Annotated in this window: 56 protein-coding genes, 1 other RNA gene and 1 pseudogene (2 of these 58 running past the window's edge); 31 read left to right on the top strand and 27 right to left on the bottom strand. The window is 59.7% G+C overall.

Features of this window, described 5'->3' with window-relative positions; all coding sequences use genetic code 11:
• The 4 genes from LVY75_29060 to tkt form a co-directional block, all read right to left on the bottom strand.
• Positions 1–332, bottom strand: partial view of a potassium/proton antiporter gene (locus LVY75_29060; protein XAZ22820.1) — the 5' end (the start) only. The gene continues 1,519 nt to the left of window position 1, outside the view; the window shows 332 of its 1,851 coding nt (coding positions 1–332); it begins with the start codon at positions 330–332; the stop codon falls past the left edge of the window.
• Positions 333–606: 274 nt separating this feature from the next.
• Positions 607–1,116 carry a GNAT family N-acetyltransferase gene (locus tag LVY75_29055; protein XAZ22819.1) on the bottom strand — a complete coding sequence of 170 codons (510 nt, stop codon included), beginning with the start codon at positions 1,114–1,116 and terminating at the stop codon, positions 607–609.
• A gap of 81 nt (positions 1,117–1,197) precedes the next feature.
• On the bottom strand, positions 1,198–2,208 hold the full coding sequence (gap, locus tag LVY75_29050; GenBank protein XAZ22818.1) for a type I glyceraldehyde-3-phosphate dehydrogenase: 1,011 nt from the start codon (positions 2,206–2,208) through the stop codon (positions 1,198–1,200).
• 65 nt (positions 2,209–2,273) lie between these two features.
• Positions 2,274–4,247 (bottom strand): transketolase, encoded by a 1,974-nt coding sequence (gene tkt, locus LVY75_29045; protein XAZ22817.1) that lies wholly within the window; start codon positions 4,245–4,247, stop codon positions 2,274–2,276.
• A 333-nt stretch (positions 4,248–4,580) separates the two neighbouring features.
• Here tkt and LVY75_29040 point away from each other — a divergent pair, with 333 nt between their 5' ends.
• From LVY75_29040 to ssrS, 3 genes are all read left to right on the top strand, one after another.
• Positions 4,581–4,856 (top strand): DUF4164 domain-containing protein, encoded by a 276-nt coding sequence (locus tag LVY75_29040; GenBank protein XAZ22816.1) that lies wholly within the window; start codon positions 4,581–4,583, stop codon positions 4,854–4,856.
• A 14-nt stretch (positions 4,857–4,870) separates the two neighbouring features.
• On the top strand, positions 4,871–5,248 hold the full coding sequence (locus tag LVY75_29035) for a cell division protein ZapA (protein XAZ22815.1): 378 nt from the start codon (positions 4,871–4,873) through the stop codon (positions 5,246–5,248).
• A gap of 59 nt (positions 5,249–5,307) precedes the next feature.
• Positions 5,308–5,466: non-coding RNA, 6S RNA (gene ssrS, locus LVY75_29030), on the top strand.
• Between the two features lie 61 nt (positions 5,467–5,527).
• Here the strand turns inward: ssrS and LVY75_29025 are convergent.
• On the bottom strand, positions 5,528–6,142 hold the full coding sequence (locus LVY75_29025; protein ID XAZ22814.1) for a GrpB family protein: 615 nt from the start codon (positions 6,140–6,142) through the stop codon (positions 5,528–5,530).
• Entirely contained in the window at positions 6,139–7,035 is an 897-nt protein-coding gene (locus LVY75_29020; GenBank protein ID XAZ22813.1) for a LysR family transcriptional regulator, read from the bottom strand. Before LVY75_29020 ends, LVY75_29025 begins: the two co-directional genes overlap by 4 nt.
• A 115-nt stretch (positions 7,036–7,150) precedes the next feature.
• Here LVY75_29020 and LVY75_29015 point away from each other — a divergent pair.
• Positions 7,151–8,345: pseudogene (locus LVY75_29015) on the top strand (MFS transporter).
• A 25-nt stretch (positions 8,346–8,370) separates the two neighbouring features.
• Complete coding sequence (locus LVY75_29010; protein XAZ22812.1) at positions 8,371–9,201, top strand: aldo/keto reductase; 831 nt, start codon at positions 8,371–8,373, stop codon at positions 9,199–9,201.
• Positions 9,202–9,314: 113 nt separating this feature from the next.
• Here LVY75_29010 and LVY75_29005 read toward each other — a convergent pair whose 3' ends face one another.
• The 3 genes from LVY75_29005 to LVY75_28995 form a co-directional block, all read right to left on the bottom strand.
• Entirely contained in the window at positions 9,315–10,304 is a 990-nt protein-coding gene (locus LVY75_29005; protein ID XAZ22811.1) for an NAD(P)-dependent oxidoreductase, read from the bottom strand.
• Between the two features lie 96 nt (positions 10,305–10,400).
• Positions 10,401–10,934, bottom strand: coding sequence for a helix-turn-helix domain-containing protein (locus LVY75_29000; protein ID XAZ22810.1), 534 nt, complete (start codon positions 10,932–10,934; stop codon positions 10,401–10,403).
• 30 nt (positions 10,935–10,964) lie between these two features.
• On the bottom strand, positions 10,965–11,297 hold the full coding sequence (locus LVY75_28995; GenBank protein XAZ22809.1) for a metalloregulator ArsR/SmtB family transcription factor: 333 nt from the start codon (positions 11,295–11,297) through the stop codon (positions 10,965–10,967).
• 56 nt (positions 11,298–11,353) lie between these two features.
• On the opposite strand from LVY75_28995, the gene LVY75_28990 reads away from it, so the two are divergent.
• From LVY75_28990 to LVY75_28965, 6 genes are all read left to right on the top strand, one after another.
• Entirely contained in the window at positions 11,354–11,836 is a 483-nt protein-coding gene (locus LVY75_28990) for an SRPBCC domain-containing protein (protein ID XAZ22808.1), read from the top strand.
• A gap of 11 nt (positions 11,837–11,847) precedes the next feature.
• Positions 11,848–12,204 carry a hypothetical protein gene (locus LVY75_28985; GenBank protein XAZ22807.1) on the top strand — a complete coding sequence of 119 codons (357 nt, stop codon included), beginning with the start codon at positions 11,848–11,850 and terminating at the stop codon, positions 12,202–12,204.
• A 236-nt stretch (positions 12,205–12,440) separates the two neighbouring features.
• Complete coding sequence (gene gnd, locus LVY75_28980; GenBank protein XAZ22806.1) at positions 12,441–13,466, top strand: decarboxylating 6-phosphogluconate dehydrogenase; 1,026 nt, start codon at positions 12,441–12,443, stop codon at positions 13,464–13,466.
• 144 nt (positions 13,467–13,610) lie between these two features.
• On the top strand, positions 13,611–15,683 hold the full coding sequence (locus LVY75_28975; GenBank protein ID XAZ22805.1) for a mechanosensitive ion channel family protein: 2,073 nt from the start codon (positions 13,611–13,613) through the stop codon (positions 15,681–15,683).
• Positions 15,684–15,885: 202 nt separating this feature from the next.
• Complete coding sequence (mprF, locus tag LVY75_28970; protein ID XAZ22804.1) at positions 15,886–18,492, top strand: bifunctional lysylphosphatidylglycerol flippase/synthetase MprF; 2,607 nt, start codon at positions 15,886–15,888, stop codon at positions 18,490–18,492.
• On the top strand, positions 18,489–19,871 hold the full coding sequence (locus LVY75_28965) for a virulence factor family protein (protein XAZ22803.1): 1,383 nt from the start codon (positions 18,489–18,491) through the stop codon (positions 19,869–19,871). The genes mprF and LVY75_28965 overlap by 4 nt, the downstream gene beginning before the upstream one ends.
• Here the strand turns inward: LVY75_28965 and LVY75_28960 are convergent.
• The 6 genes from LVY75_28960 to ruvC all read right to left on the bottom strand — a co-directional run bounded on the left by LVY75_28960 (position 19,868) and on the right by ruvC (position 24,163).
• Positions 19,868–20,431 carry a DinB family protein gene (locus LVY75_28960; GenBank protein XAZ22802.1) on the bottom strand — a complete coding sequence of 188 codons (564 nt, stop codon included), beginning with the start codon at positions 20,429–20,431 and terminating at the stop codon, positions 19,868–19,870. The genes LVY75_28965 and LVY75_28960 overlap by 4 nt on opposite strands.
• 49 nt (positions 20,432–20,480) lie before the next feature.
• Positions 20,481–20,993: an NUDIX hydrolase gene (locus LVY75_28955; GenBank protein XAZ22801.1), complete on the bottom strand. Its 513-nt coding sequence runs from the start codon at positions 20,991–20,993 to the stop codon at positions 20,481–20,483.
• Positions 20,994–20,997: 4 nt separating this feature from the next.
• Positions 20,998–21,900: a metallophosphoesterase gene (locus tag LVY75_28950; GenBank protein XAZ22800.1), complete on the bottom strand. Its 903-nt coding sequence runs from the start codon at positions 21,898–21,900 to the stop codon at positions 20,998–21,000.
• Positions 21,901–22,938 (bottom strand): Holliday junction branch migration DNA helicase RuvB, encoded by a 1,038-nt coding sequence (ruvB, locus tag LVY75_28945; protein ID XAZ22799.1) that lies wholly within the window; start codon positions 22,936–22,938, stop codon positions 21,901–21,903.
• A gap of 70 nt (positions 22,939–23,008) precedes the next feature.
• Positions 23,009–23,623: a Holliday junction branch migration protein RuvA gene (gene ruvA / locus LVY75_28940; GenBank protein XAZ22798.1), complete on the bottom strand. Its 615-nt coding sequence runs from the start codon at positions 23,621–23,623 to the stop codon at positions 23,009–23,011.
• Positions 23,624–23,635: 12 nt separating this feature from the next.
• Positions 23,636–24,163 (bottom strand): crossover junction endodeoxyribonuclease RuvC, encoded by a 528-nt coding sequence (gene ruvC, locus LVY75_28935; GenBank protein XAZ22797.1) that lies wholly within the window; start codon positions 24,161–24,163, stop codon positions 23,636–23,638.
• A gap of 244 nt (positions 24,164–24,407) precedes the next feature.
• Between ruvC and LVY75_28930 the strand changes: the two genes are divergently transcribed.
• From LVY75_28930 to LVY75_28920, 3 genes are all read left to right on the top strand, one after another.
• Complete coding sequence (locus LVY75_28930) at positions 24,408–26,723, top strand: methyl-accepting chemotaxis protein (GenBank protein ID XAZ22796.1); 2,316 nt, start codon at positions 24,408–24,410, stop codon at positions 26,721–26,723.
• Between the two features lie 7 nt (positions 26,724–26,730).
• Positions 26,731–27,225: an N-acetyltransferase gene (locus tag LVY75_28925; protein XAZ22795.1), complete on the top strand. Its 495-nt coding sequence runs from the start codon at positions 26,731–26,733 to the stop codon at positions 27,223–27,225.
• A 99-nt stretch (positions 27,226–27,324) separates the two neighbouring features.
• Positions 27,325–28,326, top strand: coding sequence for an LLM class flavin-dependent oxidoreductase (locus tag LVY75_28920; GenBank protein XAZ22794.1), 1,002 nt, complete (start codon positions 27,325–27,327; stop codon positions 28,324–28,326).
• 72 nt (positions 28,327–28,398) lie between these two features.
• On the opposite strand, the gene LVY75_28915 is transcribed toward LVY75_28920, so the two are convergent.
• Complete coding sequence (locus LVY75_28915) at positions 28,399–29,145, bottom strand: YebC/PmpR family DNA-binding transcriptional regulator (protein ID XAZ22793.1); 747 nt, start codon at positions 29,143–29,145, stop codon at positions 28,399–28,401.
• A 173-nt stretch (positions 29,146–29,318) separates the two neighbouring features.
• Here LVY75_28915 and LVY75_28910 point away from each other — a divergent pair, with 173 nt between their 5' ends.
• Complete coding sequence (locus LVY75_28910; GenBank protein XAZ22792.1) at positions 29,319–29,822, top strand: pyridoxamine 5'-phosphate oxidase family protein; 504 nt, start codon at positions 29,319–29,321, stop codon at positions 29,820–29,822.
• A gap of 35 nt (positions 29,823–29,857) precedes the next feature.
• Here LVY75_28910 and LVY75_28905 read toward each other — a convergent pair whose 3' ends face one another.
• From LVY75_28905 to LVY75_28890, 4 genes are all read right to left on the bottom strand, one after another.
• Positions 29,858–30,703, bottom strand: coding sequence for an MBL fold metallo-hydrolase (locus LVY75_28905; protein ID XAZ22791.1), 846 nt, complete (start codon positions 30,701–30,703; stop codon positions 29,858–29,860).
• Positions 30,704–30,798: 95 nt separating this feature from the next.
• Complete coding sequence (locus LVY75_28900; protein ID XAZ22790.1) at positions 30,799–31,623, bottom strand: TIGR00282 family metallophosphoesterase; 825 nt, start codon at positions 31,621–31,623, stop codon at positions 30,799–30,801.
• A 3-nt stretch (positions 31,624–31,626) separates the two neighbouring features.
• The gene (locus LVY75_28895) at positions 31,627–32,214 is read right to left on the bottom strand and encodes a 5-formyltetrahydrofolate cyclo-ligase (protein XAZ22789.1); all 588 of its coding nucleotides are present in this window, start codon (positions 32,212–32,214) and stop codon (positions 31,627–31,629) included.
• 67 nt (positions 32,215–32,281) lie between these two features.
• Positions 32,282–32,743, bottom strand: coding sequence for a MarR family transcriptional regulator (locus LVY75_28890; protein XAZ22788.1), 462 nt, complete (start codon positions 32,741–32,743; stop codon positions 32,282–32,284).
• Positions 32,744–32,801: 58 nt separating this feature from the next.
• Between LVY75_28890 and LVY75_28885 the strand changes: the two genes are divergently transcribed.
• Positions 32,802–33,869 (top strand): FUSC family protein, encoded by a 1,068-nt coding sequence (locus LVY75_28885; protein ID XAZ22787.1) that lies wholly within the window; start codon positions 32,802–32,804, stop codon positions 33,867–33,869.
• On the opposite strand, the gene LVY75_28880 is transcribed toward LVY75_28885, so the two are convergent.
• From LVY75_28880 to LVY75_28865, 4 genes are all read right to left on the bottom strand, one after another.
• The gene (locus tag LVY75_28880; GenBank protein ID XAZ22786.1) at positions 33,866–34,672 is read right to left on the bottom strand and encodes a hypothetical protein; all 807 of its coding nucleotides are present in this window, start codon (positions 34,670–34,672) and stop codon (positions 33,866–33,868) included. The genes LVY75_28885 and LVY75_28880 overlap by 4 nt on opposite strands.
• 39 nt (positions 34,673–34,711) lie before the next feature.
• Positions 34,712–35,626: an NAD(P)-dependent oxidoreductase gene (locus LVY75_28875; GenBank protein XAZ22785.1), complete on the bottom strand. Its 915-nt coding sequence runs from the start codon at positions 35,624–35,626 to the stop codon at positions 34,712–34,714.
• Positions 35,623–36,447 carry a glycosyl transferase gene (locus LVY75_28870; GenBank protein ID XAZ22784.1) on the bottom strand — a complete coding sequence of 275 codons (825 nt, stop codon included), beginning with the start codon at positions 36,445–36,447 and terminating at the stop codon, positions 35,623–35,625. The genes LVY75_28875 and LVY75_28870 overlap by 4 nt, the downstream gene beginning before the upstream one ends.
• 67 nt (positions 36,448–36,514) lie before the next feature.
• Positions 36,515–37,735, bottom strand: coding sequence for an NAD-dependent epimerase/dehydratase family protein (locus LVY75_28865; protein ID XAZ22783.1), 1,221 nt, complete (start codon positions 37,733–37,735; stop codon positions 36,515–36,517).
• Between the two features lie 119 nt (positions 37,736–37,854).
• Here LVY75_28865 and ybgC point away from each other — a divergent pair, with 119 nt between their 5' ends.
• The 11 genes from ybgC (at position 37,855) to glmM (ending at position 49,638) form a co-directional block, all read left to right on the top strand.
• Complete coding sequence (ybgC, locus tag LVY75_28860) at positions 37,855–38,304, top strand: tol-pal system-associated acyl-CoA thioesterase (GenBank protein ID XAZ22782.1); 450 nt, start codon at positions 37,855–37,857, stop codon at positions 38,302–38,304.
• A gap of 404 nt (positions 38,305–38,708) precedes the next feature.
• Entirely contained in the window at positions 38,709–39,428 is a 720-nt protein-coding gene (gene tolQ / locus LVY75_28855; protein ID XAZ22781.1) for a protein TolQ, read from the top strand.
• A gap of 14 nt (positions 39,429–39,442) precedes the next feature.
• Complete coding sequence (tolR, locus tag LVY75_28850) at positions 39,443–39,898, top strand: protein TolR (protein ID XAZ22780.1); 456 nt, start codon at positions 39,443–39,445, stop codon at positions 39,896–39,898.
• 8 nt (positions 39,899–39,906) lie between these two features.
• Positions 39,907–41,046 (top strand): hypothetical protein, encoded by a 1,140-nt coding sequence (locus LVY75_28845; protein XAZ22779.1) that lies wholly within the window; start codon positions 39,907–39,909, stop codon positions 41,044–41,046.
• On the top strand, positions 41,047–41,484 hold the full coding sequence (locus LVY75_28840; GenBank protein XAZ22778.1) for a hypothetical protein: 438 nt from the start codon (positions 41,047–41,049) through the stop codon (positions 41,482–41,484).
• Between the two features lie 20 nt (positions 41,485–41,504).
• Positions 41,505–42,815, top strand: coding sequence for a Tol-Pal system beta propeller repeat protein TolB (gene tolB, locus LVY75_28835; GenBank protein ID XAZ22777.1), 1,311 nt, complete (start codon positions 41,505–41,507; stop codon positions 42,813–42,815).
• A gap of 158 nt (positions 42,816–42,973) precedes the next feature.
• Entirely contained in the window at positions 42,974–43,507 is a 534-nt protein-coding gene (gene pal, locus LVY75_28830) for a peptidoglycan-associated lipoprotein Pal (protein ID XAZ22776.1), read from the top strand.
• 160 nt (positions 43,508–43,667) lie between these two features.
• Positions 43,668–44,666: a tol-pal system protein YbgF gene (gene ybgF, locus LVY75_28825; protein ID XAZ22775.1), complete on the top strand. Its 999-nt coding sequence runs from the start codon at positions 43,668–43,670 to the stop codon at positions 44,664–44,666.
• 29 nt (positions 44,667–44,695) lie between these two features.
• Complete coding sequence (gene tilS, locus LVY75_28820; GenBank protein ID XAZ22774.1) at positions 44,696–46,012, top strand: tRNA lysidine(34) synthetase TilS; 1,317 nt, start codon at positions 44,696–44,698, stop codon at positions 46,010–46,012.
• A 98-nt stretch (positions 46,013–46,110) separates the two neighbouring features.
• Entirely contained in the window at positions 46,111–48,042 is a 1,932-nt protein-coding gene (ftsH, locus tag LVY75_28815; GenBank protein ID XAZ22773.1) for an ATP-dependent zinc metalloprotease FtsH, read from the top strand.
• A 243-nt stretch (positions 48,043–48,285) separates the two neighbouring features.
• The gene (gene glmM / locus LVY75_28810) at positions 48,286–49,638 is read left to right on the top strand and encodes a phosphoglucosamine mutase (protein XAZ22772.1); all 1,353 of its coding nucleotides are present in this window, start codon (positions 48,286–48,288) and stop codon (positions 49,636–49,638) included.
• 77 nt (positions 49,639–49,715) lie between these two features.
• Here the strand turns inward: glmM and LVY75_28805 are convergent, their stop codons facing one another.
• Complete coding sequence (locus tag LVY75_28805) at positions 49,716–50,327, bottom strand: class I SAM-dependent methyltransferase (GenBank protein ID XAZ22771.1); 612 nt, start codon at positions 50,325–50,327, stop codon at positions 49,716–49,718.
• 320 nt (positions 50,328–50,647) lie between these two features.
• Here LVY75_28805 and LVY75_28800 point away from each other — a divergent pair, with 320 nt between their 5' ends.
• Positions 50,648–51,493, top strand: coding sequence for a porin family protein (locus LVY75_28800; protein XAZ22770.1), 846 nt, complete (start codon positions 50,648–50,650; stop codon positions 51,491–51,493).
• Between the two features lie 53 nt (positions 51,494–51,546).
• Here the strand turns inward: LVY75_28800 and LVY75_28795 are convergent, their stop codons facing one another.
• Positions 51,547–52,167, bottom strand: a complete 621-nt coding sequence (locus LVY75_28795; protein ID XAZ22769.1) for a TetR/AcrR family transcriptional regulator — start codon at positions 52,165–52,167, stop codon at positions 51,547–51,549.
• 92 nt (positions 52,168–52,259) lie between these two features.
• On the opposite strand from LVY75_28795, the gene LVY75_28790 reads away from it, so the two are divergent.
• From LVY75_28790 to serA, 3 genes are all read left to right on the top strand, one after another.
• Positions 52,260–52,874, top strand: a complete 615-nt coding sequence (locus LVY75_28790; protein XAZ22768.1) for an NAD(P)H-dependent oxidoreductase — start codon at positions 52,260–52,262, stop codon at positions 52,872–52,874.
• Between the two features lie 139 nt (positions 52,875–53,013).
• On the top strand, positions 53,014–54,192 hold the full coding sequence (locus LVY75_28785) for a phosphoserine transaminase (protein ID XAZ22767.1): 1,179 nt from the start codon (positions 53,014–53,016) through the stop codon (positions 54,190–54,192).
• Between the two features lie 84 nt (positions 54,193–54,276).
• Positions 54,277–55,872: a phosphoglycerate dehydrogenase gene (gene serA, locus LVY75_28780; GenBank protein XAZ22766.1), complete on the top strand. Its 1,596-nt coding sequence runs from the start codon at positions 54,277–54,279 to the stop codon at positions 55,870–55,872.
• A gap of 90 nt (positions 55,873–55,962) precedes the next feature.
• Here serA and LVY75_28775 read toward each other — a convergent pair whose 3' ends face one another.
• Positions 55,963–56,121, bottom strand: the 3' portion of a protein-coding gene (locus LVY75_28775; GenBank protein XAZ22765.1) for a hypothetical protein. Its footprint extends 69 nt past the window's final position; only the last 159 of its 228 coding nucleotides appear in the window; the start codon falls outside the window, past its right edge; it ends in the stop codon at positions 55,963–55,965.

The raw sequence follows: 56,121 nt of genomic DNA, 5'->3' as shown, positions 1-56,121 counted from the left end.
AGCCAGCGGGCGGCGAAGGCGAAGAGTCCGGCAGTCAAGAGCACGCCGACCGATGCCAGTGTCAACGACGGTATCGCGGCAATCCGGAAGGCCTGCATCGGTGTACCGAAGCCGGAATCGAAAAGGATAATCGCAAGCGCGATGGAGCCCAGAATATAGGCGAGGTAGTTGTTGCTGAATTCGATGCCGAGACCATCGACGCCGGCGGCAAGCCCGATCATCAGAAACAGCAGCAGGAGAGGAGCGCCGAAGCGGAACGCAAGCAGGCTCGAGAAGGCCGCAAGAAGCACGAGCGCCGTCGCAACCAGCACCACGATATAAAACGCTTCCATGCCTACCCCTTTCGCTTCGTCACGCCATCCCGCAGCCGCCCCCGCCCATCCCCCAACGTCCAGCACGATCTTTCAGTAAACGGCAAAAAACAGCAGAAGGGTAGGCCTTGCGGCTTAACCTCGGCTGCATTGCTGCGTCATGCTGCTGGACGGCCCTTGGGGTGAGGGCCAGAAAAGAATGCTATTGGAAAAAGTCTCTATAAAGAATGTATGAGGAAATCAGGCGAGAGCAGGGCAGGCAGAGGGGGCGTCACACTTTTTGTTGATGAGACCGTTAGAGGCCGCTTCCATTTTTCGTCACCTGAAATTGCTTCTGAATTCGGTCCACGGGCGTACCGTCCTTGAGCGGCACTTTCTTCAGCGTGTTATAGGTACTGAACCCCATCTTCTCGTAGTAGGCCAGCCCGCCAATGTTGTCGGCGCGGATGGTTGCGTTGATGATTTCGATATTGCGTTCCTTGGCTGCAGAGCGTGTTGCGGCAAACAGGGCAGTGCCGACGCCTGGCATCTTCGGGTTCAGGCGCGCGAAAGTTCCGATATCGGACCACCCCTTCGGCAAATCGCCGTAACGGCTGAGGAACTGAAAGCCGGCGAGGCCAGACCCTGCCTGCGCCACATGGCAGATGAGGGCGAATTCGCCGGATATGAACCAGTCGGCCAAAAGTTCGGGCGAAAAGCGATCCTCGAGGGCAGTCGTGCCGCCCGCTTCGATGATCTCATTGATGAGCCCGCAGAGTTCGGCGGCGTCATCAACAGTCGCGTTGCGAATAGTCAGTTGCGCCATGCTCTTCCATCTCCTGATCGATCGCCCAAAATGAAAACGGCCCGGTTTCCCGAGCCGCTTCCTGATCTTGATGCCTGACGCTTAGATGAGCTTGGCGAAGGCAACAGCCGTGTCGGACATGCGGCTGGAGAAGCCCCACTCGTTGTCGTACCAGGACAGGACGCGCACGAAGTTGCCTTCCATGACCTTCGTCTGGTCGGTCGCGAAGATCGAGGAGTGGCTGTCGTGGTTGAAGTCACGGGAAACGAGCGGCTCATCGGTGTAGCCGAGGATGCCCTTCAGCTTGCCGTTTGCGGCAGCCTTGATCGCTTCGTTGATTTCGCCGACCGTGGTGGCCTTCTTGGCAACGAACTTGAAATCGACGACCGAAACGTTCGGGGTCGGAACGCGGATCGAGGTGCCGTCGAGCTTGCCCTTGAGGTGCGGCAGAACGAGGCCGACGGCCTTGGCAGCACCCGTCGAGGTCGGAATCATCGAGAGGGCAGCAGCGCGGGCGCGATACAGATCCTTGTGCATCGTATCGAGCGTCGGCTGGTCGCCGGTGTAGGAGTGGATAGTGGTCATGAAGCCGTGGTCGATGCCGACGGCGTCGTCGAGAATCTTCACGACCGGCACCAGGCAGTTGGTGGTGCAGGAGGCGTTGGAGATGACCAGATGCTCCTTGGTGAGCTGGTCATGGTTGACGCCGAAGACGACGGTCAGGTCAGCGCCGTCGGCAGGAGCCGAAACGATGACGCGCTTGGCACCAGCCGTCAGATGAGCCGCGGCCTTGTCGCGGGCGGTGAAGATGCCCGTGCATTCCATCGCGATGTCGACACCCAATTCCCTGTGGGGAAGCGTTGCCGGATCCTTGATCGCGGTGACCTTGATAGGCTTGCCGCCGCCGACGGTGATCGTGTCGCCTTCGACCTTCACTTCGGCCGGGAACTTACCGTGGATGGAGTCGTATCGCAGCAGGTGGGCGTTGGTCTCGACCGGGCCGAGGTCGTTGATGGCGACGACTTCGATGTCCGTACGGCCGGATTCGACGATGGCGCGAAGAACGTTGCGGCCGATACGACCGAAACCGTTGATGGCAACCTTGACTGTCATGTTCATTCACTCCCTAGAGATTGGGATTGCGGATAATAGATGAGGAAGCGCCCGAAGGCACTCCCTTAAAGCTTGGCTTCTGCTGCTGCGACGACGGCGTCAGCCGTGATGCCGAAATGCTCGAACACCTTCTTGGCCGGGCCGGACGCGCCGAAGCCCTTCATGCCGACGAAGGTGCCTTCCGGACCGATAAAGGCATCCCAGCCTTCGCGAACGGCGGCTTCGACGGCGATCTTGACCGGCGAGTTGCCGAGGATTTCCTTGCGGTAAGCCTCCGGCTGATCGAAGAAGAGTTCCGTGCAGGGAACGGAAACGACGCGGGTGCTGACACCCTTGCCTTCAAGCGTTGCACGGGCGGCAACGGCGAGTTCCACTTCCGAACCGGAGGCGAAGATCGTGACCTTGGCATCGGCGTTGCCGGCGAGCGTGTAGGCGCCGAGTTCGCAGAGGTTCTTCTGGTTATACTCGGTGCGGACGGTCGTCAGGTTTTGACGGGTCAGGGCCAGAGCGGACGGATGGTCCTTGCTCTTCATGGCGATCTGCCAGCATTCCGCGGTCTCGACTGCGTCGGCCGGGCGGAAGACACGCAGGTTCGGCACCGCACGCAGGCCGGCGATCTGTTCTACCGGCTGGTGCGTCGGCCCATCTTCGCCAACGCCGATCGAGTCATGGGTGAGGACGTGGATGACACGGATGCCCATGAGCGAGGCGAGGCGGATCGGTGGGCGGCAATAATCCGAGAAGATCATGAAGCCGCCGCCGTAAGGGATAAGACCGCCATGGAGTGCGATGCCGTTCATGGCAGAGGCCATGCCGTGCTCACGGATGCCCCAGTGCATATAGCGGCCGGCGAAATCCGTTGGCGTGATCGAATGCATCTGGCTGGTCTTGGTATTGTTCGACGGCGTCAGGTCAGCGGAGCCGCCGAGCGTTTCCGGCACGAAGCCGTTGATGACTTCGAGCGCATCTTCGGATGCCTTGCGGGAAGCGATCGTCGGCTTGGTTTCGGCAAGCTTCTTCTTGTAGTCGTCGATAGCCTTGTCGAAGCCTTCGGGCAGGTCACCGGCAAAACGACGGGTGAACTCGGCCTTTGCCGGCGACTTGGACAGCGTTTCTTCCCATGCCTTGACGATATTGTCAGAGCGGGTGCCGGCGGCGCGCCATGCGTCGAGGACGTCGGAGGGAACGACGAAGGGCTCGTATTCCCAGTTCAGCGCCTTGCGGGTGGCGGCGATTTCGTCGGCGCCGAGCGGGTTTCCGTGCACCTTGTGGGTGCCCTGCTTGTTCGGAGCGCCAAAGCCGATGACCGTCTTGCAGGCGATGAAGGTCGGACGGTCGGACTTGTGGGCGGCTTCGATCGCATCGGCGATGGCGGCCTGGTCGTGACCGTCGATCTCGATCGTGTTCCAGTGAACGGCCTTGAAGCGAGCGACCTGATCGGTCGAGTCGGACAGGGAAACGGCGCCGTCGATGGTGATCGAGTTGTTGTCCCAGAAGAGGATCAGCTTGTTGAGCTTCAGGTGGCCGGCAAGCGCGATCGCTTCGTGGCTGATGCCTTCCATCAGGCAGCCGTCGCCATTGATGACGTAAGTGTAGTGGTCCTGCAATTCCGGACCGAACTCGTCGCGCAGCTTGCGCTCGGCGATCGCCATGCCGACGGCATTGGCAATGCCTTGGCCGAGCGGGCCAGTGGTCGTTTCGATGCCGGTGGCATGGCCGTATTCCGGATGGCCGGCGGTCTTGGAGCCGAGCTGACGGAACTGCTTCAAGTCCTCGACCGACATGTCCGGATAGCCGGTCAAATAGAGAAGCGAGTAGAGCAGCATCGAGCCATGACCGGCAGAGAGAACAAAGCGGTCGCGGTTCGGCCAGTGCGGCTTCTGGGGATCGAAGCGGAGATATTTGGTAAAGAGGACCGTTGCCACATCCGCCATGCCCATCGGCATGCCCGGGTGGCCGGAATTCGCCTTTTCGACAGCATCCATGGAGAGGAAACGGATCGCATTCGCCATCCGGTCGTTTTGTTCGCGTGAGGTCATGGCTTTTCCGCTAGTTCCGGGTTTGAGGATGGCCTCGAGCCTGCCAAGACCATCAATGAGAGCGGTCGAGACATACCAGTTGGAACGGCCAAGTCAACAAAATGGAAGCCGTTTGGAGGCCGGGTGCGACGATTTTTGACATTTGACCGTCAAGTTTTACAAAAGACGAATCTTGTGTGACAGGCTTGTGTAAATCGCTCATCCACAGAATAGGGCAGGGGGTAGCCGAGGGGCTTTATTGACGCGCTCCAGCCTAGCTGCATATCCTCTTGAAAATACAGGGTCGGCGACAGAGGCCGATTCGCGGGTCTTGTGCGGGGAACCGGAAAAGACATGACGCCTAATGGCAACATCATCGAAGCTGCGCTTACGGAGCTCAAACAGGCAATCTCGGGCCTCGAGAATGCTGTCGACATGCGCATCGAGCGCCAGCGTGAGCAGGGCGAGATCGAAGGCGAAGTCCGCCGCGTGCATGCCGACCGCTCGCGCCTTGCCCAGGAGCTCGACCAGGCTGAATTCCGCGCGAACCGGCTGGAAGAGGTCAATCGCGAGGTTTCGCGGCGTCTGGTGACGGCGATGGAAACGATCCGCGCGGTTCTTGACCGCTAAGAGGACATGATGACATGGCGCAGGTAACGGTTACGATCGACGGCAAGGCCTATCGCATGGCCTGCGAAGAGGGGCAGGAAGATCATCTGACCGACCTCGCAGTTCGTTTCGACCGTTATGTCGGTCATCTCAAGGGTCAGTTCGGCGAAATCGGCGATCTCAGGATCACCGTCATGGCCGGCATCATGGTGATGGACGAGATCTCGGAGCTAACGCGGCGCGTTGCCGGGCTGGAATCGGAGCTGGAGACGCTCCGCAGCAACCGGGACACGGTAATTGCCGCCACCGCTCGCACGGAAGAAGGCATTGCAGTGGCGCTTTCGGAGGTCACGAGCCGTATTCAGGGCATCACCGACAAGCTGAACGGCCGTACGCCGGCCGAGCTTAATTAATTTGGGAGAGCAGTGCTGCCCCACTGGTGCGGTGCTGCAAATGTCCCTATATTCGCTGACGCGGTCTGTGCTTCTCGACAGGAACAATGAATCCTCGGGGCCATACCCGATCCTTAGGGAGCTGTCCCTGTCCGGGCTCGTGGGTCTGGACATACGGCGCCCACCTACTTTCGTAGGCGCCCAGGATCGAAAGTTTCCACCGGTTGTGTGGATCGCGCTTTATCTCTCGTCGGCGGGTTCTTCTTGGCCGGCGCTGATATTTCCCGACAAGTCCCGCTTTCAGTCGCCTGGTGGTTCATTCCAGCCGGTGAGCTTTGCCCAGTCGTAGGCGCCCTCCATGATGATATCGAAAACCGGATCCTTGATATCGTAATAGGCTTCGGCACTGTCAGGGAAAAAGCCGGCAAGGCGTTGCTTGATCAGCCCGTAGGCTGCTGCTGCCGTTGGATGAGCGCGCAGGAAATCCCGGCATAAAAGCGGATAGCGCTGATTGAAGCGGCGGCCCCTTTCACGAACATGGATATTCGCGGGCCGGCCCCTGTTTTTGAAATACAGCTTTCTCAACTCGCCATCTGCCAGATCGAGACCTGGTGGACAGTGATCGGTTACGATCGAGCGGCTCTCGAACCCCTCGCGTTCGAACGCTGTTCTATCGACCAGCTCAAGAGCATCGACACTCACCTGTATGTCGATGATATCCTTTGCGACAAGTCCGGGCACGGCGGTGGAGCCGATGTGATGGAGTGCGGCACCGGCGGGTGCTGCGCGCAGGATGGTCCGCTTCAAACTTGCGAAGTCGTCGGCCCAGCTTTGGCGCGGCGGATGGATTTCTATCGGCATGGAGCGCTCGCTATCGTTGAGCCGTGACAGGGGAATGACGGAGGTCTTCCTCAATGAATGTTCTCGACCAGGAAATCGATGAAGGCCCGGATACGTGCGGCAAGATGTTCGTGACCGGGATAAACGGCGTGAATGAGTTCGATATCTTCAGGATTATAGGTTTCCAATACGGGCACCAGCGTTCCGGCATCGATATCCGGCTGTACATGGAACTGGCCGACACGAGCAAGGCCAAGGCCGGCGAGGCAAAGGCTGCGAGTCGTTGGTCCATTGTTGGTTTCGAGGTTGCCAAAGACGGGTCTCGAGAAGCGACCGCCATTTTCGGGATTGCGGAATGGCCATTCCTCCGAGGTCGAGCGGAAGCTGAAGGTCAGGCAGTTGTGACGAACGAGATCCTCAGGGCTTTCCGGGATGCCTTGCCGTTTCAGATAGCCGGGTGAGGCAACGATAACGCGGCGGCTTTCGAGGAGCTTGCGCGCCTTCAGTGAGGAATCGCGCAAGGCGCCCGAACGGATGGCGATATCGGCGCGTTCGCCGATGATATCTATAATGCCATCGCTGAGCGCGAGGTCGAGGTCGACCTCGGGATAGAGCTTCAGGAAATCGGGCACCAGCGGCACTATGTAGCGAACGCCAAAGGCGACCGAGGTGCTCACGCGCAGGCGTCCTCGAGCCACCGTCGTGCCGCCTGCTGCGACGGCGCGTTCCGTTTCCTCGATGTCGGCGAGGATGCGTCGGGAGCGTTCGAGATAGATTTCGCCCTCTGGCGTCAGTTGCAAGGCGCGGGTCGTGCGCACCAGAAGACGCGTGCCGAGACGGTCCTCGAGCCGGGTGACGAGCTTGCTGACGGCGGAGGGCGAAAGCTTGAGCTTGCGGCCAGCGGCCGAGAAGCTTTGCAGTTCGGCCACCTGCACGAAGACATCCATCTCGCCGATGCGGTTATCCATCCGTTTCCTATCTTGAATTCAATTCACAACTGTTGAGCTATTATAGGCAATTATCGAGGAAGTGCGCCACGCCCATATTCCGACCCGAACAAGAACCAATCATCGGGTCACTCTCATGCCACTCGCTCTCTTTGCATTGACGATTGCGGCTTACGCGATCGGCACGACGGAATTCGTCATCGTCGGCCTGCTGCCGACGGTTGCCACCGACCTTCACATCACCCTGCCGCTCGCCGGCCTCATCGTCAGCGTCTATGCGCTGGGCGTTACCTTCGGCGCACCGATCCTGACGGCACTGACCGGACGGATCGAGCGCAAGCCGCTCATGCTTGGGCTGATGGCGCTCTTTATCATCGGTCACATCATCGCGGCGTTCAGCCCCGGTTATGAAGTGCTGCTGATTGCCCGCGTCGTCTCGGCCTTTGCGCACGGCGTCTTCTTTTCCGTCGGTTCCACCATTGCTGCCGATCTTGTGCCGGAGAACCGAAGGGCGTCGGCTATCGCGATGATGTTCATGGGCCTGACAGTTGCAATCGTCACCGGGGTTCCGCTCGGCACGTTCATTGGCCAGACTTTCGGCTGGCGCACCACCTTTGCTGCCGTTGCCGGTCTCGGTGTCGTTGCCTTCGCAGCCATTGCCTTCCTGCTGCCCTCGAACCTCAAGAAGGCCCCGCCGGCCAGCATCGGTGAACAGATCCGCGTACTTGCCACGGGGCGGCTGCTTCTCGTTTACGCCATGACGGCACTCGGTTATGGCGGCACTTTTGTTGCCTTCACCTTCCTTGCGCCGATCCTCGAGCAAGTTACCGGTTTTTGCCTCCTCGGCCGTCGGCCTGATCCTGATGCTCTATGGCGTGGCGATTGCGGTCGGCAACGTCGTCGGCGGGCGCATCTCCAACCGTGATCCGGTCAAGGCTCTGACCTTCCTGTTCATCGCCCAGGCACTCGTGCTGGTGCTCTTTGGCTTCACGGCTGTCTCGCCCTGGCTGACGATCCCGACGCTTGCGATCCTCGGCTTCCTGTCCTTCGCCAATGTGCCCGGCCTGCAGCTCTATGTCGTGCAGCTTGCACGTCAGCTGCAGCCGAACGCCGTCGATGTCGCCTCGGCGCTCAATATCGCCGCCTTCAACCTCGGCATCGCCATGGGCGCCTGGATCGGCGGTCTGGTCGTCGAATCCCGCTTCGGGCTAGGCGCCACGCCCTTCGTTGCCGCCGCGCTCGTCACCGTTGCCCTAGGCCTCACCATCAGGAGCGGTGCGCTCGACCGCCGCTCCATCCCTAATGCTGCCGCTGCCTGCAGCGCGGCCTGATCTCTCAGACTTGAAAGGAAACAGCATGAAACTCGTCAGCACCAATGGCGCCGCCATCCCCGCCCTCGGCTTTGGTACGTTCCGCGTGCCGGGACCCGACGCCGAACGCATGGTCTCGCACGTGCTCGCCAATGGCTATCGCCACATCGACACCGCGCAGATCTACGGCAACGAGGCCGAGGTCGGCGAAGGCATTCGCCACTCCGGCGTCGCTCGCGGCGATATCTTCCTGACGACCAAGGTCTGGGTCGAGAACTACAAGCGTGATGCCTTCCTTGCGTCGGTCGACGAGAGCCTGAAGAAGTTGAAGACTGATTATGTCGACCTTCTGCTGCTTCATTGGCCGAACCAGGCCGTACCACTCGCCGAGCAGATCGGCGCACTGAACGAAGTGGCGAAGGCGGGCAAGGTGCGCCATATCGGCGTGTCGAACTTCAATACCGATCTGATGCGGGAGGCCGTCAAGCTCAGCAGTCTGCCAGTCGTGACGAACCAGGTGGAGTATCATCCCTATATCGATCAAACGCCGGTGCTGCGCGCTGCAAAGCAGCTCGATATGTCGGTGACGGCCTATTACGCCATGGCTGACGGCAAGGTGTTCGAGGATGCAACTCTCAAGACGATTGCTGCCAAGCATGGCAGGTCGATCGCGCAGATTGTACTGCGCTGGATCGTGCAGCAGGATTTGATCGCGCTTTCCAAGACAGTCTCGGAACAGCGCGCGCGGGAGAATGCGGCGATCTTCGATTTCGAACTCTCTTCCGATGAGATGTCCGCAATCCATGCGCTGGCGAACCCCGATGGTCGCATCGTCAGCCCGGAAGGGTTGGCTCCCGCCTGGGATAAGGCAGCTTGAGAACGGGCGCTTCGGCGCCCGTTTCCCTATCGGCTAGAGCTGAAGCGAGCGCGGCGATGTCTGCAATTATCGCCGGTTCTTCTTGTGCATACGGGCCTGCCTCGCGGTCCGTATCAGCGGCGCTGTAGCGGGTAAGGCCCATCCTCGAAATTCTGGTCGTGGTAACCCTTTGCGCCGACGAGAAGAGCGAGCGGACTTCTCCATTCCCTGCCGTCGCGCAGGCAATCGAGCAGGTGTCGAAAGTCGTACTTCGGGCGCCAGCCAAGTTCCTGTCGGGCCAGCGCATTGACATAGACGCGGTCGAAGTGCGGAAACATCGTCCATCCGCGCGCCGCGTAAAGTGCGGCCATGTCGGGGAAAAGGCGCTCCGCCGTCACGCGCGCATCACGGCGCAGGTCGGCGAGATCGGCTTCGGTGAAGGGTGCCGTCGCTGAAATGATATAACGACCGAAGCCGATGGACGGCGCTCTTTCCAGTGCCAGCAAATGGGCGTCGACCACATCCTCGATATCGACGCGCCGATAAAGCAACTCGTTGGCCTGTGAGTTGTCGGCGGAGTAGCGGTTGCGAATATCGGGATCGTCGTCATCTTCCGGGAAGAATCGCGAAGTCCTCAAAACGACGACGGGCAGTGACATGGTGCGCGCGAAGAGCTCGCAGATGCCTTCGGCTGCGACCTTCGTAACGCCGTAGATATTTCGGGCAACGGGCAGAACATCTTCGGTGATCCAGGCGGCCGGTTCGCCTGGGGTCGGGCGCAGGGCCGCTCCGAAAGCACTGGTGGTGCTGGTGAAAACGAAGCTTGTTACGCCTACCGCGACTGCCTGCTCGAGAAGGTTCATCGTGCCTGCGACGTTGGTGTCGATGAAATCCTTGTTGGCGTGTGTTCCGACATGCGGCTTGTGCAGCGTGGCGGCGTGGATAATGGCGGTGATGCCTGTCATCGCACGGCGGATGAAATCGGGATCGGTAATCGATCCGGTCATATCGGTAAAAGGCGAGGGTTTGATATCGATACCGCGGACCCGACGGCCTTGATCCCTCAAGGTGCGCATCAGCGCTTCGCCCAGATGGCCTGTGCTTCCCGTCACCAGTATTGTCATTCTGCGTCTCCGGATAGTTGGTGACGGACGCTAACAAAGGCCGCTCTCGCGGGACAACGCATAATTTATGCAGCGGAATGCAGGAAATCTGCAGGCTCAGTCGAGTGTCGTAACCAATCGTGCGGCGCTGCCGTCAGCCAGGAAGATGCGCTCCCACAATAGCTGCCCGGCCACGATGGGCAGGTGCGGATTATCGTTTGCGCCCGTCTCCAGTGTCAGCGAATTCATTTGGCCTTCATGCCAGCCGAGGCCGGCGAGTTCGCCCTCTGTCTTCACGATTTCCTGCGACGCATAGGAGAGCAAAGACCTGTCCAGGAGATCGGAGACCGGCAGGCGCCATTCGCTCTGCCGTACACTGGAGGCTGCGAGAAGCCGGTGGGTGCGGTCGCAGATAAGATGAACCTTGCTCCGGGAATGTTCGACGAGACGTTTCAATGCGGCATCGGTGGAGGATGATTTGCTTGTGAAGATGCTTTCCAGCCGTGTTTCCTGAGCGACGGTGACTGGCAGGATGCCGCGCTCCCAGCGGGAGACGGTTGCCTGATTGACACCAAGCAATTCCGCCAGATGTTCCTGCTTCATCTTGCGCAGCTGGCGCGTGCGACGGATGGCAGATCCGGATATCGGCATGGTTCCTCTCCCTCTAATTGCCGCAGCAAGCTAGTGCGACGGACCCTCGAGGTCGCTCTTCAGCCGGTCGAGAATCGACAGTGCATGGCCTGCATAGGCGCTGATCCAGCGGTCGTGAATCTGTTTGATCGGCAGGCTGTTCAGATGGTTCCAGCGCTCTCGGCCCTCCTTCCTGGCAATCACCAGATCGGCTTCCTCCAGCACCTTCAGATGCTGCATGACCGTGCAGCGATCCATCTCCGGGAATGCTTCGCAAAGCGCGCCCGTCGTGCGCGGTTCTTCCTTCAGAAGATCGAGAATATCGCGGCGGCGGCGATGCGCCAGCGCCTTGAAAATGGGGTCATCGTCCGATTCACTTGACATGTTATGTTTTTATAACATAATTGGATCAGACACAACGGAGAAGAGGAGGAAGTCGCATGTCCCTCAATATTCGCGTCTCGGGCCGCATCGGCCGCCCGGTGACTGATGTTTTCGATGCCGTCGTCAATCCAAAGAAACTCTCGAGTTACTTCACCACTGTGGGCGGGGCGAGCGCGCCCCTGGTTGAGGGCACGACGGTGACCTGGTGGAAAGACGTGCCGGTCGAGGTGGTCGAGCTTGTGCCCGACAGCAAGATCGTGCTGCGATGGGATGGCGCCACGGACGAGGAGAAGAAGGCTTACAAGACCCTCGTAGAGATGAATTTCAAGCCGCTTGACGACGGTGGCACGATGGTGACCATCGCCGAGGATGGCTGGCGCGAGGATGAGCCGGGGCGGCGCGGAACCTACCAGAATCTCGAGGGCTGGACGCAGATGTTCTGCTGCATGAAGGCCTTTGTCGAATACGGCATCAATCTGCGCGAAGGCATGTTCCTCAGCGAAATGCGGGGTGAGCAGGCCAAGGTGCAGGAAGGTTGAGGGGGAGCGTCATGAACGATCTGATCTACGGCGGCGTCGACGTCGCGATGAAGGTTCCGCCGCATCAGTATGAAGCCACCGTTTCCTTCTACCGCGACATTGTGAAGCTGAAGGAAATTGAAGGAGACGATGTTTCCTTCGAGCTTGGGCCGATCCGGCTTTGGATCGACCGGGTGGCGACCATGAGCCAGGCCGAGCTTTGGCTGGAATTCATGACGCCGGATTTCGAGCGTGCTGCAGAGTATCTGGAAAAGGCCGGTGTCCCGCGCTGCGATGCCATAGAGCCACTGCCACCCAATCTTCGCGGTGGCTGGATCCTCAACCCCACAGGCATTGTCCATCTGGTACGGGAGGCCAGCCGCAATTAGGCGATGCAGCTGAAACTAATGCCGAGCTGGATCATGTAGCCGCCGATGAGGCGGCTATATCTCTGTTGGAGGGTTGGAATTGCGCTCCAAAGACGGCAGATTGCTACGTGCGGAAGGCATAGCCCCACGCAAGGTGTAGCAGACGCACTCGCCTTTGTGACAGAGACTTCGCTTGCCTGTCACGATGCCGGTGCTAATTTCCGGAATCATATCGATTAAATCCCAGGAGATTTCAGATGCAGCTTGGCATGGTAGGTTTGGGCCGTATGGGCAATTACATGGTCCAGCGCTTGATGCGGGGCGGCCACGAATGTGTGGTCTATGACGCCAAGCCGGAAAGCGTCGCCGATCTCGTTGGGCTCGGTGCCGAGGGCAGCGGCTCGCTCGAAGAATTCGTTTCGAAGCTTGCCCGTCCGCGCGCAGTCTGGCTGATGCTGCCGGCTGCGATCACCGACAAGGTTATCGCCTCGATCGTTCCGCTGCTCCATGACGGCGATATCCTGATCGACGGCGGCAACTCCTACTATCATGACGACATCCGCCGCGGCGCCGAGCTCATCACCAAGGGCATCCACTATGTCGACGTCGGCACCAGCGGCGGCGTGTTCGGCCTCGAGCGCGGCTATTGCTTGATGATCGGTGGCGAGAAGGGCATCGTGCAGCATCTGACGCCCATCTTCGCAGCGTTGGCGCCAGGTGCGGGCACGGCGGAAAACTCACCGAACCGCACGCCGGAAGCTGCAGCTCTCAGCACCGCCGAGCAGGGCTTCCTTCATTGCGGCCCGCATGGCGCAGGCCACTTCGTCAAGATGGTCCATAACGGCATCGAATACGGTCTGATGGCCGCTTATGCCGAAGGCCTCAACATCCTGAAACACGCCAACGTCGGCGCCCTGACGCATGAGGCCGATGCCGAGACGGCTCCGCTCTCCCATCCGGAATTCTACCAGTACGATTTCAATCTGCCGGAAGTTGCGGAAGTCTGGCGCCGCGGCAGTGTCATCACCTCGTGGCTGCTCGATCTGACGGCCGATGCGCTGCACAAGGACCCGGTCCTTACTCAATATGCCGGCCGCGTTTCGGACTCCGGTGAGGGCCGCTGGACGATCATGGCGGCGATCGATGAAAGCGTGCCGACGCCGGTACTCAGCGCTGCGCTTCACGGCCGCTTCTCCTCGCGCGACCAGGACGAATTCGCCAACAAGGTGCTTTCGGCCATGCGTGCCGGCTTCGGCGGTCATGCCGAGAAACCACATAAGTAAAGCAAGCGCATTTCTCTCACGTCAGCCGCCGGCCGAAAGGCAGGCGGCTTTCTTTTTGCCGGTATTCAGCTAGACCGTTTGTTCGTCTGGCTTTTCCGTTGTGGCACTTGCATAAAAGCCTGACCTGTAACATCGGAGGCGGGCATGCGGCGAATTTCTGCGATCGGCATCTGCAGCATCATGATGCTGTTTTCTCTTTTCGGCGCCGTTTCCGCACAAACGACGCCGGCAGCTTCCACCGACGTCGCGCCGCCTGCCCAGGTGCGGCAGATGATGGAGCTGATGCAGACGCCGGAGGTCAAGCAATGGATGGCGACGCAAATGGCGGCGCCTGCAGCCTCGACCGACAACAACGAGGAAATGTCGATATTGTCGGGCCGCCTCCAGCACGCCCGCCGGCATATCGCCATGGTCTCGGGTGCTGCGATGACATTGCCATCCGAAATCACGCGGGCCTCATCGCTCTTCTGGGGCGAGTTGGGAGCCGCGGGTTCGCTGCGTATGGCCGCACAATTTCTGGCTATCCTCATCACCGGTTTTGTCGTCGAAATCCTGGTGCGACGGGCCGTGCGCGAAAGGCGGGAGCGGGCGGCGCAAATGACGGGCACGCGGCTTGCTGCGCGCGTCATTCCGGCCATTGTCTTCGGCCTTGCCACCGGGCTTGCGTTGATTAGCTTCAACTGGCCGCCGATCAGCCTGAATATCGCGATTGCCATTGCGGTCGCTGTCGTCGTGCAGCGCTTCGCTGTTTCCATCGGCGGTGTCATCGTCGATCTTGTCACCCTGCCGCGCGGCGAGGGAGAGACGGTTGCGGTTGATCCGGCCGTCGCACGATTCTGGTTTCGTCGCTGCATTCTGTTCGTCATCTATTTCGTCTTCGGCTGGGCCGTTCTCCAATCGATGGAACCGCTCGGCTATTCGATGGCTACACGCTATCTGGTCGGCTATGTGCTTGGTATCGGCCTATTCCTGATCGCTACGGAAGCGGTCTGGTCGCGACCGGGCAATGAAACGCGGCGCAGTCATGCAGCTACCTGGTTGTTGACCCTCTATTTCGCCCTGCTCTGGGGCATCTGGGTCCTGAGCTTCGATTGGCTTCTCTGGGTCTGCATCTATCTCATACTGTTGCCACGGGTACTTGCCGTCTCGACGCTCGCAGTCAAATCCTTCCACCAGGCCGAAGCCGGCTTCCTTGCCAAGCGCCATATCGCGACCGTTTTGCTCGATCGCGGTGTAAGGGCTCTGATCATCGCCTTTGCCGCGATCTGGCTCGGACGCATGCTCGGCGTCGAAACCGCTGCGATGATGACGTCAAACGAGACGATGATCGACCGGGTGGCGCGCGGCACGATCGGCGGCATTGTCATCCTGCTTGCGGCCGATCTGCTCTGGCATCTGGTCAAGGCCTATATCGACGGCAAGCTTCTGGATTCACCCGCTGACGGTACGGTCAGCGATGAGGAAAAAGTCAAGCGTGCCCGTCTGCAGACGCTCCTGCCGATCTTCCGTAACATCCTCGCCGTCGTCATCGTCGTGATCGCCGTTCTCATGGTGCTCTCAGGTCTCGGCATTGAGATCGGGCCATTGATTGCTGGTGCCGGTGTTGTTGGCGTTGCGGTTGGTTTCGGCGCGCAGACGATCGTCAAGGATGTCATCAGCGGCATGTTCTATCTGTGGGACGATGCTTTTCGTGTCGGTGAATATATCGAAAGCGGCAGCCACAAGGGCGTGGTCGAGGCCTTCAGCTTGCGTTCCGTCAAACTCCGCCATCACCGCGGGCCGCTGACCACGGTGCCTTTCGGCGAACTCGGGGCCGTCAAAAACCTCAACCGCGACTGGACGATCGACAAGATCAGCCTGAATGTCACTTATGATACGGACCTCGTGAAGACGAAGAAGATCATCAAGCAGATCGGCCAGCAACTTCTCGATAACCCGGAATGGGGTCCGAATATCATCGAGACTCTGAAGATGAAGGGTGTCGAACAGTTTGGCGAATTCGCAATCGAGATCCGGCTCTCGATGATGACAAAGCCAGGCGAGCAGTTCGTCATCCGCCGCAATGCGCTGGCGATGATCCGCAACGCCTTCAAGGAAAACGGCATCGAATTCGCCGTTCCGACGGTGCAGGTCGCCGGCGAGCGTGACATTGATGCGAGTGTCGCTGCGGCGCGTTACGCGGCACAAGCCCATGCCGGGGGCGAACCGGCGGCCTGATCTTCCAATGCAAGGCAGAGCTTACGAAATTGCAATGCGATCACGCCTGTGCGCTGCGCAAATTTGCCCCAATTGGGGATGAAGGAGGCGGCAAGTGCGCGGGTGTGGGTAGCCGCAACATGGTTCATAGAGCTTGCATGTTGCGTATGTTACGTCTCTCAGAAGAGATTCCCGCCAAATTGGCAATTGCAGCAGGTAATAAATGTCGGGTCACGGCAAGTTGGAAGAGAATTCAGAGACGGAAGAGGGTTTTTCCGTCGGCGCAGTTTTCCGGCGCTATCGCACGCCTCTGACGGCTCTTGCCACGCTCCTCATTTTTTGCCTTGTCGGCTACGCGATCATGCAGTTGACCGATGAGGTGCGCTATGACGACGTCGTCGAGGCCCTCGCGGCAACCCGGCCGAGCTCGATCCTGCTCGCCTTGCTCTTCACGGCCCTGAGCTTTCTGGCACTCGTTTTCTACGATCTCAACGCCATCGACTATATCGGCAAGCGGCTGCCTTTTCCGCATGTCGCGCTCACCGCCTTCAGCGCCTATGCGGTCGGCAATACTGCCGGTTTCGGTGCATTGTCAGGCGGGGCGATCCGTTACCGTGCCTATACGAGGCTTGGGATTTCGCCTGAGGATATCGGCCGGATCATTGCTTTCGTGACGTTGTCTTTCGGCCTGGGCCTTGCGGCTGTGGCTGCAATCGCGCTTCTCGTTATTGCCGATGAGATCGCGCCGCTGATCAATGTCAGCGGCCTGTGGCTTCGGATCGTCGCGGCGGTCATCCTGGCGATCCTCGGCTCTCTCATGATTGTCGGTCGCGAGGGCAGGGTGATCGAAATCGGTTCGATCGCGCTTCGCCTGCCGGATTCGCGCACCTGGTCGCGCCAGTTCCTGGTAACCGCATTCGATATCGCGGCTTCCGCCTCGGTGCTCTACGTGCTCCTGCCTCAAACGGCGATCGGTTGGCCGGTGTTTCTGGCGGTCTACGCGATTGCCGTCGGGCTTGGCGTGCTGAGCCACGTGCCGGCGGGTCTTGGCGTTTTTGAAACTGTCATCATCGCCTCACTCGGCAGCGCGGTGAACATCGATGCCGTTCTCGGCTCACTGGTTCTTTATCGCCTGATCTATCACGTCTTGCCGCTGCTGATTGCCATCCTTGCGGTGTCGGCGGCCGAGCTTCGCCGCTTCGTGGATCATCCTGCGGCCTCCAGCGTGCGGCGTATCGGCGGGCGGCTGATGCCGCAGCTTCTTTCGGCACTGGCGCTGCTTCTGGGCGTCATGCTGATCTTTTCGAGCGTGACGCCGACGCCCGATCAAAACCTCGAATTTCTCTCCAACTATCTGCCGCTGCCAATTGTCGAAGGTGCGCATTTCCTCTCCAGCCTGCTCGGGCTTGCGCTTGTCGTTGCGGCCCGCGGCCTTGGTCAGCGGCTCGATGGTGCGTGGTGGGTGGCGGTATTTTCCGCCGTTGCTGCCCTGACGCTTTCGCTGCTGAAAGCGATTGCGCTTGTCGAAGCGGCTGTCCTGGCCTTTCTGGTTTTCGGCCTCTTTGTTAGTCGCCGGCTTTTCACCCGTCATGCTTCGCTTCTCAACCAGGCGATGACGACATCCTGGCTGACGGCGATTGCCGTGATCATTGTCGGAGCTGTCGTCATCCTGCTCTTCGTCTATCGCGATGTGGAATACAGCAACGAGCTCTGGTGGCAGTTTGAATTTGCCGCAGAAGCGCCGCGCGGCCTGCGTGCGGTGCTCGGCATCTCCATCATTTCCTCTGCCATTGCCGTTTTCAGCCTGTTGCGGCCTGCGGCCTTCAAACCGGAGCCGGCGGACGAGGAAGCGGTTCGCCGAGCCGTCGAGATCGTCGGGAAGCAGGATAGTGCGGATGCCAACCTCGTGCGCATGGGCGACAAGTCCATCATGTTCTCGGAAAAGGGCGACGCCTTCATCATGTATGGCCGGCAGGGGCGTTCATGGATCGCACTGTTTGATCCGATCGGTGACCGTCATGCCGTGCCGGAACTGGTCTGGCGTTTCGTGGAAGCGGCGCGCGCTGCGGGATGCCGCGCTGTGTTCTACCAGATCTCGCCGGCGCTGCTTTCGCATTGCGCCGATGCCGGCTTGCGCGCCTTCAAGCTGGGTGAACTGGCGGTCGCTGATCTGCGCACCTTCGAAATGAAGGGCGGCAAATGGGCGAACCTGCGCCAGACCGCAAGCCGCGCCCAGCGCGACGGGCTGGAATTCGCCGTTATTGAGCCCGTTGATATCCCTGCCGTCATCGACGATCTGTCGGCCGTTTCCAACGCGTGGCTCGAGCACCACAATGCCAAGGAGAAAGGTTTCTCGCTCGGTGCCTTCGATCCTGATTATGTGATGTCTCAACCGGTCGGAGTTCTCAAGAAGGACGGCCGAATCGTTGCTTTTGCCAATATCCTGGTCACCACGGCGAGAGAGGAGGGGACGATCGACCTGATGCGCTTCTCGCCCGATGCGCCGAAAGGGGCAATGGACTTCCTGTTCGTGCAGATCATGGAGTATCTGCGCGCTCAGGGCTTTACGCATTTTAACCTTGGCATGGCGCCTCTCTCCGGCATGTCGAAACGGGAGGTAGCGCCTGTCTGGGACCGTATCGGCGGTACGGTCTTCGAACACGGCGAGCGCTTCTACAACTTCAAGGGGCTTCGTGCCTTCAAATCCAAGTTTCATCCGCACTGGCAACCGCGCTATCTTGCGGTGTCCGGAGGGGGCAATCCGATGATCGCATTGATGGATGCGACATTGCTGATTGGCGGCGGATTGAAAGGGGTAGTGAGAAAATGATGAAAAAATACCTGTTTGCTGCGGCGTGCGTCAGCATGTTCGCGGCCGCACCGTCTTATGCTGCGGACGAGACCACCCAGAGCTTCGAGACGGGGCTTATTCCTTCGCCGCATATCTTCCTGCCGCAGGGCGAAGTAAAGGGCGCGGTCTTTCTGATTTCCGATGCCGCCGGCTGGGGTGACAGTGAAAAGACTGAGGCAGACCGTTTGGTTTCGCAGGGTTCCGTCGTCATCGGCGTCGATTTCCCGTCCTATATGGAAGCGCTGAACCGCTACGACGTCAGCCTTAACGACGGCTGCATCTACACGGTTTCCGATATTGAATCGCTTAGCCAGCAGGTACAACGCGCCGCAGGCAACAGCCCCTATCACCTGCCGATCGTCGCCGGCATTGGCGAGGGCGGTGCGCTGGCGCTCGCCATTGCCGCACAGACGCCCGATGCAACGATCGGCCAGACATTTGTCGTCGACCCGCATGCCGGCATTCCGTTGAGCAAGGAACTCTGCACACCGGCCCAGAAAAAGGTCGTCGGTGACCGCAGCGTCTATGGACTGACCGATGGTAGCCTGCCGGATCCGATCATCGCCACGTTCACGCCTGCTGCCGACAAGGATGGCCGTGCTCATGTGGAGGATCTGAAAAAGGCGCATGATGCGATCGAAATCCGTGACTCCACTGACGATGCACAAACCGTCTTTGCCGATACGCTCGATGATCTGGTGACGGCTTCGGGTGCCTTCGACAATCCGCTCGGCCTGCCGCTTGCGGTTCTCGAGGCCAAGCCGAACCTTGATACGATGGCCGTTATCTATTCCGGCGACGGCGGTTGGCGTGACATCGACAAGGAAGTCGGGGGGATGCTTCAGAAAGAGGGTATTCCCGTCGTCGGCATCGACTCGCTGCGCTATTTCTGGACCGAGCGTAAACCGCAGGAAACGGCCGACGATCTCTCGCGCATCATCGAATTCTACCGCAAGCAATGGAAGGTCAAGCACGTCCTGCTGATCGGCTATTCCTTCGGCGCGGATATCGTGCCAGCCACTTATCAGCTTCTGAAACCCGAGGAGAAGAGGGCGGTAGCGCAGATTTCGCTTCTGTCTCTGTCGCACCAGGTCGATTACGTCATTTCCGTCATGGGCTGGCTCGGCCAGAAGACCGAAGGGGCCGGCGGCGATCCCATCAAGGATCTCAAGGGCGCCAATCCGAAACTCGTCCAATGCATCTACGGCAAGGATGACGACGATGATGTGGCCTGCCCGGCTGTCAAGGATGTCGGCGGCGAGGTGATCGAGCTGCCTGGCGATCATCACTTTGACGAAAATTACGATCTTCTGACCAAGACGATCATCGATGGCCTGAAGGCGCGCCTCAAGGGCTAACGCATCAGCATCTGTTCACTCCAGCCGAGGGCGGCAACTTCGCCGCCCCGGAACCTCGCGTCGTCGTCGACGATGAATTCGTCGAGCTGCGGCGGAGCGACGCTGCTGCCTGCCAGCATGGCATGTACCTGTCCGCGATGGTGCGTCTGATGTTGAAAGAGGTGGCTCAGCACATCCTCCATGCGTTCTCGCTGAACGCGTCCGTCGCGCTGAAGCTCCACCGTCGAGGCAAGCCTCTCGGGTGTCAGCCCTTCGCAGATTGCAACAAGGCGCCGGTCTACCTTCGCCTGCTCTGTGGAGAGCGATGGCAGGTCATCGAAGGGTTCTTCAATGTCGAAGGCGCGAAGGCCGAGGGTTCCCCCTTCCAGCCCATCGACATAGAACCAGTCGACTGTGAGCGTGTGGTTCAGCGTCGATTTGATCGACGGGAAAAAGCTTGTGCGCGTGGCTTCGAATTCGCCGGGTTCAAGGGTCGCGCAGGCTGCAAGAAGCCGGCTGTTTGCCAGGGCATTGTTGTAGGCGAGCTTTCGAAACATGCGGCAGGGGTCGAAACTCGACATCGCATCTCCTCCTTGAAGCGCTTCCGGTTTTCCGAAAACACGAAGTGCTCTAATCCTTGTCATCGAGATCGCCGTCGCGCCACACCAGATGACGAGGCGAGGCGGGCAGGTTTTCGATCTCGCCCGCGATGAAATAGGGCGGAATATCGAGCGCGGTCAGACCTTGGAACGTTGCGGGCACCCATTTGAATTCCAGATGATTGTCGCCATCCTCCACCCGATGAATAATCTCATGCGTACGGAAGGGAAATTCCCGCGGGATTTCCATGAGATAGTAGAATCCGAGCTCATGCCAGTCACGGCCCTCGTAATGGAAGAAATTCTCGACGGTCCAGAGGAGACGACCGACGGTCACTTCGACGCCGAGTTCCTCCATCATCTCCCGCTTCAGCGTTTCCTCAGAGGTTTCTCCGATCTCGGCGCGGCCGCCGGGAAAGGTCCAGAAAGGTTCGTGAACGGCGCGATGGACAAGGACGTGTCCATCGCGAAATCCGAGCCCAGCGATCCGGTAGTTGAAGCGCTGGCTGCCTGCATTGAGGCGAACGACAGTTCTCTTGGCCATGATATTATCCGAGGTCAATGACCACTATCTCCGGCGGAATGCCGAAGCGCACCGGCGCAACGGAGCAGCCGAGCCCGCCGGAAACGATGATGTTTCGACCATCCTCCACAATATGGCCATAGGCATAACGATCGCCGTAACGTGAGGGCACGACCGGTGAATAACCAAGAAGACGGATCTGCCCTCCATGCGTGTGGCCAGACAGAGTGAGCGATACCCGGTCGGGCACACGTGGAAATATGTCGGGCTCGTGGGCCAGCAGGATAACGGGCGCGTTGTCGGAAATCTGTGCGAGCGTTCCGTCGAGATCGTCGAGCCCCTGCATCCGGCTGCGGCCCCATTTCCTGCCAGGCAGGAGCGCCAGTTGATCCTCCAGACCCGCCAGCCAGAAGGCGTGCCCTTCCTTTTCCAGCCTGGCGGCACGATTGCTGTAGACGGGGATGCCTGCGTCGGCCAGTGCTCTATGTCCGAACGTATCGCCTCCGCCATTCTTCTGCGCGGTCCTGTCTTCCCACCAATCGTGGTTGCCCATGATCGCATGCACGCCGAGCGGGGCCTTGAGCGTAGCCAGCGCCTTCGACCACTCACTGGAATGGACGTAGCGCGTCACCATGTTCATGCCAGCCGCGTAGTCACCGAGCAGGAGCGTGATATCGCCGCCAAGCTCGTTAGCATGGGCGCAAATCGACGCGATGCGGGCGGCAGACATCCAGGGTTCGCAGGCATGGAGATCGGCAAGCGCGACGAGCCGCAGCTTTAGGCCCGGCGTCCATCCTGGCGGGGTAAGCGTATAACGGGAAATCGCCGGCCGGGCCAGCGGTTCATAGGCGAATGCATATCCGCCGAGTGCCATGAGGCTGGCGACGCCGCCACCCATCAGTTTGAGAAAGCCGCGCCGGCTGATCAATCAATCGTCCTCCCGGAACAGCCCGAATTGCGCAGCCTCCATGTCCTTTGGCGGCTGCATGCCGAGATGTTTCCACGCGATTGCGGTCAGAACGCGGCCACGCGGCGTGCGCTGTATGAAACCCTGTTGGATCATGTAGGGCTCGATGATGTCCTCGATCGCATCACGCGGCTCGGAGAGACCGGCCGCAATGGTTTCGATGCCGACCGGGCCGCCGCCGAAATTGACGGCGATCATGTTGAGGTAGCGCTTGTCGAGCTGGTCGAGACCCATATTGTCGACCAGCAGGCGGGTCAGTGCCTCATCGGCGATCTCGCGGGTGACAGCTTCGGCCCCTGCGACTTCGGCAAAGTCGCGCACGCGGCGGAGCAGGCGGCCGGCGATGCGCGGTGTCCCGCGCGCACGCCTTGCGATTTCGCGGGCGCCGTCATCGGTCATGCCAAGGCCCATCAGACGGGCGCCGCGGCGGACAATCAGTTCCAGCTCCTCCACCGTATAGAAGGAGAGACGCACAGGTATGCCGAAACGGTCGCGCAGCGGTGTCGTCAGCAGACCAAGGCGAGTGGTGGCGGCAACGAGCGTGAATTTCGACAGGTCGATCTTGACCGAGCGGGCGGCGGGGCCTTCGCCGATGATGAGGTCGAGCTGGAAATCTTCCATCGCGGGATAAAGGATTTCCTCGACCGCGGGGTTGAGGCGATGGATTTCGTCGATGAAGAGCACGTCACGCTCTTCGAGATTGGTCAGCAATGCGGCGAGGTCGCCGGCCTTGGCGATAACCGGGCCGGAGGTCGAGCGGAAATTGACGCCGAGTTCCTTCGCCATGATCTGCGCCAGTGTCGTCTTGCCGAGGCCGGGCGGGCCGACGAAGAGAACATGGTCCAGCGCTTCGCCGCGGTTTTTGGCCGCTTCGATGAAGATCTTGAGATTGGCGCGTGCCTCCGCCTGGCCGGTAAACTCGTCCAGAGACTGCGGACGCAGCGTTGTATCCAGGTCTTCGCCACGCTTTTCCGGCGCTATCAGGCGGGCATCAGTCATTGAGTATTTCCGTTAGAAGCTTGCTCAAGTCCATACACCAAGCGGCCCGCATTGACACCCCGCGAGGCCATCAGCGGGAGAGTTCCCGCAGGCCGAGGCGGATCAGCTTGGCGCTATCGGCATCCTCTCCGGCCGTCTTCATGGCGGCGGCAACCGCATTGGCTGCCTGATCACGGGAATAGCCAAGATTGGTCAGGGCCGAAACGGCATCGGCAACGGGGGCTGCGGCCACGCCTTCGCCGATCTCCTGCTTGAGACCGATATTGATCGCCTCGCCGGCAAAGGCGGGCGCCTTGTTCTTGAGTTCGGTGACGATGCGGATCGCGACCTTGGGTCCGACGCCCTGAGCACGCGAAACGGCGGTCTTGTCCTGCAGGGCTATGGCATTGGCAAGCTCTGGCGGCGTGAGCGTCGAAAGTACGGCGAGCGCCACTTTCGCGCCGACGCCCTGCACGCTCTGGAGCAGGTTGAACCATTCGCGTTCGAGCTGGGTCTGGAAGCCGAAGAGCTTCAACTGATCTTCACGTACATAGGTCTCGATAAAAAGCACGCAGGCCTCTCCGACGGAGCCGAGTTTCGAGAGCGTGCGTGCCGAGCAAAAGGCGACGTAACAGACGCCGTGCACATCGACGAGCACATAGTCATCGCCGATCTCGTCTATGGTGCCCTTCAGCTTGCCGATCATGATCTTGTTCCGTCAGGGATGAGTTGCAGAAGCGCTGGCGACCGCCTGGCGCATGCGGTTTGCACCGCGGTGATGGGCATGGCAGATCGCAATCGCCAATGCGTCGGCGGCGTCATTGCCCTTGAATTCGGCCTTCGGCATCAAGATCTTCAGCATCATGTGGATCTGCTGCTTCTCGCCGTGACCGACGCCGATGACGGTCTTCTTGACGGCGTTCGGCGCATATTCCGACACCGGCAGACCGGCACGGGCCGGCACCAGCATGGCGATGCCACGTGCCTGGCCGAGCTTCAGCGTGGCGACGGCGTCCTTGTTGACGAAGGTCTGTTCGACGGCAGCCTCTTCCGGCTTGTAGGAATGGACAACGTCGGCAAGCCCATCATGCAGCTGGCAGAGCCGCGAAGCCAGGTCCATGTCGCCATCCGAGGTGACGGTTCCCGAGGCAACGAAGCGCAGCGAATTGCCGAGCGTATCGATGATGCCCCATCCGGTGCGGCGAAGACCGGGATCAATACCGATGATGCGAATCGTGTTTTGCATGGCTCACCCTATAGCGACGGCTGAATAAGTGCCATCGATATGTGAACAAAGCGAAAACATGGCGTGTTTTCAGGCGGCATTTACCGCGAATTAAACCGGATGCACGAATTCTGATCCATCAAATGTGAGAGGGGCCGACTTTTGCAAAGCTTAAGGCCTCCGATGGTCTGTTTGCAGTTCAACCGGCGGGTGATATCTCGACGATACACCCGCCGGCGGCGCCGTTCCGGAAGGGTTCTTTTTCATGGCTCAGAGATTTCAGTCCCTGTCCTTCAAGGTGATAGCCACCTTCATCCTGCTGACCACGCTTTCGGTCGCTGTGATCAATATCCTCGCCTATTTCGCCAGCAGCCGCGTTTCCGACGAGCAGGCGCTGAAGGCCAAGGAGAGCGTACTGATTTTCCGCGGCGATATGCTGCAGGATCAGCTTGTGCAGCTCGAGAACCAGGCGACCTCCATTGCGCGCATCGAAGCGCTGCAGATGGCGATCACTAGCCTGAAGAGCGGCTGGAAGACGATCGAGAAAAGCTCGGGCGATGCCCGCGGGGAGCTGAAGAAAGTCTTTATCACCAACAACCCGAACCCGGCCGACCAGCGCGAAAAGCTTACCAAGCCGGAGGGGCCGAGCGGTTTCTATTATTCGAACCATGAAAAGACGCAGAGCGAAGTGGCGCGCGATCTCGCCGACACGGCGTTCAGCGACCTCCTGATCGTCGATCTCGATGGTACTGTGCTCTATTCCTACAAGAAGAATGACGATTTTGCGGAAAACCTGAAGTCGGATGCCTGGAAGTCGACCGGTGCAGGTATCGCCTATGCCAGGGCGATCGAGAATACCGCAAAGGCCACCGATGATTCTGCGCCGACGGCCTTCTCCGGTCTGCGCGTCGACGCAGTAAGCGGCAAGTCGGCGATCTTCTATGCGGTGCCGATCGTCAAGCTCGGCCAGGCGAAGGGATTGATGCTCTTCAAGGTACGCGACGATGTCGTCACTGGCATCCTCGCGAAGGGTATCGTGTCAGGCAGTACGGCGCAGGCGGCGATCATTTCGGCTGACGGTTCGGCCGTTGGTCTCAATGCATCCGGCCGGCTAGCGACGCTCGATACCGCGCCGTTCACCTTCATCAAGGATGCGCTTGCGAGCTCGGTTATGACAGTCGCAGACTTCGATCGCACCGATGGAACAGCACGCGCCTATGTGCGCGGCGTCGACTATCGCGGCGATCGTTTCCTCGTCGTCGAAAGCGTGCTGCTCAGCGAATTGAACGCTGGCTCGATCGAGATCGCCACGCTGCTGACCTGGATCGGCATCGGCGTTCTCGTTGTCATGGCTATTGCCACGGGGCTCATCACCAACTTGCTGTTCTCACCACTTGCCCGTCTTGCCGGCGTGACCAGCGAGGTCGCTGACGGCAAGCTCGAAGTCGAGATTGGCAGCCAGAGCCGCAAGGACGAGATCGGCACGATGGCGAAGGCGCTTGCTCGTTTCAAGCAGTCGCTGATCGAAGGCCGCCAGCTCGAAGCTGCGAGCGAGCAAACGCGCATGCGGGCCGAAAGCGAGCGCCAACAGAATCTGGCCCAGCGCGAGGCGGAGGCCCGCAGTCTGCAGGGTGTCGTCACGGCACTCGACGAGGGGCTTCATCATCTGGCAAGCGGCGATCTCGCCTACCAGATCGAAACCCGCTTCCCGAGCGAGCTCGAAAGCCTGCGCGTGAACTTCAACGAGGCGCTAGCGACACTCAACGAAACGATGACGGCGATCGGCGGCAATTCCATGGCCGTCCGTGCCGGCTCCGAAGAGATGCGCACCGGGGCCGATGAACTGGCCGGTCGCACGGAGCGTCAGGCAAGCTCGATCACCGAGACGGCAAACGCGATCAGCGCCATCACACAGTCTGTGCGCGTGCAGATCGAGCGCGCCGAGCAGGCGGCGCGCATCGCCCGCGACGCCAAGAAGGAGACGGTCGGCTCCAGCCAGATCATGCGCGAGACGATTGCGGCGATGGAAGCGATCCAGGCGTCGTCTCGGCAGATCAACACCATCATTTCCGTCATCGACGATATTGCCTTCCAGACCAATCTGCTGGCACTGAATGCCGGCGTCGAGGCGGCGCGCGCCGGCGAAAGCGGCAAGGGTTTTGCGGTCGTCGCCATGGAAGTACGCGAGTTGGCGCAACGCTCTTCGAGCGCTGCCAAGGAAATCTCCAGCCTGTTGCAAAAATCCACGCATGAGGTTGAAAGCGGTGTGGCGCTCGTCGAGAGGGCCGGCGTTGCGCTCGCGGGCATCGGTGGTCATGTCGAATCGATCGACGGCCAGATCAACGAAATCATGGAATCCACTCGTGAAGAGGCCGATACCCTACGGCAGATCAACAGTTCGGTCGCCGAGCTCGATTCCATGACCCAGCAGAATGCGGCGATGGTCGAGGAGACAACGGCTGCTATCCATCGCCTGGCTACCGAGGCCGTGGAGATGGACCGCCAGCTCGGCAACTTTACGCTTGGCGAAGGATATCAGCAGCACGGCACCGACATGCATCTGCAGCGCAAGCGGGCCTGATCGTGTCATGCTGATCCGGCTTGAAAAACTCGAGGATGCGGATGCCATTCATGAGCTGACCTGGGTGGCGTTCGAACCGATGCCCTACAGCAATAATACCGAAGCGCAAATCATACGGGATCTTCGTGCATCGAGTGATCTCACATTATCTCTCGTCGCCGAAGAAGGCGGGCAGATCATCGGCCACGTCGCCTTCTCGCCGATCACAATCGGTGACATCAAGGACGGATGGTATGGGCTCGGGCCGATTTCGGTAAAGCCGGAGCGGCAGCGGCAGGGGATTGGCAGAGAGTTGATCCTGAAAGGGCTCGATCTCCTGAGAGAGCGTCATGCAGCAGGCTGCGCGCTGATCGGCAATCCTGCAGTCTATCGGGGGGTCGGTTTCGAGAGCGATGGAAGGTTGACCTATGGCGATCTTGATACGCGCTACGTCCAGCGGATCGTCTTCAGGGGATCGCCACCATCAGGTGCGCTGAAATTCTCTCCGGCTTTCGGCGAATGACGGATAGTTTTCGCGGAAGCTTTTATTGGCGCTGCGATTTGGAATAGAGCCACGGCGAACCTACATAGACCGCACCCCATCTTTGCGCGGCAGGTTTCCATGGTTCCCTTTTCCATTCTCGATCTTTCCCCCGTGGCAGACGGCACGACCATCGGCCAATCCTTTGCGGCGTCGAAGCGCATGGCACAGAAGGCGGAGGACTTCGGCTATACGCGTTTCTGGATGGCCGAACATCACGGCATGCCCGGCGTCGCGAGTGCTGCAACCTCGGTCATTCTCGGGCAGATCGGTGCTGTGACGAAGACCATCCGCATCGGTTCAGGCGGCGTCATGCTGCCGAACCATGCGCCGCTCGTCATTGCCGAACAGTTCGGTACGCTGGAAGCCTTGTTTCCCGGCCGCGTTGATCTCGGCCTCGGCCGCGCGCCGGGAACGGACATGCGCACGGCGCAGGCGCTGCGGCGCAACCTCGACGCCGGTGCAAACAGTTTTCCCAACGATGTCGTGGAGCTACAGCAGCTTCTCGGTACACCGATCGAAAACCAGGCGATCCTTGCCGTGCCTGGCAACGATTCACACATCCCGATCTGGCTGCTCGGCTCCAGCCTCTACAGCGCCCAGCTCGCGGCCATGCTAGGCCTCCCTTTCGCCTTTGCTTCGCATTTTGCGCCTGACATGCTTCTTGATGCCATCGCGATCTATCGCGACCGGTTCCAGCCCTCGTCGGAACTCGACAAGCCCTATGTGATGGTCGGCGTCATGGGCGCTGTTTCCGAGACGGACGAGGAAGCGCGGTACCACTTCACCTCTGCGCAGCAGCAATTCGTCAATCTCAGGCGCAATGTGCGTGGTCCTTTCCCGCGGCCGGTCAAAGACATGGACGCCTTCTGGTCGCCGATGGAAAAGATGAATGTAGAACACACATTGCGCTACGCCGTCGTCGGCTCGCCAGCCACGGCAGAGGCCCAGCTCAATGAATTCCTCAAGGAAACGCAAGCAGATGAGGTCATCATCTCCATGCCGATCCATGATGTCGAGGCGCGTTTGAAATCGGTGGAGCTCTTTGCCGGGCTCGGCAATTTCATGCGGGCCGCAGCCTAGGCGCCAGGGCATCCTTGCAAACAAAAACCCGGCGGAATGGCCGGGTTTTTCGATTCCATATCGTGGATGGCTTTAAGCTGAGAGCTTGGCCAGAACTTCTTCCGAGACTTCGAAGTTCGAGTAGACATTCTGCACGTCATCGTCATCTTCCAGCGAGTCAATGAGCTTCAGCAGTGACTGGGCCCTTTCTTCATCGACCGGCACATTGTTCTGGGCGCGCCAGATGGCCTTTACAGTCTCGGCTTCACCGAGCGAGGCTTCGAGCGCCTTGGCGACTTCGCCGAGGGCTTCGAAGCCGGTCGTGATGTAATGGCCGTCCTCGTCCGTCTCGACATCGTCGGCGCCGGCTTCGATTGCGGCTTCCATCACCTTGTCGGCATCGCCGGCGGACAGCTTGTAAGTGATCTCGCCGACATGATCGAAGGAGAAGGAAACCGACCCGGTTTCGCCGAGTGCGCCGCCGGCCTTGGTGAAGACCGAGCGAACGTTGGAGGCGGTGCGGTTGCGGTTGTCGGTCAGTGCCTCGACGATGATCGCCGTGCCGCCCGGGCCGTAGCCCTCATAACGGACTTCGTCATAGTTCTCGGTATCGGCGCCGGATGCCTTCTTGATGGCGCGATCAATATTGTCCTTCGGCATCGACTGGGCCTTGGCGTTCTGGATCGCCAGGCGCAGGCGGGCGTTCATTGTCGGGTCGGGCAGGCCGGCCTTGGCGGCAACGGTGATTTCGCGCGCGAGCTTGGAGAACATTTTCGACCGCACGGAATCCTGACGGCCCTTGCGGTGCATGATGTTTTTAAACTGTGAATGGCCAGCCATGGCACCCCTGTTCACGTCTCATTGTTCGGAATGGGCCGCGTTATAAGATCGGAAAGGGCGATATTCAAGGAAAAAGCAGTCTTTCACTCCGGCGAAGCCGGTGCGGCTCGCGCCGGAACAAAGCCGGGGAGATGACGTTTTCAACCGACAACGCCAGCAGGAAAGGAACGGCTATGGCAAGCTTCAGCGAAGCCCGTGAACAACCGGCACGTCAGCTCTGGGATCAGATCAACGACATCCACGCCGGCATGCTCGGCCTTTCAGGCGTCGACATGCACATGCAGCCGATGGCACCCAACGTTGATCCGACCACCAATACGATCTGGTTTTATACCAAGACGGATGCCGAACTGGTGCGGATGATCAAACCGGGCAGCCGCGCGCATTTCTGCGTCATCGGCAAGAACCACGATTATCATGCCTGCCTGTCGGGTGTTATCGACGTGCGTCCCGATCCTGCGAAAATCGAGGAATTCTGGAACTCCGTCGTGGCCGCCTGGTATGAAGGGGGCAAGAAGGATCCGAAGCTGACGATGCTGTCCATGCATGTCGATGATGCCGAGATCTGGGTTTCGACTGGCAGCAAGCTGAAATTCGGCTGGGAAATTGCCAAGGCCAATTTCGACGAGGAGAAGATGCCTGACGTCGGCATCAAGCGGCATCTGCAATTTGCGTGAGACAGGGGGAAGGCCCGAGAACGCTCCGGGCCTTTTTACTGCACGTCCTTCATCACGTAGATCAGGGGCTTTTTCGGCAGCGTGCGCAGCGAAACTGTAATGATGTTGTCGGGCGCGTAATTGACGTCGAATCCCGTGCCGAACATCGAGATGAAGGCATTGACCGGCGGGCCGCGACGATGCATCGGCAGGATCAGCGACGAGCGCAGCCGCTTGATGACGCGGCTCATGCTATCGGCTCCCATGGTCAGACCACCATCGACCGGCACCATGACCACGTCGAGCCGGCCGATTTCCGTATAGTGAGTATCGGTCAGTTCGTAATGCAGATGGCCGAGGTGGCCGATACAGAGGCCGGCGATTTCGAAGATGAAGATTGAATTGCCGTCCAGCTGTGATCCGCCCAACCCATAGCTGAAACGGATATCCGTCGTCACATTGCGGATATAGGCGTCACCGACGACGAGGCTAATCCTGGCTTTTTCGCCGGGGATGTCGCTCCACCCGTGCAGCACGTGCTTGATGCCGGGATCCGGCGTCAAGGTGAAATGCGTCGAGTGCGCCTTGTTCATGGTGACGACGTCGGGTGTGACGGCCGGCCTGTACCAACCATTGTAGTCCGTGGCGATGACGATGCCGCCGGGAGTCTCGATTTCGAAGGTTGAATGGCCGAGATAGGTGAACTTGACATCTTCACCCTCGGTAACTGCATGGATTACCGGCGCCACGCCGGAGAAACTCGCGAAAGTGGCCTCGGGAATATTCTGAGCGATTGCCTGGCACTGGCTGACCGGTCCTCGATCTTGCTGGGCTGCGGCAAGGTTAGGCACGGTGAAAATTGCAAGACATGCGATAGCGAGGACAAGACAACGCGGCTTCATGCCACCCCTCCGGCGCTTTCACGACGCCGAGAGGATGCGGCATGCTGTCACACTGGTCCAGACGGGATAAGCTCACAATTGCGTGTTGAGAGGCGCTAGCGCCAGAATTCGGGGATCGTTTCGGCAAGCCGCGGACCAAGGCGCAGCGGAGCGATCTTTTCCGCAAGCCCCGTCGCGTCCGAGATTTCCACGCCGACGCCGCAGATGGTGGCGGGACCAGTGGCGGCTTCCATGCGGCCCTTCGGCATCTTGGAGATGAAGCGGTTCAGCGGCTCTTCCTTGTCCATGCCGAGCGAGGAGTCGTAATCGCCGCACATTCCGGCATCAGACATATAGGCAGTGCCACCGTTCAGGATCTGTGCGTCGGCGGTCGGCACATGGGTATGAGTGCCGACGACGAAGCTGGCACGGCCGTCGACGAAATGGCCGAAGCACTGCTTTTCGCTTGTCGCCTCCGCATGAAAATCGAAGATGATGGCGTCGGCCTGCTCTTTCAGCGGGCAGGCAGCGAGGATCGTTTCTGCCGCCTTGAAGGGATCGTCAAGCTCGGGATGCATGAAGACGCGTCCCATGATGTTGGCGACGAGCACGCGCGCGCCGTTGCGCGCATAAAAAAGGCCGGAACCGCGGCCGGGCGTACCCTGCGGGTAGTTCGCCGGACGCAGGAACTGGTCATGGCGGCCCGCGAATGCAACGGCATCCTTCTGGTCCCAAACGTGATTGCCGGTTGTCACCACATCGGCGCCGGCATTGATCGTTTCCAAAAAGATGTCTTCGGTGATGCCGAAGCCGCCAGCGGCGTTTTCGCCGTTGACGATGACGAAGTCCAGCTTCAGGTCGGACACCAGACCGGGCAGACGATCCCAGACCGCCGTGCGTCCCGTCTTACCGACCATGTCACCCAGAAATAGCAGTCGCATTCCCTATCCAATCCGTGAGGTAAAATGGCGCAGACCGCTTTCCGTCAGGATGGCATCCAGGCTTATGTCATGCGGCTCAGCGGGTACCTCTGCCACTTCCTGGCAGTCAAATGCAATGCCGATCAGCTTCGGGGAAAGGTCTTTTTGCCTGAGACGGTCGATTGCACGGTCATAATGGCCGGCACCGTAGCCGATGCGGTGGCCGCGGGAATCGAAGGCCGACAGTGGTACGAGCATGATTTCCGGGTCGAGGGTTGCAGCATCTTCGCCCGGCCCGACTGTGCCGAAGCCGGTGCCGATCAGCGCCGCGCCATGGACAAGCTCGCGAAAGACAATGGTCTGCCTGTCGATGATTGCGGGCACGCAGAGGCGGGCGCCACGACCGCGCCACCGTGCCATCAGCGGCTGCAGATCGGCTTCCGAACGGATCGGCAGAAAACCGGAGATGATGGTGCCGCGGGCAAAAGCAACCGCATCGCCGGCATGGGCTGCCATATCGAGGCTTTTGGCTGCGCGAAGATCCTTCGGAATGGCGTCGCGGGCCGCCAGACGTTCGGTGCGCAATTGAGCCTTCAATTCCCTGGGCGTCATCTCAAATCCGGTCTCGTTATCCAGCGAACATAACTGCTTGCAGCTGGTGGCGACAGGTGAAAAGGGTCTATTCCTCGCCTGATTGCGCCTCGTCCTCGGGATGGGCGTGGGCGAGCTTCAGCATAATCTCCGATGCGTCGATGAGCGTCTTGCGCTCTTGCGAGGTCAGGCGTTCGTCCATCGCTTTTTCCAGCCAGGCGCGGCGAATGCCTATGTCCTCCGATAGTATATTGCGGCCATGAGGGGTGATCGACAATTCGATCTCGCGGCGGTCAGCTTCGCTCCGCATGCGGCTGATCAGTCCGTCACGCTCGAGAGCGGCAATGATGCGGGTGACCGATTGCGGTTGCAAGCGCTCCTCAAGCGCGAGACGCCAGGCGGGCATAGGTCCCAACCGATGAAGAGTGCCAAGAATTGCGATGGTCGACAGGCTGTGCGGACTTTCGGACCGCGCGGCGCGCAGGCGGCGGCCGAGCAGCAGGACCGAACGCAGGATGAGTGTCGCGGGGGTGTCGTTGCTACTGGACATATAGTACGCACTGCGTATTATATTGCTCGAGCCCAATCCCTGGTTCGAGAGACGGTTGATGGAAAAGACACTCAATCACTTTGCCGGAGCCTTTCGCTGGTCGACTGAAAAGGAAGTGACGGCGATCGAAATCACCGTTTCGGCGCTCGCCATGGCCGTTCCGGCTCTGCTTGCCGCGAGAGGCCATCATACGGGGCTCGGCCTGATCGGTGGCATGGCGATGAGCGGAACGGTAGCGCACGGCAGACTGAGGACGCAAGCTGCGAGCGCAGGGGCTGCATTGCTGGTTTTGATGCTTGCAGCCGGGCTTGCCTGTGCACTCGCGCGGTTGGGCGGGGCGTGGCAGATCGCTCTGTTGCTGATCGCGGGGCTTGCCGGCGTCATCGGCGGGTTCGATCGGGCGATGGTCGCGGCTTCGATGCGCTATGTCTTCTATCTCGTGATGGTTGGCGGCATCGTCTCCACCACGACAGCAGATCCGTTGCTCATCTTTGCCATTGTCATTGGTGGGGCGCTTTTCGCTGTTGTCCTCCACTTGGCTATGGCCCTGGTCGTCGCGCATGTCCGCGGTCATGCGGTAGAGCAGGTTGAAGATGAACGCAAACCAACCGTCAGACAGAGATTCAACAGGTTACGGCGCTCTTTGGGGGAGCCGGCAGGCTGGCAATATCCCGTCCGGCTGGTTTCCTGCCTGGGCGCCGTTTCGCTCATCCACCGGTTCTTTTCCGATCATGACGTTCACTGGGCGGCACTGGCGTTGGTGTTGTTGATCGAGCGGCGGCCGGAACGTTTACCGCTGAAGACGACGCAAAGAGTGATCGGCGTTATCTTCGGTGTCTGCTGCGCGGGGTTGCTGTCGTTTCTAACCTTGCCGAGCTGGGCTGATGTGCTCGTCGTCGCCGTGCTCGGCGGCGCCAGGCCCTTCCTGCGGGTCAGGAATTATCTGGCTTATTCGATCGTGATGACGCCGCTGATGATGATGGCGATGGGAACCGCCGATCATGCCCTGCCGACCTCAGCACTGCTGGACCGGCTATTTGCAACTGTCTTTGCCGCCTGCCTTGTGCTGCTCGTCAACCAGGTAACGATCCATTTTCTGCCTCAGACGGCGGCGCCTAAGGCTTAGACGACGATGCTTGAAGGAATGGCCGCCGTGGGTACCGCAGCCGACAGGCCGGTCACGGCTGATTGCGCTGCCCCGATCGCACCTTCGGCGGCAATATCGCGGTTCTTCTCGCGCAGATCGCGCATGGCCTTTTCGAGGATCTGTTTCAGTTCGCGGACGATGGATTTGAATTCTTCCATCGTCTGGCGGTCATCGGCGGAAATTGTCGATGATTTCGGACCGTCATCGACGGTTTCCTGATAGGCCTTGCGGGCATGAGCAGCGTCATCCATTTCCGCAGTGTTCGTGCCGTCTTCGGCTGCTTCCGCGGTCGTCGCGGCATCCTGCGGTGTCTCGGTAGAAGCCGTTGCGTCGCTTGCAACGGCGCCGGCCGTTGCACTCGCGGTGGTGCCCGTCGTGGTGGTATCAGTCGTGGTGGCGGCGGAAGCTGATGTGGCTGTCGCGCCGGTCGCAGCACTTGGGGCGGACGAGCCGCCGGTTGCAACGGCTGAGGCGAATTCGGAGGCTGCCGCGCCGACCTTGCGCGCGAGTTCAGCGGCAAGGCGCGCAATCACTTCAGGCGGGAAGCCGGCCGTTTTCAGCGCCTGAAGCTCCTGCTTGGCTTCCTCAAGCTTGCGCTGGGCGCGGCTTTTCGCATCGTCGGCGGAGCTAGCCAGCGAATTGCGCGCCTGCTCCAGCGCCAGCGACTGCCGCTGGATCTTCAATACGCCGGCATCGGGCTCATCATTCGTGGACGAAACGCCGGATTGTGCCGGCTGGGTGCCACGCAGAAGAATGGACGCCGAAACGGTTGCGAGCTGCATAATATACCCCCGATTACATTTGGGGCGCACTTTGCCAGATCAGACTTGCGTGGAACTGGGCCGCGGAACCGTTTGTTTCTCGGCCAATTGCCGCATTGTCTGCTCGAAAAGGGGCATGCCCCCGGGCTTCCAGCCGAGCGCGCGGATCTTGTCCGTATTCATAACGCAAAGGCCTGCCTTGTCCGCTGCCTCGGGCAGCGGGAATGGACAGTCGGCGTGATGCCGGATCGGTGAAAGAATATCCCTCGTATCAGCGGCGATATCGGAGACGTTGAAGACCTCCCCGGAGATCCGGGCGCTTTCTGTTTCCAGCATCAGCCGCACGGCACGGCCGAGATCGCGACCATGCACTTCGGTTCCCGCGCGTGGTAAAAGAGGCCGGCCCCTCAGATAATCATCGATCAATCGATCCCATTTGCCTCGAGAATTATCACCGTAGACGCCGGTTGCCCGCAGGCTTGCTCCCGCAAAGCCTGGGCCGGAGAGATGGGCGAGCGCCCGTTCCGCATCGAGCTTGACCTGTCCGTAAAGAGTTTCCGGCGTGGCGGGCATGGTCTCGAAAAGCTCGGTACCCGGTGCATGTTCGCCATAGGCCGCACGGGTGGAGATGAAGATGCAACGGCGGGTGCCCGCACGCTTTGCCTCTTCGAAGAGCTTTACGGTGCCGTCGAGGTTCAGGCGTCGAAATGTCTTCGGGTCATTGCCTTCGCCGCCGCGATATTTTCCGTCGAGGTGGCTGAAGGCGGCATGCACGAAGAAATAGGCATCATCGAAGGCGCCGATATCATCTTCGTCCGGATCGAGCGTAAGCGGGGCAAAATCAACCGGACGGGAGAAGGCCGGGGGAAGCGGCGCGCGTCGTCCGCCTATAATCACCTGATATCCGGCGGAAAGCAGCTCTTCGACGATATAACGTCCGACGAGGCCCGTTCCGCCTGATACCAGTACTTTCATGCCGCCTCATCCGGATTGGCCAGGGATGCAATCTCCGGCACGTGGCTGTCAGTATGGAAACAATGCCACAAATCGATCAAAGGTTGTAGCTCCGCCGCCTTCGGGTGATCTTTTTCCCAAGGTTTTTCATACTGATAGTGCAGGATTGAAATGCTCTTCCAATCCCACAGGGCCGGCATGGTGAACCAGACATATTGCAGCATGTTGAAATAGACCGGCAGGCCGTGCCAATCGGGAAAGAAGGTTTCGAGAAAGGTCTGATCGGTGCGCCGCCAAAAGATCTCGGGCTGATCCAGAAGCTCCAGCATTCTCCTGAATGTCTCTTCTGACGGACGGGCAACGAAGACGCCTGAGTTCATGCGACGGAAGTCGGCGAGGCTTTCATAGACATTAGGCGCCGCGGAGAATTCCGGGTAGGCGAAGAGCTTGTCGACGTTCTTCAGCACGATCGCGTCGGCATCGATGAAGACGCAGCGCTCGTATTCGACAAGCTGCCAGAGGCGCAGCTTGCAAAAATTGTCGAGCGGTGAATGAAAGGCCGGCTTGCGGCCTTTGGTGAAAGGCGCTGCGGCGTGGAGGTTGCCGCGTGCATGGCGCTCGTTGAAGGCATCCGACAGCGGCAGATGATCGACTTCGATCAGCCGGCAGCCGAGAGCGTCCAGCGATGAGAGGGCAGCCGCATCGACACCGCCAGTGTGCAGGATGACGATTGCGGCTTCCGTGCCAGTGCGGCGCAGCGACTTTGCCAGCGCTGTCGCCCCCATGGCGTAATCGGCGTTGGTGACGAGACTGACATAAGCGAAGTGAGGGGCAGAGGTCATGGATGCAGGGTGCTTTCCTGAACGGCTTCGCTCCTGTGGGGCCGTTGCTTCGCGGGGAAAGCGCCCGTCATGATACGGACTTCAGTCGCTTGCCCTCCGGGTCGTGATTGATCGTCGCGGCGATATCCTTCGTCCAGGCGGAGACGGCCGGGACGCGGGAGCGGTCGACGCGGTAGGCGAATTTCTTGGCGACGTCGACGATCTCGTCCAGCAGGCCGGTCTGCAGGGTGATCGGGTTGAGGCCAAGGCCCAGAAACTTGTCGTTCTTGACGACCAGATCATTCTCCGCAGCTTCCTTGCGCGGATTCGGCAACCAGACGATTTCGGAGCCGCTCATCCTGGCGATCATCTCGGCGAGATCGCGCACACGATGGGTCTCGGTCATCTGGTTGAAGATCTCGACCCGCGAGCCACGGGCAGGCGGGTTCTTCAGCGCCAGCTCGATGCAGCGCACGGAATCCTGAATATGGATGAAGGCGCGCGTCTGGCCTCCGGTGCCGTGGACCGTCAGCGGATAGCCGATGGCGGCCTGAATGAGGAAGCGGTTCAGCACGGTGCCGTAGTCACCATCATAATCGAAGCGGTTGATGAGCTGCGGATGGCGGCGCGTCTGTTCGGTATGCGTGCCCCAGACGATGCCTTGATGCAGATCCGTGATCCTGAGACCATCATTCTTGGCATAGAACTGGAAAAGCAGCTGATCCAGGCACTTCGTCATGTGGTAGATCGAGCCGGGATTGGACGGATAGAGAATTTCCTGGGAAGCCGTTTCGCCATCCATCGTTTCGATGCCGACGGGAAGATAACCTTCTGGAATGGCTGCGCCGACTGTCGAATAGCCATAGACGCCCATGGTGCCCAGGTGGACGAGATGCGCATCGAGCTGCAGCTCGACCAACGCATTCAGGAGGTTGTGCGTGGCGCTGACATTGTTGTTAACAGTGTAATTCTTGTGGCGGTCGCTTTTCATCGAGTAGGGGGCGGCGCGCTGTTCGGCGAAATGGATGATCGCATCGGGCCGGTTTTCCGCGAACCACTTCTTGAGCAGCTCATAGTCGCGGGCAAGGTCGATCAGATTGAAATGGATGCGGCGGCCGGTTTCTGCATGCCAGATGCGCGTGCGCTCTTGTATCGAGTCCATCGGGGTCAGCGACTGGACACCGAGTTCCGTATCGATCCAACGGCGGGAGAGATTGTCGAGGATGTGAACATCATGGCCGGCATCGGAGAGATGCAGTGAGGTTGGCCAACCGATGAAACCGTCTCCGCCCATCACCGCAATCTTCATTCCACTGGCTCCTCATCGGTTGCTTCCTAACGGGGATAGTTAGGAAATATGACAATTGTTCAATGCTTGCCTGTCGAGAGATGTTGCGTCAAAGAGGGCCGGAAAGTTTGGAGAAAATTATGGCGGAACACGGCTTTTCTATTTCCGGCGAACTCGTCGAGGCGGGTCATCGACTCGTCCAGCGGGTCTACTACGAAGATACGGATTTCTCCGGTCTGGTCTATCACGCCCGTTATCTCCATTTTCTCGAACGCGGTCGCACCGACTATCTGCGGTGTCTCGGTGTCGAGCAGCGTGAACTCGTCAATGCCGATGAGGAAGGGCTCGTTTTCGTCGTTCATCGGATGGAGATCGACTTCAAGACCCCCGCCCGCATGGATGACATTCTGACCGTGCTGACCCATACCGAGAAAGCCGGCGGCGCCAAGATGGTGCTCAACCAGGAAATCCGTCGTGATGACACGCTGCTGATTGCCGCCAAGGTCATCATTGCCGTTATCAACGCCAAGGGCCGGCCGCGCCGGTTGCCGGAGGCGCTGGCCAGACAGATGCTTATTCCCGAGACCTGAAAAGACCGATGCGTGCCTGCGATTTTTGCGGCCCCCAACTGGCCGAATCGAGGGCTTGTAAAAACTTGAATTTTATGTGAAGGAATTTCCGCGCTGCAAGATAGCGCTGTGTTCGGCAACCGGACAATGTACCGGTCAAGTTAATCCAGGAACAAAATCTCCCGCGATATTCCTGCTGTCATAGTCTGGCACTAACGATCTATTAACCATAATGGTGTCTTACTCGTGGAGTCGGAGTTTGTGCGACGCACGCCTTCCTTTGACCAAATTTGACGGCAAGAAGGCGGATGAAGAGCTTGGAAGCTTGACCAGGGCTTTGGGCGGCGGCCGCCAGACATTCTTGCGTGATCACTTCGTGCCGCCCGGTCAAGCGCCGGGCGTTTGGATTCGGGGATTTTGGATCTATGGAACAAGTAGGATTGGCAGCAGCCACGACCGACGTCAGCCTCTGGTCGCTTTTCATGCAGGCCGGCATCGTCGTCAAGCTGGTCATGCTCGGCCTTATCGCCGCTTCGGTGTGGACCTGGGCTATCGTCATCGACAAATACCTGGCTTACGGCCGCGCCCGTCGCCAGTTCGACAAGTTCGAGCAGGTCTTCTGGTCGGGCCAGTCGCTAGAAGAACTCTACCGGACACTTTCCGAGCGCAATAATACTGGCCTGGCGGCAATCTTTGTCGCGGCGATGCGCGAATGGAAGAAGTCCTTCGAGCGCGGCGCGCGTTCGCCGATCGGTCTGCAAATGCGTATCGACCGCGCCATGGACGTGACGCTCGCCCGTGAATCCGAATATCTCTCGGCGCGCCTCGGCTCGCTTGCGACGATCGGTTCGGCTGGTCCCTTCATCGGCCTGTTCGGTACGGTCGTCGGTATCATGACCTCGTTCCAGGCAATCGCCGGTTCGAAGTCGACAAACCTTGCGGTCGTGGCACCCGGTATCGCGGAAGCGCTCCTCGCAACCGCCATCGGTCTCGTCGCCGCTATCCCGGCGGTTATCGCCTACAACAAGTTCTCCGCCGACGCCGGCAAGCTCTCGGGTCGCATGGAAGGCTTTGCGGACGAATTCTCCGCCATCCTTTCGCGCCAAATCGACGAGAAGCTGCAGCCGCGCCAGGCGGCCCAGTAACGGAGTAGACGACCATGGGTATGGCTGTAGGCGGCAATAGCGGAGGAGGCGGCGGACGCCGCCGCCGCGGTGGCCGCAACAAGGGAGTTATCTCCGAAATCAACGTGACGCCGCTTGTCGACGTCATGCTCGTGCTGCTCATCATCTTCATGGTGGCGGCCCCGATGATGACGGTCGGTGTTCCGATCGACCTGCCGGAAACTCAGGCCAAGGCGCTGAATTCCGAGACGCAGCCGATCACGATCTCGGTCAAGAACAGCGGCGAAGTCTATCTGCAGGAAACGCCGATCCCGGCTGAGGAAATTGCTGCAAAGCTCGAGGCGATCGCCACCACCGGTTACAACGAGCGCATCTTCGTGCGCGGCGATGCGACTGCGCCTTATGGCGTGATTGCTGACGTCATGGCCCGTATCCAGGGCGCGGGCTTCAAGAATATCGGCCTCGTGACGCAGCAGAAGAAGGACCAGTAACGCTCAAGATGAAGACCAGCGTCGTCACATCTGCGGTTCTGCACGGGCTGGTGCTTACCTGGGCGCTGGTGTCGTTGGGCACTCCGGAATCCTTCAAGGTGGAGGATTTCGAGGCAATGCCGGTCGATCTGGTGCCGGTGGAATCCATCACGCAGATGCAGCAGGGCGATAAGAAGGCTCCAATGAAGGAGACCTCTGCGCCTGTGCCCACGACGCGGCCGCCAATCCCGGAGCCGTCGGAAAATGCCGGTGACAATAAGGTCGATCTGAAGACGCCGCCGGTTCCGAACGCCAAGCCGAGCAACAGCGACGCGGCCGCCGCCAATTCGAGCGACAAGCCGCAGCCGCAGATCGACCCGAAGCCGAACGACGTCAAGGAAGTCAACAAGGAAGAGACCGAGGTCGAGCAGCCGAAGCAAGTCGCTTCCATTCCGCAGACCAAGCCGGCAGAAATAACGCCGCCGCCGAAGCCTGAGGAAAAGCCGCCGGAGGAACAGGCCAAACCTGAAGAGCCGCCGAAACCGGATGCGGAAGCACTGCCGGACAAGGTGCCGACCCCGGTCGTCAAGCCGCAGGTAAAGCCGCCGGAGCAGAAACCGGCCGAAAAGCCGCCGGAAAAGACCCCGGACCAACCGAAGGCTGCGGAAGTGCCGACGGACAAGAAGAAGGCTGATAAGAAGCAGGAAGTGGCGAAATCCGCTTCGTCGATGAAGAGCGACTTCAATGCGGATGAGATTTCCGCGCTGCTGAACAAGACCGATCCCTCCGCCGGTGGCACCAAGCGTTCAACGCAGGAAGCATCGCTGGGCGCCAAGAAGGCGACGAACGGTGCTTCGAAGTTGTCTCTCAGTGAAATGGATGCGCTGAAAAGCGCGATCGCCGGCAACTGGTCGGTCATTCCCGGCATGGAAGGCATGGCTGACGTGCGCATCAAGGTTCATATGAAGCTTGATCAGGACGGCAATATCATCGGCGAGCCGGAAGTCGAAGCGACCGGTGGCGACAATGATTCCACCCGCCGGGCTCTGGCCGGCGGTGCCTATCGCGCCATCATGAAATCAGCGCCTTTCTCAAGTCTGCCGAAAGACAAATACGACGCCTGGAATGAAGTCGTCGTCAACTTTGATCCGAGCGATCTGGGAATCTAGATGCTGCACCGGCGATTCCATTTTGCGAAGTCTTTCGGGACCATGGCGATATTGGCGATTGCTTGCACGCTTTCTCTTAATGCGCGTGCTGACACTGTCGCGCGCAAAGAAAGCGGTACGAAGGTGCCGATGATAAGCCAAGCGACCATGGATGCGATGAAACGCTCGGTCGCTGACCGTTTCGTACTCCCCGGTAACCTCAAGGATGCCGGCAGCGTCAAACTGCAATTTCGTGTGAAACTCGGCAAGGACGGCAAGATCTTGGGAACCCCTGAGGCTGACGCCAGCGGCGGTAGCGAGGCGACGCGCAAAACCATTAGGGACGCTGCATTTCGTGCGATCGTCCGCGCGGCTCCTTTCACGATGCTCCCAAAAGACAAATACGATGGCTGGAAGGAAGTTATCTTTAACTTCGATGCCAGCGACCTGAACCCATAAATGCTGAAAGGCTGTTTGGTATGACAAAGTGTTCCTTCTTCCGCGCCATCATGGTCGCTGCCGGTCTGATGACCGCCGCTGCCTTCGCGACGCCGGCCAACGCACTTGTTGAGATCAACATCAATAAGGGTAACGTCCAGCCGCTGCCGATCGCGGTGACGGACTTCCTGCAGGGCAACATGGGTGCGCAGGTCTCGCAGGTCATCGCGGCCGACCTGCAGCGGTCTGGACTGTTTGCGCCGATCAACAAGACAGCCTTCATCGAGAAGATTTCCAATCCGGACGCCTCGCCGCGTTTCGAGGACTGGAAGGTCATCAATGCTCAGGCATTGGTCACCGGTCGCGTTACCCAGGAGGCGGATGGCCGTCTTCGCGCCGAGTTCCGTCTGTGGGACACGTTCGCCGGTCAGCAGATGACTGGCCAGCAGTTCTACACGCAGCCGGAGAATTGGCGTCGTGTCGCCCACATCATCGCCGATGCGATCTACAAGCAGATCACCGGCGAAGAGGGGTATTTCGATACCCGTGTCGTTTTCGTTTCGGAATCCGGCACCAAGCAACAGCGCAAGCGCCAGCTTGCCATCATGGACCAGGATGGCTTCAACGTGCGCATGCTGACTGACGGCAGCGACCTCGTTCTGACGCCGCGCTTCTCGCCAAGCCGGCAGGAAGTGACCTACATGTCCTTCGCAAACCAGCAGCCGCGCGTCTATCTGCTGCAGCTCGAAACCGGGCAGCGCGAAGTGGTCGGCAACTTCCCGGGCATGACCTTCTCGCCGCGCTTCTCTCCCGATGGCCAGAAGGTCATCATGAGCCTGCAGCAGGAAGGCAACTCGAACATCTACACGATGGATCTGCGTTCGCGTACGACGACCCGCCTGACATCGACGGCCGCGATCGACACTTCGCCCTCCTATTCGCCCGACGGCAATCGCATCGCCTTCGAAAGTGACCGCGGCGGACAGTCGCAGATCTACGTCATGAATGCCGATGGTTCGGGCCAGACCCGAATCTCCTTCGGTGACGGCAGGTACTCGACGCCGGTCTGGTCGCCACGCGGCGATCTGATCGCTTTCACCAAGCAGTCGGGCGGCAAATTCTCGATCGGTGTCATGAAGCCGGATGGTTCGGGTGAACGTATCCTGACCACGGGTTTCCACAATGAAGGTCCGACCTGGGCGCCGAATGGTCGCGTCATAATGTTCTTCCGTCAGGCAGCAGGTGCGGGTGGCCCGCAGCTCTATTCGATCGACCTGACGGGCTACAATGAGCAGGCGATCAAGACACCGGCCTATGGTTCGGACCCGGCCTGGTCGCCGCTTCTTGAGTAGTGGACGAGCGGAAATTCGCCTTCATGTCGCCGCAAAGTCCTGAAAATGGGCGATGCAGGGACAAATCAACGAATCGTTAACCATAATCTTTGATGGCCGGTTAACCGAGTGCGGTTACTGTCCGGAAACCCTGATTGAAGTCGCAAGGAGACCCGGCCATGAGCCGAATTCACACCCCGGCAATGAGCCGCATGCAGAATTTCGCCCGCAACCCCGTCATGATCGCACTTGTTGCCGGGCTCGCTCTTGCGAGCTGCGCCAACAAGAAGAATGGCGTGCCGAACAGCGCCGGTGAACTCGGCCTCGGTGCCGGCGCAGCAACGCCGGGCTCCGCTCAGGACTTCACGGTCAATGTCGGCGACCGCATCTTTTTCGACACCGACTCCACGTCGATCCGCGCCGATGCTGCCCAGACGCTCGACCGTCAGGCACAGTGGCTCGGTCGTTATCCGAACTACCAGGTTACGGTCGAAGGTCATGCCGACGAACGTGGTACGCGCGAATATAACCTTGCTCTCGGCGCTCGCCGCGCTGCAGCCACCAAGGATTATCTCGCCTCGCGCGGCGTTCCGGCCCAGCGTCTGAAGACGATCTCCTACGGCAAGGAACGTCCGGTTGCTGTCTGCGATGATATTTCCTGCTGGTCGCAGAACCGCCGTGCGGTCACCGTTCTCGGTGGCGCAGGCATGTAATTCACGGCCAAAGCCGGAATTTGACGAGGCGGCCTCTTGCGGGCCGCCTTTTCTTTTTGACCACACTTTGGCCAGACTCCGTTGCTTTTTGAAAGCAATTGGAAAAATCTCCTGTTCGTGCCATCGGGGCGCGAAGAATCACTGGGACAGGACGATACAAATGAAGAATCTAGTCGTCGCAGGCATGCTGTGCCTTGCGGCCGTGACCGGGAGCGAACGAGCGGCGTATTCCGCTTCGTTCTTCGGCTTGCACATCGGCGGCCAATCCGCAGAACAGAGCCAGCCGGCAGCGCCGGTCGTCAACGTGCAGAGCAGCGGAGCGGAAGTCCGCATCCAGCAGATGGAAGACCAGATGCGGCAGCTGAACGGCCGTATCGAGGAAATGAGCTTTCAGCTCCTCCAGATGCAGGAGACGATCCGCAAGCAGCAGGAAGACAATGAATTCCGCTTCCAGCAGCTTGAAAAGACGGGCGGCGGTGCAAGTGGTGGCGGTGCGGCCAAGACGCCGGTGAAGAAGAGTGAAGCAGACGTTGCTCCTCCGGCATCAGGCGGGGGCGACGATATCGCCAAGGTCATTCAAGCCCCACAGGGAGCCGAAACGGCTCCCTCCACCGACGTGCCCGCCAATGAAGGCCTCGGCCAGCCGCCGCGTGAGCTCGGCTCCATGGATTTCGACCAGAACGGCAATCCTATGGGCAATACCATGAACAAGAATGCGACTGTCGGTTCCGCGCCGCTGCCGGATGCCGGGGCGCCGCAGCAGACTGCTTCGCTCGGCAGCGAGGGTGATCAGTACAGGGCTGCCTATGGCCATGTGCTTTCCGGCGACTACGGCACGGCTGAGCAGGAATTTACGCAGTATATTTCCCGTTATCCGAACAGCTCGCGGGCTGCGGATGCCAATTTCTGGCTCGGCGAGGCGCTTTATTCGCAGGGCAAGTTCAACGAATCTGCGAAGACCTTCCTGAACGCCCATCAGAAATATGGCACATCCGAGAAGGCGCCTGAGATGTTGCTGAAGCTCGGCATGTCGCTTGCCGCACTCGACAATACCGATACTGCCTGTGCGACGCTCCGCGAAGTCAGCAAGCGGTACCCGAAGGCGTCCCGCGCCGTCATAAATAAGGTCGCGAGCGAACAGAAGCGTCTCGCCTGCTAAGGTCTTCCGGCTTGTTTCCGGAGGACCTGATGTCTCCCGAAGCGGCAATTGGCCGTTTCCTCACTTCGCTGAAGACGCCCGCGCGCATTCTTGTCGCGATCTCAGGGGGCAGCGATTCTACTGGCCTGCTTCTTCTGCTCTTCAAGGCGCTGAAGGCCACACCCAATCCTCGAATTTCCCTTTGTGCCGCCACCGTCGATCATGCGTTGCGCAGCGGATCTGCAGATGAGGCGCGCGAGGTCGCAGCCCTCTGTGGGTCACTTGGCATTCCGCACAACACCGTGGTCTGGCAAGGCGAAAAACCGAAGACCGGCATCATGGCAGCCGCACGCGAGGCGCGCTACGGCCTGCTGGCCGAGGCGGCGGAAGCGTTTGGAGCGGATCTCATCGTCACCGGACATACAGCCGAGGATCAACGCGAAACGCTGGAGATGCAGGGCAAGCGAGCCGAGCTGCTTTCGACCGGCATTGCGGATGCTGTGCTCTTTGACCGGCGCTTTTGGATCCTGCGGCCGCTTCTCTTCTCCAGCCGGGCCGATATCCGTCGCTTTCTCAGCACGAGCGGCGTCCACTGGATAGACGATCCCAGCAACGAGGATATGAAATACGAGCGCGTGCAGACGCGCCGACAACTTCCGCTGAATATGGGCGCAGCAACGGACGTCGACACTGCTGCGCAACGGCGGCTGGCTTATTCGTCCAGCGGAGTTAAATGGCTGGACAACTATTTCCGGCTTCATGGCGGCTTGCTCGGACAGGTGATACCCGACGGATTGAGGCAAGATCCTGCCGTTTTCGACTATGCACTCGGCCGTCTGACGGCAGTTTTCGGTGGCCGGCCATTCGTGCCGGGGAGGGTGCAGATGGAGCGGCTTCTTGCATTCGCCGCCAATGGCAAGCCCGGGCGAATGACCGCTGGCAGGGTGGTATTCGATCTCAGGCGTGACGGGCTTTATCTGGCGCGAGAGAGCCGGGGAATCCTGCCCCTCAGGCTTCAGCCAGGAGAGACCGGGGTCTGGGACGGCCGGTTTTTTGTGCGCAATGGGTCGGCAGCCGTCATTCATGTCGATGCGGCTCACGCCATCGACATCGACGAAGGCAGTGCCACACGGTTTCCCAAGGCGGCATGGAAGCGAGCCATGGCTTCAGCGCCGGCCTTATCGGCCCACAGCGCGCCTCTATCGGCGGAATTTGGCAGGTTGGTCGAGGTGACGCCGCATTTTGCCCCCTTCGACCGCTTTTTGACACGATTTGACTTCACCTTTGCCGACAGGCTTTCGGCAGTTTTCTCGAGGGCGCCCTATGCGGAGCCGCCTTTAAGAAGTATTGACGGAAAAACGATCTGACAGAGTGGATCGCCTTGGCAATGGCTTGGCGCAACCCTATGTTAGAGACCAAATATGACGGCCGCCATGAGGCGACCGTTCCAGTGCTGGGGAGTTCAATGAACCCTAACTTACGTAATTTCGCCTTGTGGGCGATCATAGCGCTTCTGCTGATCGCCCTCTTCAGTATGTTCCAGACGGCTCCGGCGCAGACGGGTTCGCGTGAAGTCCCTTATTCGCAGTTCCTGCGTGAGGTCGATGCGGGTCGCGTGAAGGATGTCGTGGTCACCGGCAACAGGCTGACCGGAACATATCTGGAAAACAACAATACCTTCCAGACCTATTCGCCCGTTATCGACGATAGTCTGCTGGATCGCCTGCAATCGAAGAATGTCGCCGTCACTGCGCGCCCGGAAACCGATGGTTCCTCCGGCTTCCTGAGCTATTTGGGAACGTTGCTGCCGATGCTCCTGATCCTCGGCGTCTGGCTGTTCTTCATGCGGCAGATGCAGGGTGGTTCGCGCGGCGCGATGGGCTTCGGCAAGTCCAAGGCCAAGCTTCTGACCGAAGCGCATGGTCGTGTAACCTTTGATGACGTCGCTGGTGTTGACGAAGCCAAGCAGGACCTGGAAGAAATCGTCGAATTCCTGCGCGACCCGCAGAAGTTCCAGCGTCTAGGCGGCAAGATCCCGCGCGGCGTGCTGCTCGTCGGCCCTCCGGGTACTGGTAAGACCTTGCTTGCCCGCTCTGTCGCCGGCGAAGCCAATGTTCCGTTCTTCACCATTTCCGGTTCTGACTTCGTTGAAATGTTTGTCGGTGTCGGTGCAAGCCGCGTCCGCGACATGTTCGAGCAGGCCAAGAAGAATGCGCCCTGCATCATCTTCATCGACGAAATCGATGCTGTCGGTCGCCATCGTGGCGCCGGTCTCGGCGGCGGTAATGATGAACGCGAACAGACGCTGAACCAGCTTCTCGTCGAGATGGACGGCTTCGAAGCCAATGAAGGCATCATCCTGATCGCTGCGACCAACCGTCCCGACGTTCTCGATCCGGCACTCTTGCGTCCGGGCCGTTTCGACCGCCAGGTCGTCGTTCCGAACCCAGACATCGTCGGCCGTGAGCGTATCCTCAAGGTTCATGCCCGCAATGTTCCGCTGGCGCCGAATGTCGATCTCAAGGTTCTGGCTCGCGGTACGCCCGGTTTCTCCGGTGCCGACCTGATGAACCTCGTCAACGAAGCTGCCCTGATGGCTGCGCGCCGTAACAAGCGTGTCGTCACCATGCAGGAATTCGAAGACGCCAAGGACAAGATCATGATGGGCGCCGAGCGCCGCTCTTCGGCCATGACCGAGGCGGAAAAGAAGCTTACCGCCTATCACGAGGCCGGTCACGCGATTACCGCGTTGAACGTCGCCGTCGCCGATCCGCTGCACAAGGCAACGATCATTCCGCGCGGCCGTGCACTTGGCATGGTCATGCAGCTTCCCGAGGGCGACCGCTACTCGATGAGCTACAAGTGGATGATCTCGCGCCTGTGCATCATGATGGGCGGTCGCGTTGCCGAAGAACTAACGTTCGGCAAGGAGAACATCACGTCTGGTGCTTCGTCCGACATCGAGCAGGCGACCAAGCTTGCCCGTGCGATGGTGACCCAGTGGGGCTTCTCGGACGAGCTCGGCCAGGTTGCCTATGGCGAAAACCAGCAGGAGGTCTTCCTGGGGCATTCGGTTTCGCAGTCGAAGAACGTTTCTGAAGCGACCGCGCAGAAGATCGACAACGAAGTGCGCCGTCTGATCGACCAGGCCTATCGTCAGGCCAGGGACATCCTGACGGAAAAGCACGACGAGTTCGTGGCTCTTGCCGAAGGCTTGCTCGAATACGAGACGCTGACCGGCGAAGAGATCAAGGCGCTCATCCGTGGCGAAAAGCCGGCGCGCGATCTTGGCGATGATTCGCCTCCGAGCCGCGGTTCGGCTGTTCCGAAGGCCGGTGTGCGCCCGGCATCCAAGGGTGATGAACCCGAGGGCGGGCTGGAACCGCAGCCCCACTGACATTGAACAGGATTTTTCCTAAAGGGCCGGATTTCCACAGGGAATCCGGCCCTTTTAATATTAGTAACAGGATATAATCAGTTTTCTTGGTAATTTACGTGCCGGGTACGCGGTTTTGTGGCATTCCGCTGACTAAAGACGAACTTGGATCAAGGTTTCAGGTCCAACACCAATCTTTGGATCCAGGTTCTTGCTTGAGGAATGCATGAGCTTCTACGGCGCGCGGAAAGCGCAGGAGTGCATATGAAAAGACGCTATTTTGGGACGGACGGCATTCGAGGCGAAGCCAACATCTTCCCCATGACACCGGACCTTGCAATGCGGGTCGGCATTGCTGCAGGGACGATTTTTCGCAATGGCGCCCACCGTCATCGTGTGGTGATCGGCAAGGACACGCGCCTCTCGGGATACATGCTGGAGAACGCCCTCGTGGCCGGCTTCACCGCGGCTGGATTGGACGTCTTCCTGCTCGGTCCTATCCCGACGCCAGCGGTTGCCATGCTGACGCGCTCGTTGCGCTGCGATATCGGCGTGATGATTTCGGCCTCGCACAATCCGTTCCAGGATAACGGTATCAAGCTTTTCGGTCCTGATGGTTACAAGCTCTCCGATGATATCGAAGCGCAAATCGAGGACTTGCTCGACAAGGATCTATCGGGACAGCTCGCCAAGGCCGAAGAAATCGGCCGAGCCAAGCGCGTCGATGGCGATATCTACCGCTATCTCGAGCACGTCAAACGCACCTTGCCGCGCGATGTGACCCTGCAGGGTCTGCGCGTTGCCGTCGACTGCGCCAACGGTGCAGCCTACAAGGTCGCGCCTGCGGTTCTCTGGGAGCTCGGCGCCGACGTGGTGACGATCGGCAACGATCCGAACGGCACGAACATCAACCTGAACTGCGGCTCTACCAACCCGGTCGCCCTGCAGAAGAAGGTTGACGAAGTGCGCGCCGATATCGGCATTGCGCTTGACGGCGATGCGGACCGTGTCATCATCGTTGATGAGAACGGCTCGATCGTCGATGGCGATCAGTTGATGGCCGTCATCGCCGAAAGCTGGGCCGAGAGCCAGCAGCTGCGCGGCAGCGGCATTGTTGCGACCGTCATGTCCAATCTCGGCCTCGAGCGCTTCCTCGAGGACAAGGGTCTCGGCCTTGCCCGAACGAAGGTCGGCGACCGCTATGTCGTCGAGCATATGCGTCAGCACAATTACAATGTCGGCGGCGAGCAGTCCGGCCATATCGTGCTTTCCGACTATGGCACGACCGGTGACGGTCTCGTTGCTGCGTTGCAGATCCTTGCCGCGGTCAAGCGCACCGGCAAGACGGTCAGCGAAGTCTGCCGCCGGTTCGAGCCGGTGCCGCAGCTTCTGCGCAATGTCCGCATTTCCGGCGGCAAGCCGCTGGAGGATCTGCAGGTGGTCAAGGCAATTGCGGATGCGGAGGCCGAGCTTTCCAAAAACGGCCGCCTCGTCATCCGCCCCTCCGGCACCGAGCCGCTGATCCGCGTGATGGCGGAAGGCGACGACCGCGCGCAGATCGAGCGTATCGTCAACGATCTGATCGGCACGATTTCGAGCGTGCGCAACGCCGCCTGAAAGCGACGCCGCAGGAAAAGCTAGAAGCCGGCCTCGTTGCCGGCTTTTTTGTTGCCGCCGGTCTATTTGCAGCGGTTCTATTGCTGTTGAGCCAGCCAGACCGTGTGGTTGCCGCAGGTCGGGTCTTCAGCCTTATGGGCGACAATCTCAAAGCCGTGTTCCGCAAGCAGGGTCCGATATTCGTCCGGGCTGAGGCTGCTGTGATAGAGGGGCTCGCCGACGAAGACGCCCATCGCTTCGCCATGCGCGGGACCACTGGTGAACATCAGCGCCGTCCCCGGTTTCGAATGCGAGCGAAAGAGCGCGAACATGCGCCGCTGGTCTTCGAAAGTCAGGTGGAAGAAGCTGTCCCAGGCGATGAGCCCATCGAAATTTCTGCCAAGCGAAAGATGGCGCATGTCCGCAACCTGCCAGTCGGCGTTTGGAAAGCGCGCCCTGCACATGTCGATCAGGCTCGGTGACGAATCGATGCCGGTCACGGCATAGCCGTTTTCGATGAAATGCCGCGCGAGGGGTTCGCCGGAACCGCATCCGATATCGACGATCGACCCGCCTTGCGGAATCAGTGCTGTGAAGCGATCAAGCCAGTTCCGTTCAAAAAGAGTTTTGCCGCGGCTGCTATCCCAGAGCTTGGCGTGTCGCTCATAGAGGTCGGGAATGATGTCGGCGGCTTGCCTGTTGTTCTGCATTTGCTGGCTGATCCTGCGGGAAAATCTTCGATCTGTCTTAGTGGGTTCAATGCCGGAAGAACATGGGTGATGCGTTTGGCTGGTCTTTGCGCATCTGCCGTTCGTGAATATGAGGTCGCGGGGGTTTTAGTTCAGAATCCTTCCGATCCAGGAAGTCGAAACAGGCAGATGGCCGACATTTACTTTTCGAGACGCGTTCTGCGCCGAATATTCACATTACTTCTTATGGTTAAGCAGCTTTTAACGTTTCCGATTCATTATCCATAAAAAGCATATCCGTTTTGGCGGCCTGCGCCGACGCAACCGACTGGAGTGAATCCATGAAACGAACCTTGTCCGGTATCTTCGCCGCGCTGTTGATCGCGTCGAATGCCTATTCTGCCGATCTTGCTCCGGTCGAACCCGTCCCGGAACAGCCGCCGGAAGTCGCGGTAACCGAATCGACCGGCTGGTATCTGCGCGGTGATATCGGTTATGCCTTTACCGATCTTCGTGGTGCGACGTTCTTCCAGGGAAGCAATGCTCTGGAAGCGGATTTCGATGACGCCGACCTCGACGATGCCTGGATGATCGGTGGTGGTGTCGGTTATCAGATCAACAACTATCTGCGCACTGATTTGACCTTTGACTACCTCACAAAGTCGGACTTCCGCGGTTCGACGGTTGGTGGCGGCGCTGCTTTCGGTGCCTGCGTGGTTGCATGTACGTCTACAGATGTATCGTCGATGACGGCCTATACACTGCTCGCCAACGCTTACGTCGATCTCGGCACCTACGCCTACTTCACGCCCTATGTCGGCGCCGGTATCGGTGGTTCCTACGTCAAGTGGAAGGATCTTCATAATGTCGCCTGCGCCGATGACGGCAGCGGTTGCGATGACGAAGTCGATCATGGCGGTCGTGGCGGCTGGCGCTTCAGCTACGCCCTCATGGCCGGAGCGTCGATCGACGTGACCTGCAACGTCAAGGCCGATGTCGGTTACCGCTATCTGCATATCAATGGCGGCAACATGTTCGGTTATAACGAAAACGGCGGCCCGGGCCGCGACCGTGGCGTCAACGTCCACGAAGCCCGCGTCGGTGCCCGTTACCTCTTCGGCGGCTGCGCCCAGCCGGTCGCCTATGAGCCGCCGGCAATTCCGCTGCAGCAGCCAGTCTACAAGTAAGGCCAATATTTCAAGAATTATCGAAAGCCGTCCGCAAGGGCGGCTTTTTCGTTTCAGCTGACGTTTCTGGCCACCATTGCCAGAATGATTTCGAAAAGTTCGCTTTCAGCCTGTCTGGCAGTGATCTCGCCGGTTGCCGCAGCATAGGAGAGAGTTTCGGCAGCGCCCAGCATTGCCCAAAGGCTGGCCGCGGCGATCGTCCCTGCGCCGACGAAAGGAGCAAGTACGGATCTGCACTGGTTCATGAAAACCACCTGGCACTCGTGCTTGACCTTTTCCAGCTCCGGTGAACTTGCCAGAGCGGCAATGACGTCGGGAATTTCACGCCCCTGCGTGAGAACGCAATCAATATACGAAGCCGCCATGACCTTGGCCTTGTCGCTCAGCGCCGGCCCGCTTTCGCGCAACGCAGTATCCATCAGCGCCGTCTGCCGATCATCGAATTCACGGTAGAGTTCCGCAAGCAGTCGCGGCCGGGTGCCGAAATGATCATAGACGACAGGCTTGGCGACGCCGGCTTGCTCGGCCAGTCGTCCCAGCGTCAGCGCCTCTGTGCCTTCTTCCCTGATCAATCGCCACGAGACATCCATGAGTTGGCGATGACGGTCTTCTCTCGAAAGCCGGCGACGCGGGCGGGGAAGGGCGTGGTCGGGGTCGTTGTCGGCGCTTGACATTGTAACCTACGAAAAGTAACTTACTAAAGGTAGCTTACGAAAAGTATATAAGCGATCCGCGTTGCCCGCAATCGCAATCAGGAGCTTTCGAGATGCATGCACTGATCGTTCTCGCCTATCCCGATTCCGACTCTCTCAGTCATGCCATTGCCGCAGGGATAGCCGAAGGCATAACGATGTTCGATGCCGGTAACTCCTTCGAAACTGCGGACCTGACGGAAGAGGCTTTCGATCCGAGATTCAACGAAGCCGATATCGCGGCTCATCGCCGGAAAGCCGAGGCACCTGCCGATGTCGCCGTCGAGCAGGCAAGGATCGATCGCGCCGATGCGCTTGTGTTGGTCTACCCTGTCTATTGGTGGTCCATGCCTGCCTTGATGAAGGGATGGATCGATCGTGTTTTTGCCAATGGCTGGGCCTACGACGACATATCCGGCAAGGTTGTGAAAAAGCTTGGACATCTCCCCGTCCATCTCGTTGGTATCGGCGGTGCGGATGCGCGCACCTATGTGCGGCACGGCTATTTCAGCGCCATCAGGACGCAGATCGATCATGGAATTTTCGACTATTGCGGAGCTCCTGTGATGACTTCGGAACTGCTTCTCGATTCGGATGCAGGCACTGGTGCCGTGCATATTGAGATGGCGCGCCGCATTGGCAGCAATGTCTTCAACGCAGCCGGTCGCGCGGCGAGCGGCGCAGCATAACCGGAAATGTGATCGCTGCTGCGGCAAAATAGCCTCCAGAAACGACATCACTCGCTTGACTATGACGGGCTTCGCCCATAAACACGGCGGCGGGACACTCCTCCCCAACGAGGAGCCATCTATCTGGAAGGGTAGCAATATGGCAAATACCGCAAAGCCGGACGTGCGTCCGCAAAATACTCATTTTTCTTCTGGCCCCTGCGCGAAACGTCCTGGTTGGACGCTCGAAGCTCTTTCCGATGCGGCCCTTGGCCGTTCGCACCGTGCGAAAGTCGGCAAGGTCAAGCTGAAGCAGGCCATCGATCTCACCCGCGAAATTCTGGAAGTGCCCGCGGATTACCGCATCGGCATCGTTCCGGCTTCTGACACCGGCGCCGTCGAAATGGCGCTCTGGTCGCTGCTCGGCGAGCGCGGCGCCGACATGGTCGCCTGGGAGAGCTTCGGTGCCGGCTGGGTTACCGATGTCGTCAAGCAGCTGAAGCTGAAGGACGTTCGCAAGATCGAAGCCGGTTACGGCGAACTTCCCGACCTTTCTACCGTCGATTTCGACCGTGACGTGGTCTTCACCTGGAACGGAACGACCTCTGGCGTGCGCGTTCCGAACGCCGATTTCATTCCCGCCAGCCGTAAGGGTCTGACGATCTGCGATGCGACCTCGGCCGCCTTCGCGCAGAACCTCGATTTTGCAAAGCTCGATGTCGTCACCTTCTCTTGGCAGAAGGTTCTGGGCGGTGAGGGTGCGCATGGCATTCTCATCCTGTCGCCGCGTGCCGTCGAACGGCTGGTCTCCTACCAGCCGGCATGGCCGCTGCCGAAGATCTTCCGCCTGACGTCCGGTGGTAAGCTCATTGAGGGTATTTTCCAGGGCGAAACGATCAACACGCCCTCGATGCTTTGCGTCGAGGATTATATCGATGCGCTTCTCTGGGCCAAGCAGCTCGGTGGTCTCAAGGCCTTGATCGGCCGCGCCGATGCGAATGCGAAGACGATCGCAGATTTCGTCGCTGCCAACGACTGGATCGCCAACTTGGCCGTCAAGCCGGAAATCGAATCCAACACCTCGATCTGCCTGAAGATCGTCGACAAGGACGTTGCCGCTCTGGATGCCGATGGCCAGGCGAATTTTGCCAAGGGCCTCGTCGCTCTCCTCGAGAAGGAAGGCGTCGCTTATGACATCGGCGCTTACCGCGATGCTCCGTCCGGCCTGCGCATCTGGGCTGGTGCCACGATCGAGACTGCCGACATGCAGAAGCTGATGCCCTGGCTTTCCTGGGCTTTTGCGACGCAGAAGGCTTCGCTTTCCCAGGCTGTTGCCTGATGTGATCGCATCCGGCTCCGCCTGATGGCGGAGCCCCGCATTCCCAATTCAAGTTTATCGCTGAACTCTTTGAAGGAGGCCCAAATGGCACCTCGCGTTCTCGTATCCGACGAACTGTCGGAAACCGCCGTCCAGATCTTTCGTGATCGCGGCGTCGAAGTCGATTTCCAGCCGCAGCTCGGCAAGGACAAGGACAAGCTGTTCGAAGTCATCGGCAATTATGATGGCCTGGCCATCCGTTCCGCCACCAAGGTGACCGAGAAGATCATCGAAGCCGCCAAGAACCTCAAGGTCGTTGGCCGCGCCGGTATCGGTGTCGACAACGTCGATATCCCGGCTGCATCGCGCCGCGGTATCATCGTCATGAACACCCCGTTCGGCAACTCGATCACGACTGCCGAACACGCAATCGCCCTGATGTTTGCGGTTGCGCGCCAACTTCCGGCTGCCGACACCTCGACGCAGGCCGGCAAATGGGAAAAGTCGAAGTTCATGGGTGTCGAGATCACCGGCAAGACGCTTGGCGTCATCGGTGCAGGCAATATCGGCTCCATCGTCTGCGCTCGTGCCATCGGCTTGAAGATGCACGTCATCGCCTATGACCCGTTCCTCTCCAAGGAGCGCGCCGAGGAAATGGGCGTCACCAAGGTCGAGCTAGACGAGTTGCTCGCCCAGGCTGATTTCATCACGCTGCACGTGCCGATGACGGACAAGACGCGCGGCATCCTGAACAAGGAAGCGCTCGCCAAGACCAAGCCCGGTGTTCGGATCATCAACTGCGCGCGCGGCGGTCTCGTCGATGAGGCGGCTCTTGCCGATGCGATCAAGTCCGGCCATGTTGCCGGTGCTGCTTTCGACGTGTTCGAAGTCGAGCCCGCCAAGGAAAGCCCGCTCTTCGGCCTGCCGAACGTCGTCTGCACGCCGCATCTCGGCGCATCGACCACGGAAGCGCAGGAGAACGTCGCTCTGCAGGTGGCCGAGCAGATGGCCGATTACCTCGTCAGGGGTGCGGTTTCGAACGCCATCAACATGCCGTCGATCACCGCCGAAGAGGCGCCGATCCTGAAGCCGTTCATCAGGCTCGCTGATGTTCTCGGCGCCTTCGTCGGCCAGGTCACGGAAGAGCCGATCAAGGAAATCGAGATCCTTTACGACGGCGTCACGGCCAACATGAACACCCGCGCGCTGACCTCCGCGGTCCTCGCCGGCCTGATCCGCTCGCAAGTGGCCGACGTCAACATGGTTTCGGCGCCAGTCATGATCAAGGAAAAGGGCATCATCCTCTCCGAGGTCAAGCGCGACAAGTCGGGTGTCTTCGACGGCTATATCAAGCTGACGGTGACGACGGAATCCATGACGCGTTCGATCGCCGGCACGGTCTTCTCCGACGGCAAGCCACGCTTCATCCAGATCAAGGGCATCAACCTCGACGCCGATGTCGGCAGCCACATGATCTACATCACCAATACCGACGTTCCCGGCATGATCGGCTTCATCGGCACGACGCTTGGTGCTGCCGGCGTCAACATCGCCAACTTCCAGCTCGGCCGCGACAAGCAGGGCGGCGACGCTATTGCTCTGCTCTATGTCGACGGCGCGGTTGACGACCTCGTGCTGGGCCAGTTGACCGCCAATTCGGCGATCCGCCAGGCAAAGCTGTTGGCCTTCAACGTCGACTGAGTTTTCCTCCCAAGGAAAGACATGAAAAACCGGCCCGGTCTCCGTGCCGGTTTTTTATTTGGTCCAGCGCGTGTCGTTGAAGACCTGCGGTCAGTGGCGGGTGATCTTTACGTCGTGATGCAGGAAGGTATCTCTGGTCGCGTCGAAAACCCTGAAGAACTCGTCCCAGGAAATATTCTCGACAGTGCTTTCCGGCCTGCCGAAATCAACACCGACCAAGCCACTTTTCATCCGGGCGGGATGGCCGCC

It is taken from the genome of Sinorhizobium sp. B11 (genome assembly GCA_039725955.1).
Lineage (GTDB): Bacteria > Pseudomonadota > Alphaproteobacteria > Rhizobiales > Rhizobiaceae > Rhizobium.
This window is presented reverse-complemented; position numbering and strand designations above follow the sequence as displayed.

Excerpts from the sequence above, each read along its gene's own strand:
- LVY75_29055 (XAZ22819.1), bottom strand. The coding sequence starts at position 1,116 with ATGGCGCAACTGACTATTCGCAACGCGACTGTTGATGACGCCGCCGAA.
- gap (XAZ22818.1), bottom strand. The coding sequence starts at position 2,208 with ATGACAGTCAAGGTTGCCATCAACGGTTTCGGTCGTATCGGCCGCAAC.
- tkt (XAZ22817.1), bottom strand. The coding sequence starts at position 4,247 with ATGACCTCACGCGAACAAAACGACCGGATGGCGAATGCGATCCGTTTC.
- LVY75_29040 (XAZ22816.1), top strand. The coding sequence starts at position 4,581 with ATGACGCCTAATGGCAACATCATCGAAGCTGCGCTTACGGAGCTCAAA.
- LVY75_29035 (XAZ22815.1), top strand. The coding sequence starts at position 4,871 with ATGGCGCAGGTAACGGTTACGATCGACGGCAAGGCCTATCGCATGGCC.
- LVY75_29020 (XAZ22813.1), bottom strand. The coding sequence starts at position 7,035 with ATGGATAACCGCATCGGCGAGATGGATGTCTTCGTGCAGGTGGCCGAA.
- LVY75_29010 (XAZ22812.1), top strand. The coding sequence starts at position 8,371 with ATGAAACTCGTCAGCACCAATGGCGCCGCCATCCCCGCCCTCGGCTTT.
- LVY75_29005 (XAZ22811.1), bottom strand. The coding sequence starts at position 10,304 with ATGACAATACTGGTGACGGGAAGCACAGGCCATCTGGGCGAAGCGCTG.
- LVY75_29000 (XAZ22810.1), bottom strand. The coding sequence starts at position 10,934 with ATGCCGATATCCGGATCTGCCATCCGTCGCACGCGCCAGCTGCGCAAG.
- LVY75_28995 (XAZ22809.1), bottom strand. The coding sequence starts at position 11,297 with ATGTCAAGTGAATCGGACGATGACCCCATTTTCAAGGCGCTGGCGCAT.
- LVY75_28990 (XAZ22808.1), top strand. The coding sequence starts at position 11,354 with ATGTCCCTCAATATTCGCGTCTCGGGCCGCATCGGCCGCCCGGTGACT.
- LVY75_28985 (XAZ22807.1), top strand. The coding sequence starts at position 11,848 with ATGAACGATCTGATCTACGGCGGCGTCGACGTCGCGATGAAGGTTCCG.
- gnd (XAZ22806.1), top strand. The coding sequence starts at position 12,441 with ATGCAGCTTGGCATGGTAGGTTTGGGCCGTATGGGCAATTACATGGTC.
- LVY75_28975 (XAZ22805.1), top strand. The coding sequence starts at position 13,611 with ATGCGGCGAATTTCTGCGATCGGCATCTGCAGCATCATGATGCTGTTT.
- mprF (XAZ22804.1), top strand. The coding sequence starts at position 15,886 with ATGTCGGGTCACGGCAAGTTGGAAGAGAATTCAGAGACGGAAGAGGGT.
- LVY75_28965 (XAZ22803.1), top strand. The coding sequence starts at position 18,489 with ATGATGAAAAAATACCTGTTTGCTGCGGCGTGCGTCAGCATGTTCGCG.
- LVY75_28960 (XAZ22802.1), bottom strand. The coding sequence starts at position 20,431 with ATGTCGAGTTTCGACCCCTGCCGCATGTTTCGAAAGCTCGCCTACAAC.
- LVY75_28955 (XAZ22801.1), bottom strand. The coding sequence starts at position 20,993 with ATGGCCAAGAGAACTGTCGTTCGCCTCAATGCAGGCAGCCAGCGCTTC.
- ruvB (XAZ22799.1), bottom strand. The coding sequence starts at position 22,938 with ATGACTGATGCCCGCCTGATAGCGCCGGAAAAGCGTGGCGAAGACCTG.
- ruvA (XAZ22798.1), bottom strand. The coding sequence starts at position 23,623 with ATGATCGGCAAGCTGAAGGGCACCATAGACGAGATCGGCGATGACTAT.
- ruvC (XAZ22797.1), bottom strand. The coding sequence starts at position 24,163 with ATGCAAAACACGATTCGCATCATCGGTATTGATCCCGGTCTTCGCCGC.
- LVY75_28930 (XAZ22796.1), top strand. The coding sequence starts at position 24,408 with ATGGCTCAGAGATTTCAGTCCCTGTCCTTCAAGGTGATAGCCACCTTC.
- LVY75_28925 (XAZ22795.1), top strand. The coding sequence starts at position 26,731 with ATGCTGATCCGGCTTGAAAAACTCGAGGATGCGGATGCCATTCATGAG.
- LVY75_28920 (XAZ22794.1), top strand. The coding sequence starts at position 27,325 with ATGGTTCCCTTTTCCATTCTCGATCTTTCCCCCGTGGCAGACGGCACG.
- LVY75_28915 (XAZ22793.1), bottom strand. The coding sequence starts at position 29,145 with ATGGCTGGCCATTCACAGTTTAAAAACATCATGCACCGCAAGGGCCGT.
- LVY75_28910 (XAZ22792.1), top strand. The coding sequence starts at position 29,319 with ATGGCAAGCTTCAGCGAAGCCCGTGAACAACCGGCACGTCAGCTCTGG.
- LVY75_28905 (XAZ22791.1), bottom strand. The coding sequence starts at position 30,703 with ATGAAGCCGCGTTGTCTTGTCCTCGCTATCGCATGTCTTGCAATTTTC.
- LVY75_28900 (XAZ22790.1), bottom strand. The coding sequence starts at position 31,623 with ATGCGACTGCTATTTCTGGGTGACATGGTCGGTAAGACGGGACGCACG.
- LVY75_28895 (XAZ22789.1), bottom strand. The coding sequence starts at position 32,214 with ATGACGCCCAGGGAATTGAAGGCTCAATTGCGCACCGAACGTCTGGCG.
- LVY75_28890 (XAZ22788.1), bottom strand. The coding sequence starts at position 32,743 with ATGTCCAGTAGCAACGACACCCCCGCGACACTCATCCTGCGTTCGGTC.
- LVY75_28885 (XAZ22787.1), top strand. The coding sequence starts at position 32,802 with ATGGAAAAGACACTCAATCACTTTGCCGGAGCCTTTCGCTGGTCGACT.
- LVY75_28880 (XAZ22786.1), bottom strand. The coding sequence starts at position 34,672 with ATGCAGCTCGCAACCGTTTCGGCGTCCATTCTTCTGCGTGGCACCCAG.
- LVY75_28875 (XAZ22785.1), bottom strand. The coding sequence starts at position 35,626 with ATGAAAGTACTGGTATCAGGCGGAACGGGCCTCGTCGGACGTTATATC.
- LVY75_28870 (XAZ22784.1), bottom strand. The coding sequence starts at position 36,447 with ATGACCTCTGCCCCTCACTTCGCTTATGTCAGTCTCGTCACCAACGCC.
- LVY75_28865 (XAZ22783.1), bottom strand. The coding sequence starts at position 37,735 with ATGAAGATTGCGGTGATGGGCGGAGACGGTTTCATCGGTTGGCCAACC.
- ybgC (XAZ22782.1), top strand. The coding sequence starts at position 37,855 with ATGGCGGAACACGGCTTTTCTATTTCCGGCGAACTCGTCGAGGCGGGT.
- tolQ (XAZ22781.1), top strand. The coding sequence starts at position 38,709 with ATGGAACAAGTAGGATTGGCAGCAGCCACGACCGACGTCAGCCTCTGG.
- tolR (XAZ22780.1), top strand. The coding sequence starts at position 39,443 with ATGGGTATGGCTGTAGGCGGCAATAGCGGAGGAGGCGGCGGACGCCGC.
- LVY75_28845 (XAZ22779.1), top strand. The coding sequence starts at position 39,907 with ATGAAGACCAGCGTCGTCACATCTGCGGTTCTGCACGGGCTGGTGCTT.
- LVY75_28840 (XAZ22778.1), top strand. The coding sequence starts at position 41,047 with ATGCTGCACCGGCGATTCCATTTTGCGAAGTCTTTCGGGACCATGGCG.
- tolB (XAZ22777.1), top strand. The coding sequence starts at position 41,505 with ATGACAAAGTGTTCCTTCTTCCGCGCCATCATGGTCGCTGCCGGTCTG.
- pal (XAZ22776.1), top strand. The coding sequence starts at position 42,974 with ATGAGCCGAATTCACACCCCGGCAATGAGCCGCATGCAGAATTTCGCC.
- ybgF (XAZ22775.1), top strand. The coding sequence starts at position 43,668 with ATGAAGAATCTAGTCGTCGCAGGCATGCTGTGCCTTGCGGCCGTGACC.
- tilS (XAZ22774.1), top strand. The coding sequence starts at position 44,696 with ATGTCTCCCGAAGCGGCAATTGGCCGTTTCCTCACTTCGCTGAAGACG.
- ftsH (XAZ22773.1), top strand. The coding sequence starts at position 46,111 with ATGAACCCTAACTTACGTAATTTCGCCTTGTGGGCGATCATAGCGCTT.
- glmM (XAZ22772.1), top strand. The coding sequence starts at position 48,286 with ATGAAAAGACGCTATTTTGGGACGGACGGCATTCGAGGCGAAGCCAAC.
- LVY75_28805 (XAZ22771.1), bottom strand. The coding sequence starts at position 50,327 with ATGCAGAACAACAGGCAAGCCGCCGACATCATTCCCGACCTCTATGAG.
- LVY75_28800 (XAZ22770.1), top strand. The coding sequence starts at position 50,648 with ATGAAACGAACCTTGTCCGGTATCTTCGCCGCGCTGTTGATCGCGTCG.
- LVY75_28795 (XAZ22769.1), bottom strand. The coding sequence starts at position 52,167 with ATGTCAAGCGCCGACAACGACCCCGACCACGCCCTTCCCCGCCCGCGT.
- LVY75_28790 (XAZ22768.1), top strand. The coding sequence starts at position 52,260 with ATGCATGCACTGATCGTTCTCGCCTATCCCGATTCCGACTCTCTCAGT.
- LVY75_28785 (XAZ22767.1), top strand. The coding sequence starts at position 53,014 with ATGGCAAATACCGCAAAGCCGGACGTGCGTCCGCAAAATACTCATTTT.
- serA (XAZ22766.1), top strand. The coding sequence starts at position 54,277 with ATGGCACCTCGCGTTCTCGTATCCGACGAACTGTCGGAAACCGCCGTC.